The 56,830-nt window shown below is 69.1% G+C and carries 49 protein-coding genes and 1 pseudogene (2 of these 50 running past the window's edge); 22 read left to right on the top strand and 28 right to left on the bottom strand.

What is annotated here, in order from left to right; genetic code table 11:
* Positions 1-1,507 carry the 5' portion of an AtzH-like domain-containing protein gene (locus BJQ95_RS07725; protein ID WP_130177393.1) on the bottom strand. Its footprint begins 143 nt before the window's first position, so the window shows 1,507 of its 1,650 coding nt (coding positions 1-1,507); its start codon is at positions 1,505-1,507; its stop codon lies off the left edge, out of view.
* Complete coding sequence (locus BJQ95_RS07720; RefSeq protein ID WP_130177394.1) at positions 1,500-2,582, bottom strand: acetamidase/formamidase family protein; 1,083 nt, start codon at positions 2,580-2,582, stop codon at positions 1,500-1,502. Before BJQ95_RS07720 ends, BJQ95_RS07725 begins: the two co-directional genes overlap by 8 nt.
* 141 nt (positions 2,583-2,723) lie before the next feature.
* Here BJQ95_RS07720 and BJQ95_RS07715 point away from each other — a divergent pair, with 141 nt between their 5' ends.
* The gene (locus BJQ95_RS07715; RefSeq protein WP_240694704.1) at positions 2,724-3,440 is read left to right on the top strand and encodes a YoaK family protein; all 717 of its coding nucleotides are present in this window, start codon (positions 2,724-2,726) and stop codon (positions 3,438-3,440) included.
* A 265-nt stretch (positions 3,441-3,705) separates the two neighbouring features.
* Here BJQ95_RS07715 and BJQ95_RS07710 read toward each other — a convergent pair whose 3' ends face one another.
* Together BJQ95_RS07710 and BJQ95_RS07705 are read right to left on the bottom strand one after the other, a co-directional pair.
* Positions 3,706-3,903, bottom strand: a complete 198-nt coding sequence (locus BJQ95_RS07710) for a hypothetical protein (RefSeq protein WP_165384908.1) — start codon at positions 3,901-3,903, stop codon at positions 3,706-3,708.
* A 67-nt stretch (positions 3,904-3,970) separates the two neighbouring features.
* Complete coding sequence (locus tag BJQ95_RS07705; RefSeq protein ID WP_130177396.1) at positions 3,971-4,828, bottom strand: HNH endonuclease family protein; 858 nt, start codon at positions 4,826-4,828, stop codon at positions 3,971-3,973.
* An 89-nt stretch (positions 4,829-4,917) separates the two neighbouring features.
* On the opposite strand from BJQ95_RS07705, the gene clpS reads away from it, so the two are divergent.
* Complete coding sequence (gene clpS / locus BJQ95_RS07700; protein ID WP_130177397.1) at positions 4,918-5,202, top strand: ATP-dependent Clp protease adapter ClpS; 285 nt, start codon at positions 4,918-4,920, stop codon at positions 5,200-5,202.
* Positions 5,203-5,240: 38 nt separating this feature from the next.
* Positions 5,241-5,774, top strand: coding sequence for a DUF2017 domain-containing protein (locus BJQ95_RS07695; RefSeq protein WP_130177398.1), 534 nt, complete (start codon positions 5,241-5,243; stop codon positions 5,772-5,774).
* Positions 5,775-5,808: 34 nt separating this feature from the next.
* On the opposite strand, the gene BJQ95_RS07690 is transcribed toward BJQ95_RS07695, so the two are convergent.
* From BJQ95_RS07690 to BJQ95_RS07675, 4 genes are all read right to left on the bottom strand, one after another.
* Complete coding sequence (locus BJQ95_RS07690) at positions 5,809-7,137, bottom strand: glycosyltransferase (RefSeq protein ID WP_130177399.1); 1,329 nt, start codon at positions 7,135-7,137, stop codon at positions 5,809-5,811.
* Positions 7,134-9,299, bottom strand: coding sequence for a glycosyltransferase (locus tag BJQ95_RS07685; protein WP_130177400.1), 2,166 nt, complete (start codon positions 9,297-9,299; stop codon positions 7,134-7,136). Before BJQ95_RS07685 ends, BJQ95_RS07690 begins: the two co-directional genes overlap by 4 nt.
* A 185-nt stretch (positions 9,300-9,484) precedes the next feature.
* Entirely contained in the window at positions 9,485-10,330 is an 846-nt protein-coding gene (locus tag BJQ95_RS07680) for an SDR family NAD(P)-dependent oxidoreductase (protein ID WP_130177401.1), read from the bottom strand.
* Between the two features lie 123 nt (positions 10,331-10,453).
* Positions 10,454-11,830 (bottom strand): glutamate decarboxylase, encoded by a 1,377-nt coding sequence (locus tag BJQ95_RS07675; RefSeq protein ID WP_130177402.1) that lies wholly within the window; start codon positions 11,828-11,830, stop codon positions 10,454-10,456.
* 152 nt (positions 11,831-11,982) lie between these two features.
* Between BJQ95_RS07675 and BJQ95_RS07670 the strand changes: the two genes are divergently transcribed.
* Together BJQ95_RS07670 and BJQ95_RS07665 are read left to right on the top strand one after the other, a co-directional pair.
* Complete coding sequence (locus BJQ95_RS07670) at positions 11,983-12,255, top strand: hypothetical protein (protein ID WP_130177403.1); 273 nt, start codon at positions 11,983-11,985, stop codon at positions 12,253-12,255.
* A 10-nt stretch (positions 12,256-12,265) separates the two neighbouring features.
* Entirely contained in the window at positions 12,266-15,703 is a 3,438-nt protein-coding gene (locus BJQ95_RS07665; protein WP_130177404.1) for a DNA polymerase III subunit alpha, read from the top strand.
* On the opposite strand, the gene BJQ95_RS07660 is transcribed toward BJQ95_RS07665, so the two are convergent.
* A complete protein-coding gene (locus BJQ95_RS07660) occupies positions 15,700-17,958 on the bottom strand; it encodes a transglycosylase domain-containing protein (RefSeq protein WP_165384909.1) in 2,259 nt (752 codons plus the stop codon). The two genes, BJQ95_RS07665 and BJQ95_RS07660, sit on opposite strands and share 4 nt — an antisense overlap.
* 187 nt (positions 17,959-18,145) lie before the next feature.
* Here BJQ95_RS07660 and BJQ95_RS07655 point away from each other — a divergent pair, with 187 nt between their 5' ends.
* Complete coding sequence (locus BJQ95_RS07655) at positions 18,146-18,691, top strand: hypothetical protein (RefSeq protein WP_165384910.1); 546 nt, start codon at positions 18,146-18,148, stop codon at positions 18,689-18,691.
* A 28-nt stretch (positions 18,692-18,719) separates the two neighbouring features.
* Here the strand turns inward: BJQ95_RS07655 and BJQ95_RS07650 are convergent, their stop codons facing one another.
* From BJQ95_RS07650 to BJQ95_RS07605, 10 genes and pseudogenes are all read right to left on the bottom strand, one after another.
* Positions 18,720-20,378: a cellulase family glycosylhydrolase gene (locus tag BJQ95_RS07650; RefSeq protein ID WP_256041575.1), complete on the bottom strand. Its 1,659-nt coding sequence runs from the start codon at positions 20,376-20,378 to the stop codon at positions 18,720-18,722.
* A 158-nt stretch (positions 20,379-20,536) separates the two neighbouring features.
* On the bottom strand, positions 20,537-21,022 hold the full coding sequence (locus tag BJQ95_RS07645) for an aromatic ring-opening dioxygenase LigA (protein WP_130178219.1): 486 nt from the start codon (positions 21,020-21,022) through the stop codon (positions 20,537-20,539).
* 176 nt (positions 21,023-21,198) lie between these two features.
* Positions 21,199-22,092: a pyruvate formate-lyase-activating protein gene (gene pflA, locus BJQ95_RS07640; RefSeq protein WP_205750149.1), complete on the bottom strand. Its 894-nt coding sequence runs from the start codon at positions 22,090-22,092 to the stop codon at positions 21,199-21,201.
* Positions 22,093-22,138: 46 nt separating this feature from the next.
* Positions 22,139-24,406, bottom strand: a complete 2,268-nt coding sequence (pflB, locus tag BJQ95_RS07635) for a formate C-acetyltransferase (protein WP_130178218.1) — start codon at positions 24,404-24,406, stop codon at positions 22,139-22,141.
* Between the two features lie 198 nt (positions 24,407-24,604).
* A complete protein-coding gene (locus BJQ95_RS07630) occupies positions 24,605-25,552 on the bottom strand; it encodes a sucrase ferredoxin (protein ID WP_205750148.1) in 948 nt (315 codons plus the stop codon).
* Positions 25,549-26,817, bottom strand: a complete 1,269-nt coding sequence (locus BJQ95_RS07625) for a cupin domain-containing protein (RefSeq protein ID WP_256041574.1) — start codon at positions 26,815-26,817, stop codon at positions 25,549-25,551. The genes BJQ95_RS07630 and BJQ95_RS07625 overlap by 4 nt, the downstream gene beginning before the upstream one ends.
* A complete protein-coding gene (locus BJQ95_RS07620; protein ID WP_130178217.1) occupies positions 26,817-27,071 on the bottom strand; it encodes a BatC protein in 255 nt (84 codons plus the stop codon). Before BJQ95_RS07620 ends, BJQ95_RS07625 begins: the two co-directional genes overlap by 1 nt.
* A gap of 278 nt (positions 27,072-27,349) precedes the next feature.
* Positions 27,350-28,909, bottom strand: a complete 1,560-nt coding sequence (locus tag BJQ95_RS07615; protein WP_256041573.1) for an HNH endonuclease signature motif containing protein — start codon at positions 28,907-28,909, stop codon at positions 27,350-27,352.
* Between the two features lie 701 nt (positions 28,910-29,610).
* A complete protein-coding gene (locus BJQ95_RS07610) occupies positions 29,611-30,999 on the bottom strand; it encodes an FAD-binding oxidoreductase (RefSeq protein ID WP_130177940.1) in 1,389 nt (462 codons plus the stop codon).
* 203 nt (positions 31,000-31,202) lie between these two features.
* Positions 31,203-31,672 (bottom strand): annotated as a pseudogene (locus BJQ95_RS07605) (DUF72 domain-containing protein).
* A 97-nt stretch (positions 31,673-31,769) separates the two neighbouring features.
* On the opposite strand from BJQ95_RS07605, the gene BJQ95_RS07600 reads away from it, so the two are divergent.
* On the top strand, positions 31,770-32,363 hold the full coding sequence (locus tag BJQ95_RS07600) for a hypothetical protein (RefSeq protein ID WP_130177939.1): 594 nt from the start codon (positions 31,770-31,772) through the stop codon (positions 32,361-32,363).
* A gap of 428 nt (positions 32,364-32,791) precedes the next feature.
* On the opposite strand, the gene BJQ95_RS07595 is transcribed toward BJQ95_RS07600, so the two are convergent.
* Positions 32,792-33,631 (bottom strand): SDR family NAD(P)-dependent oxidoreductase, encoded by an 840-nt coding sequence (locus tag BJQ95_RS07595; RefSeq protein WP_130177938.1) that lies wholly within the window; start codon positions 33,629-33,631, stop codon positions 32,792-32,794.
* A gap of 178 nt (positions 33,632-33,809) precedes the next feature.
* On the opposite strand from BJQ95_RS07595, the gene BJQ95_RS07590 reads away from it, so the two are divergent.
* Together BJQ95_RS07590 and BJQ95_RS07585 are read left to right on the top strand one after the other, a co-directional pair.
* Positions 33,810-34,496: a GntR family transcriptional regulator gene (locus BJQ95_RS07590; protein WP_165384943.1), complete on the top strand. Its 687-nt coding sequence runs from the start codon at positions 33,810-33,812 to the stop codon at positions 34,494-34,496.
* 16 nt (positions 34,497-34,512) lie between these two features.
* Positions 34,513-35,703, top strand: coding sequence for an MFS transporter (locus tag BJQ95_RS07585; protein WP_130177936.1), 1,191 nt, complete (start codon positions 34,513-34,515; stop codon positions 35,701-35,703).
* Between the two features lie 21 nt (positions 35,704-35,724).
* Here BJQ95_RS07585 and BJQ95_RS07580 read toward each other — a convergent pair whose 3' ends face one another.
* A complete protein-coding gene (locus BJQ95_RS07580) occupies positions 35,725-36,129 on the bottom strand; it encodes a phage holin family protein (RefSeq protein WP_130177935.1) in 405 nt (134 codons plus the stop codon).
* A gap of 135 nt (positions 36,130-36,264) precedes the next feature.
* On the opposite strand from BJQ95_RS07580, the gene BJQ95_RS07575 reads away from it, so the two are divergent.
* Both BJQ95_RS07575 and BJQ95_RS07570 read left to right on the top strand, forming a co-directional pair.
* Positions 36,265-36,546, top strand: coding sequence for a hypothetical protein (locus tag BJQ95_RS07575; RefSeq protein WP_130177934.1), 282 nt, complete (start codon positions 36,265-36,267; stop codon positions 36,544-36,546).
* Positions 36,547-36,634: 88 nt separating this feature from the next.
* The gene (locus BJQ95_RS07570) at positions 36,635-37,117 is read left to right on the top strand and encodes a hypothetical protein (protein ID WP_205750127.1); all 483 of its coding nucleotides are present in this window, start codon (positions 36,635-36,637) and stop codon (positions 37,115-37,117) included.
* A 22-nt stretch (positions 37,118-37,139) separates the two neighbouring features.
* Here BJQ95_RS07570 and ppsA read toward each other — a convergent pair whose 3' ends face one another.
* Positions 37,140-39,560 carry a phosphoenolpyruvate synthase gene (gene ppsA, locus BJQ95_RS07565; protein ID WP_130177933.1) on the bottom strand — a complete coding sequence of 807 codons (2,421 nt, stop codon included), beginning with the start codon at positions 39,558-39,560 and terminating at the stop codon, positions 37,140-37,142.
* A gap of 106 nt (positions 39,561-39,666) precedes the next feature.
* Between ppsA and BJQ95_RS07560 the strand changes: the two genes are divergently transcribed.
* Complete coding sequence (locus tag BJQ95_RS07560; protein ID WP_130177932.1) at positions 39,667-40,206, top strand: GNAT family N-acetyltransferase; 540 nt, start codon at positions 39,667-39,669, stop codon at positions 40,204-40,206.
* Positions 40,207-40,229: 23 nt separating this feature from the next.
* The gene (locus tag BJQ95_RS07555) at positions 40,230-41,726 is read left to right on the top strand and encodes a phosphotransferase (protein WP_130177931.1); all 1,497 of its coding nucleotides are present in this window, start codon (positions 40,230-40,232) and stop codon (positions 41,724-41,726) included.
* Positions 41,727-41,826: 100 nt separating this feature from the next.
* On the opposite strand, the gene BJQ95_RS07550 is transcribed toward BJQ95_RS07555, so the two are convergent.
* A complete protein-coding gene (locus BJQ95_RS07550; protein WP_130177930.1) occupies positions 41,827-43,536 on the bottom strand; it encodes an AMP-binding protein in 1,710 nt (569 codons plus the stop codon).
* Positions 43,537-43,646: 110 nt separating this feature from the next.
* Between BJQ95_RS07550 and BJQ95_RS07545 the strand changes: the two genes are divergently transcribed.
* Both BJQ95_RS07545 and BJQ95_RS07540 read left to right on the top strand, forming a co-directional pair.
* Positions 43,647-44,693, top strand: a complete 1,047-nt coding sequence (locus BJQ95_RS07545; RefSeq protein WP_130177929.1) for an ATP-dependent DNA ligase — start codon at positions 43,647-43,649, stop codon at positions 44,691-44,693.
* A 192-nt stretch (positions 44,694-44,885) separates the two neighbouring features.
* Positions 44,886-46,172, top strand: a complete 1,287-nt coding sequence (locus tag BJQ95_RS07540) for an acyl-CoA dehydrogenase family protein (RefSeq protein ID WP_130177928.1) — start codon at positions 44,886-44,888, stop codon at positions 46,170-46,172.
* A 97-nt stretch (positions 46,173-46,269) separates the two neighbouring features.
* Here the strand turns inward: BJQ95_RS07540 and BJQ95_RS07535 are convergent, their stop codons facing one another.
* Positions 46,270-46,485 (bottom strand): PLDc N-terminal domain-containing protein, encoded by a 216-nt coding sequence (locus tag BJQ95_RS07535; RefSeq protein ID WP_130177927.1) that lies wholly within the window; start codon positions 46,483-46,485, stop codon positions 46,270-46,272.
* 226 nt (positions 46,486-46,711) lie between these two features.
* On the opposite strand from BJQ95_RS07535, the gene BJQ95_RS07530 reads away from it, so the two are divergent.
* Positions 46,712-47,125: an ASCH domain-containing protein gene (locus tag BJQ95_RS07530; protein ID WP_130177926.1), complete on the top strand. Its 414-nt coding sequence runs from the start codon at positions 46,712-46,714 to the stop codon at positions 47,123-47,125.
* A gap of 171 nt (positions 47,126-47,296) precedes the next feature.
* Here BJQ95_RS07530 and BJQ95_RS07525 read toward each other — a convergent pair whose 3' ends face one another.
* On the bottom strand, positions 47,297-47,653 hold the full coding sequence (locus tag BJQ95_RS07525) for a hypothetical protein (RefSeq protein ID WP_130177925.1): 357 nt from the start codon (positions 47,651-47,653) through the stop codon (positions 47,297-47,299).
* A gap of 35 nt (positions 47,654-47,688) precedes the next feature.
* Positions 47,689-49,302: a PspC domain-containing protein gene (locus BJQ95_RS07520; protein WP_165384942.1), complete on the bottom strand. Its 1,614-nt coding sequence runs from the start codon at positions 49,300-49,302 to the stop codon at positions 47,689-47,691.
* Between the two features lie 113 nt (positions 49,303-49,415).
* On the opposite strand from BJQ95_RS07520, the gene BJQ95_RS07515 reads away from it, so the two are divergent.
* On the top strand, positions 49,416-50,756 hold the full coding sequence (locus BJQ95_RS07515) for an ATP-binding protein (RefSeq protein ID WP_240694762.1): 1,341 nt from the start codon (positions 49,416-49,418) through the stop codon (positions 50,754-50,756).
* The gene (locus BJQ95_RS07510) at positions 50,753-51,430 is read left to right on the top strand and encodes a response regulator transcription factor (RefSeq protein WP_130177923.1); all 678 of its coding nucleotides are present in this window, start codon (positions 50,753-50,755) and stop codon (positions 51,428-51,430) included. Before BJQ95_RS07515 ends, BJQ95_RS07510 begins: the two co-directional genes overlap by 4 nt.
* Before the next feature lie 13 nt (positions 51,431-51,443).
* Here BJQ95_RS07510 and BJQ95_RS07505 read toward each other — a convergent pair whose 3' ends face one another.
* Complete coding sequence (locus BJQ95_RS07505) at positions 51,444-52,178, bottom strand: glutamine amidotransferase (protein ID WP_130177922.1); 735 nt, start codon at positions 52,176-52,178, stop codon at positions 51,444-51,446.
* An 88-nt stretch (positions 52,179-52,266) separates the two neighbouring features.
* Between BJQ95_RS07505 and BJQ95_RS07500 the strand changes: the two genes are divergently transcribed.
* A complete protein-coding gene (locus BJQ95_RS07500; RefSeq protein WP_130177921.1) occupies positions 52,267-53,091 on the top strand; it encodes a thymidylate synthase in 825 nt (274 codons plus the stop codon).
* 58 nt (positions 53,092-53,149) lie between these two features.
* Entirely contained in the window at positions 53,150-53,635 is a 486-nt protein-coding gene (locus BJQ95_RS07495) for a dihydrofolate reductase (protein ID WP_130177941.1), read from the top strand.
* 183 nt (positions 53,636-53,818) lie between these two features.
* Here the strand turns inward: BJQ95_RS07495 and ligD are convergent, their stop codons facing one another.
* Positions 53,819-54,841, bottom strand: a complete 1,023-nt coding sequence (gene ligD / locus BJQ95_RS07490; protein ID WP_130177920.1) for a non-homologous end-joining DNA ligase — start codon at positions 54,839-54,841, stop codon at positions 53,819-53,821.
* A gap of 147 nt (positions 54,842-54,988) precedes the next feature.
* Here ligD and BJQ95_RS07485 point away from each other — a divergent pair, with 147 nt between their 5' ends.
* Both BJQ95_RS07485 and BJQ95_RS07480 read left to right on the top strand, forming a co-directional pair.
* Entirely contained in the window at positions 54,989-56,521 is a 1,533-nt protein-coding gene (locus BJQ95_RS07485; RefSeq protein WP_256041572.1) for an HNH endonuclease signature motif containing protein, read from the top strand.
* Between the two features lie 238 nt (positions 56,522-56,759).
* Positions 56,760-56,830: the 5' end (the start) of an FAD-dependent oxidoreductase gene (locus BJQ95_RS07480; protein ID WP_130178289.1), read on the top strand. The gene runs 2,446 nt beyond the window's last position; only the first 71 of its 2,517 coding nucleotides appear in the window; it begins with the start codon at positions 56,760-56,762; the stop codon falls past the right edge of the window.

Raw genomic sequence — 56,830 nt, 5'->3', positions numbered from 1 at the left:
CCGGGTAGCCGCCGATCCCGGCCAGGCTGGTCATCGTCAGCGTCGCGGTTCGGGTCACATCGATAGCGGCCGCGCTCGTCTGCCGGGACGGGGCCGTCGACGACGCCGACGGCAGCAGCAGGATGCGCCCGTCCAACACGGTGTCCAGGCGCGCCCTGGCGGTGGCGAGGGCGGCGCGCGCCTCCGCCTCGGCGGCCGGGTCGCTCCGGGAGGCCGTCTCGAACCGGCTCGCGACGGCGGCCCCGAGTGCGCCGGGGTGGGCCGCGACCCAGTCCCCGTTGGCCCGCCAGGCCTCAGCGGCCTGCACGATGCGGAAGATGCGCAGCAGTTCGGCGAGGTCGCCGAGGTCGACCAGGTCCGGCGGCGGCAACAGGCCGGCGTCGGTGAGCCGGTCCAGCCCGGCGACGAAGGCGGCTTGCACGTCGTCGTCGGCGGCGAAGATCAGCGCGCCGGACACCGCGAACCTGGCGGGCGTTGCGTTCTGCAGTGCTCTGCCCTGCTGGCCTCTACCCTGCTGCGCCGTGACCTGCTGCGCCGTGATCTGCAGGGCGGGGTCGAGTGACGCGGCGGCGGCGGCCCGCAGCACGTCCGGTGTGCGGGTGAGCCAGCCGACGGTGTCGAACGAGGGCGCCAGCGGCAGCAGGCCGGTGCGGTCCACGGCGCCGTGAGTGCTGCGGAGCCCCCAGAGGCCCTGGTACGACGCGGGCACCCGGATGGAGCCCGCTGTGTCGGTGGCCAGGCCGATGCTGGCCTGGCCCAGGGCCACGGCGGCGGCCGGTCCGCTCGACGAGCCGCCCGGCAGGGCGCCGGGCACCCGCACGTTGGGCGGGGTGCCGTAATGCTCGTTGTCGCCGGCGATGCTGTACGCGAACTCGTCGGTCTGGGCGATACCCTGCACGCTCGCGCCGGCGCCGAGCAGCGCCGCGACGGCCGCGGCGGTCTGGCCGGCCGGTGTGGCCTCGCGCAGGTAGGCCGGGTTGCCGGCGCCCACGGTGAACCCGGCGAGGTCGTAGAGGTCCTTCACTGCGACGGTCTCACCGGCCAGAGTGTGCGAGGCGTCGTCGGGGGCGGCCACCAGCGGGGTGCCCACCAGCCGCCACACGGTGGGGTTGATCGCGGCCGGCGGCGCGGCCACCTGGGCCACCTCCACCTGCCACTCACCCACCGCCGAGAGCGCCCAGAGCTGGGTGACCAGTCCGGCGCCGCCGGCATCCGGGGTGTTGACCGACACGATCACGGTGTGCCGCGGGTCGATCACGCGCACGTGCAGCGACCGGATACCCCTGGCCGCCGTGCCGGCGCGGGCGCCGCGGAAGCCGCTGATCGCGTCGTGGCCCACCAGCAGACCGGTGGCGTCGCCGCGTAGGGTGTGCTCGCCGGGAGCGAAGAAGGCGTCGAGCGCCGCGAGGTCGTTAGAGGCCAGCGCCTGTTCGTAGTCGGCGAAGGCGGCGAGCAGGCCGTCGGGCAGCTCGCCCGTGACGGTGGTGGGAACCGGCGACTCAGACATCGAAGTCCGCCACCCGGATGCGGGCGTGCACGCCGGTCACCAGGTCCACGACCTGGGAGATGTTGAAGTCGGTCGCGGCGCTCAGGTAGGCGTAGGCGAGGGTGCGGTCCATGCCGTAGCGCGCGGCGAGCAGGTCGATGGCGGCTCGCACACATTTGCGCACGGCCTCGTCGAGGTCGGCGTCCATGCCGGTGGGCACCAGGAACTCGGTGGTTTCGGCCAGCGGTCCGACCAGCTCGCCGAAGGCCGCGAGGGCATAGGCCTGGGTCACCACGTCGAAGCGGATGGTCACCCGCAGGGACGCCTCCATGGCCGTGAGCGCCACCTCGCCGTCGCCCTGCGCGAAGTGCGGGTCGCCCACGTAGGCCAGCGCGCCGTCCACCTGCACCGGCAGATACAGCGCCGAGCCCTTGGTGAGCAGGTTGATGTCGATGTTGCCGCCGTGCGCGCCGGGCGGCACCGAGTGCGGGCGTTCATCACCGGCGACGGCGACGCCCATGATGCCCAGGAACGGGTTGAGCGGAAAGCGCACGCTGCGCGGGCCGCCCGGCACGAGCGGCAGGGTCCCGACCTGGCCGGTCTCGGTGTCCTCGAGGGCGGCGAACACGCTCACGTTGGCCGCGCCCATCGGGTACTCGCCGGGCAGCGCGCCGCGGCCGTGCCGGTTGGAGATCACGCCGTACGGCACCCGCGGGGTGGCCTCGAGCACTGTCATCTTGAGCAGGTCACCTGGCCGGGCACCCCGCACGTGGATCGGGCCGGTGATCAGGTGCGGGCCGTCCAGCCGCGGGTCGCGCGGGCTGTCCGAGCCGGCCAGCAGCACGGCGTCGTCGAGCACCCCCGCACGGTCGATGCCGTGGCCGGCGAAGAAGGCCACCGGGTCGCGGCCCTGGTCTTCGAGCACGCCCTCGTGGCTGATCGTGTCGATGGTCACCTCGGTGCCGGCATCGATCGTGAGGGCCGGGGCATCCGTCGCACAGGGCAACCGGCCCCAGAACACGGTGGCCGGGGTGGCGCGCAAGTATTGCGCGGCGCGGATGTGCCCGGTGCCGGGCTGCAGGATGTCGAATGGCATGATGCGCCTTGTCGGATCGTGGGGCGGGAACCGGATTGTCGCCGGATGGCCGGCGCATCCCCGTTGGTCGAGAATAGCGCCAGTTTTGCGCCAGACACGACCAGCCACTACCGTGACAATTCCCGAGCCGATAGGACCGCCGTGCCCTCCACTCCCGTCATCCACCGTCTGCGCAGCAAACCGGATCACCTGCACCTCGGCCTGATGCTCGCGCTCACCTTCTCCACCGGGGTGGCGGATGCGGTGGGATACCTGGGCCTGGACAAGGTGTTCACCGGCAACATGACCGGCAACGTCGTAATCCTGGGCATGGCCATCGCCGGTGCGGACGACCTGCCCGTGGTGGGCCCGCTCATCGCCCTGTTCACTTTCATGGTCGGCGCCGCGGTCGGCGGCCGGGTGCTGCGCCACGTGAAGTTCGGCTGGACCACAGAGGCGACCGTGCTGTTCGGCGCGGTCGGTCTGGTCATGGCATTTCTGGCGGTTTTCCTGTTCGCGGTGGGCGGCACACCCCCGGCACCGTTCGACCTGATCGTGACCGGTTTCCTGGCCGCCGTGATGGGCCTGCAGGCCGCCGTGGCCCGCCACATCGCGGTGAAGGATGTCACCACTGTCGTCGTCACCTCCACCATCACCGGCTTCGCCGCGGATTCCCGTTTCGGCGGCGCCAAGAACCAGCCCTGGTTCCGCCGTCTGGCCGCGATCGTGCTGATCCTGACCGGAGCCGGTGTCGGTGCCCTGCTGCTCATGGTGCACATCGGCTGGGGCATCGCCGTCACCGCGGTGATCACCCTCGCCGTCACCGCGATCGGCCACGCCGCCGGCCGCCCGCACCACGCCCCGGTCACCCCGGCCTAGACCCCACCCAAACAAGGAAATAGTGAGATTAGAAGGACCCAAGCGGATGGGGCGTCCTAGAAAACTCACTATCTCCTTCCAACCGTGAACAGTGCCCCGGCGACACACACCACGGCGACCAAGATCGATACCGAGTGCGGATGCGTCATGCCACCGACCGCACCCGGCGCCGAGCCCGCGCCGCCGGCCATGCCTGCACCCAGGGCGACCTGCCCGGCCACCACCACCAACCCCAGCTGATGCAGCAGGTACAGGTGCCGAGGGGCTACCGCGGCGGCCGGAGCAGCCCGGTCCCCGGACACGGCGTGGCCCACCGGCGCCCGGCCGTCCCGCCGTCTGGCGGCACCGGCGGCGACCATCGCCTAGAGCCCAGCAGGATCACGGTCCAGGCCAGCGGCGCCAGGCCGAGCAGCCCGAGGGCCAGGTCGGCCATGGCCGCCGCCATGAGCACGGATCCGCCCACGGCCGTCACCGAGCTCGGGTACGCCGGCTGCCCAGCACGCAGCAGAGGATCGACGTCACCACGCAAATCAGTCCAGGCAGGACTCCAGCACGGCCGTCATCGCGGCGCGGTCCTCCGGCGTGACGCCGAGGTCGTAGGCCACGAAAACCGGCACCAGTTTGTCGATGTACCAGCACTGCAGCCCGGTGTCCGCCGGCAGGTCGTCCCAGACCACCCGCTGGCCCAGGTCGTGCCGGTCGGAGACATCGGGGTAGAAGCCGGGCAGCCATTCGCTGGGCAGCGAGTCGGACTTCGACGAGTTCTCGGTGCCTTTCACCGCCAGCAGGTTGACCGGGTCGTTGGCCAGGGCCTCGCGCTTCTCGGCCGGCCAGGCCTCTCCCCCGGTGGCGTAGACGGCTTTCAACGGCAGCAGGTGGTCGATCTGCACGTCGGCCGAGGTCTCTTGGCCGCGCACGAAGTCGATGGTCTCGCCCGTGTACGGGTCGGTGAGGATGCCCGTGTAGACCCGGCAGGTCGCCGGATCGATGTCGGTGCCGGTGAGGTCGCGGGTGAGGATGTCGTTGCGGGTGTCACAGCCGTTCTGGTCGAAGTCGAAGGCCCAGGCATCGCCGAACAGCTCCTGGCGGTTGCCCGCGTAGCTGCCGTTGTCGGCGTAGACGGCATCCGGCAGCGCGGCGACCAGCGCGAGCGCCTCGACGCTGGCGAGCCCGGCTGCCGGCACGGCGACCGGGTCACCTGGCGGGTCACCGAGCGGTGTGCCCTCTGCGGGCTTCGCGGTCGGCTGAGGTCCGGATGGGACGCCTGACGAGCCGGGCGAGAAGTAGCCGACGCCGGCGACCAGCGCTCCGGCCAGGATCACGATGATCAGGAGCACTGGACGCCGGGTGCGGGTGGACCGGGAACGATACGGCTGGCGGCGGCTCATTGAATACGGCTCATTGCAGGTCTCTCACGATCTCCCCATCCTGCCATGCGGTGGTGGCAGGATCAGCGCGGGCGTGTGAGGCTTAACCGGTGCCCCAGATTGACGAATCGACCCGCGTCCGAGAGGCGATCTCCCTCGATCGCCCCTGGGTGACGGTGGTCTGGGACGACCCGGTGAACCTGATGTCGTACGTCGCCTACGTGTTCCGCAGCTACTTCGGCGTGCCCGCTGCCGAGGCAGAGCGCCTCATGCTGCAGGTGCACAACAACGGGCGCGCGATCGTGGCCACGGGTGACCGGGAATCGATGGAACGGCACGTCGAGGCGATGCACGGCTACGGGCTCTGGGCCACCCTGGACCGGACCGAAGAATGAGCGCAGCAGAATGAGCGCCACAGAATGAGCGCAGAAGCATGATGGAATTCCGCCGCGAAGACTCCGGCACCGTCTCGGCGATGTTCGAACCCATCGAGGTCGACCTCTTGCGCCAGGTCACCTCGCAGCTGCTGCAACTGCTCGGTTCGATCGACGCCGACGACGCGGCCATGCTCGCCCAACCCGCGGTGCGCCGGCTGCTGCCCGATGCCTATCCCGACGACCCGGAGGCCGCGGCCGAGTTTCGCCGCTTCACGGCCGACGGACTCCTCGAGGGCAAGCTCGCCAACGCCGCCGCGGTGCTCGGCGCGCTCGGCGACGACGAGCAAAGCGCCGGCCGCCTGGATGTTCCGGTGCACGACCAGCTGCCGGTGCCGATAGTCCTCGACGAACGGCAGGTGCAGTCCTGGCTGCGCACCCTCACCGACCTGCGCCTGGTGGTGGCGGACCGCCTGCAAATCGACCCGCAGGGCATGCCGCACCTCGACGACGAGGAATCCCACGTCGTGAACGACATCTACAACTGGTTGGGCATGGTGCAGGAGTCGCTCGTCTACGCGATCGACGCGTAGCGCCCCTCCGTGTCAGACCGCTGTCAGACCGTCCTCAGGCCGCCGGCCTGGCGTCGTTCGGCACGTCCTGCAACGCCGTGTAAGCACGCTTGGGCCCCGCACCGTTCGCGAGCGACGCGCTCAGTGCCCGCAGCCGGTCACGCGGTTCCCCGGTCAACCCGAGCAGCGTCTCCGTGGCCTGCCGCAGCGCATCCACACCCGCGGTATTGGGGTCGAGGGAGATGCCGAAACCAGCGTCGTCGAGCGCCGCGGCGCCGGCGAACTGGTCGGTCGAGAACGGCAGCACCAGCAGCGGGACGCCGGCCGTCATGGCTTCGGTGACGGAGTTGTTGCCGCCATGGGTCACGGCCAGAGCCGAGCGGGCCAGCACGCTCACCTGCGGCAGGAAAGACCGCACCAGCCAGGAATCGGGGATCGGCCCGAGCTCGGCGGCGTCGGTGGACCCGACCGCGATCGCGACCCGCACCTCGAGGCCGCGCAGGGCCTCGGCCACCCGGGCGAGCACGTCTCCGCGTACCGACAGGAAGCTGCCGAAGCTCACGTAGACGATGGGACGGTCGTCGGCAGCGGCCAGCCAACGGGTGACCTGGGGGTCGTCAGCCTCGCTGCGCACCGCAGAGCCCAGGAACGCGTGCTCGGGCAGCAGCGCCGTGCGGGCCGGCGAGTGCAGCTCGGCCGGGTAGTTGAGCAGCAGCACGTCGCCGGTTTCGGTGAACGCGTCGCCGCTGGGCGGAGCGGCCGGGTCCAGCTGCAGCAGGGCGTCGTTCCACTGCAGGGTGAAGTCGTCGCGCACCCGCTCGCAGAGCAGCCGCAGCTGCACCAGCTCGTGCGGGTCGGGCGTGAACGCGGCGGGCCAGGCGCCCGGGTAGCCGTAGACCTCGTCGCCGACGGGCAGGGCCGACGGATGCCCGAGCACCACGTCGGCGTGTCGCACTCCGGCGCTGATCAGGGCGAGCCGGGCGCTGAAGGCCAGGTGGTCCACGATCACCTGGTCCGGCTGAACCTCGGCGACGATCCGCTGCACCTCCCGGGCCACGACAACCGGGTTCCACAGCAGGTCGCTGCTGCGCGCCTCGGCCTGGAACCTCAGCGTCTCGACCAGGCCGACCCTGGTGGCGTCGAAGAAGCCGCGCAGGGCGTCGTCCTCCCCGGTGGGCTGGTCCTCTGCGCGGATGGTGCCGGGGTTGGATCCGCGGCCGAGCTGCAGGTTCACCCGCTCGAAGCCGAAATCGGCGACGATGCCGGCCGTGGCCGGCCCCGAGGCCACGACGACCCGCTCACCCTCGGCCCGCCAGGCGGCGCCGAGGGTCGCGAGGGGAAACAGGTGCGAGGCGTAGTCCGGGCTGATGATGAGGAGCGTCATGAGGCGCTCAACGCCCAGTTGAGCGCTTCCTGCGCCTCGACGACGGACTTGTAGACGCCGGCGAGGGTGCCAGCCATGGCCTGGATGGCGAAGGTGCCGGTGACCATGTCGGCGGCGCGCTGGGCGAACTCGTCGCCGAATGGGCCGGAGGCCAGATCAAGAGCTGCGGCGATACCGGCGCCGAGGCTGCCGGCATCCGCCGTGTCCACCAGGAACCCGGTGGTGCCGTCCTCGACGTAGGTCGCCGGTCCGCCGGCGTTCGGGGCGACGACGGTGAGCCCGGTCGCCATGGCCTCGAGCAGGGCGATGCCGAACTCTTCCTTCATGCTCGCGCAGACGTAGACGCCGCGTGGTGCGGCCAGCCCTGGACGGCCGTGCCTGGCGGCGGCCAGCCAGCGGGCGACCGCATCGTTGGCGCGGTGTCCGGCCAGCAGCAGGCCGTGCTCGGCGGCGGAGTCCAGCGGGACCGCCGTGCCGATCAGGTCGAGCTGACGGCGTTCGTCCGCCGACGGGGTGCGCAGGTCTCCCCCGACGATCAGCAGGTTGCAGCGCTCCCGCAGGGCGGCATCGTCAGCCCAGGCGTGCACCAGGGTCGCCATGCCCTTCACCCTGTGCAACCGACCCACCGTCACGGCGAGCGGCAGGTGCCGGCGGGAAGCCGGCAGGGTCGCCAGCAGGGCGTCGAGGTCGGCGAAGTCGGCCGGGTCGGCCTTCAGCGCGGTCTCGACGGAGCGTTCGATCACCGTCAGGTCGATGCCTTCGGCGACGACGGAGTGCCGCTCAGGGTGCGCCGTGATGTCGATGCCGACCAGATCACGCATGTCGCGCTCCAGTTGGGGGCGAGGGAAGAGCACTGTGTGCGCGGCGTCGGCCGCGATCCGCTGCACGAGCCGGGCCCGGAACCAGAAGTGCTCGACCTCGTCGACGGTGCCGAAGTTGGCCCGGGTGAGGGCACCGGAGGCGTCCATGGCGTTGATGACGCTGTGCGGGTCGGGGGCGACGGTGAAGACGATCGGGATCTCCAACTCGCGGGCGACGGTCGAGGCGGCGAGGGTGCCGACGTCGGCCATCCGCAGGTGCAGCACGTCCACGGTGCCTGCTGCCCGCAAGACCCGGCGGATGCCGCGCTGCACGGCCACCCGGCGGGGCCAGGATTCGGCGGAGGAGACCGGGGCGCCCAGGAACGGCACCGTGGCGAAGGCGTGACCGGAGAGGGTGGAGCTGACCTCCGGCAGGCAAGTCAGGGCGGCGTCGGGGCCGCCGCGCGACAGGGTGAGCACCCGGTCGACGGCCGGCGGGAACGCATCCGCCGTGCTGTCATCGCCGGCGACGAGGGCGTCGCCCAGTCGCACGAGCAAGGTGGCGATGCCGCCGTTGTCGCCGGCCCCCACCTGGCTGAGCTCGCGGTCGATGTCGGCGTGCAGGAACAGCTGGGCCACGGTCTGGCCCTGGCTCCACGGTGCCCGCGGATAGCTGGGCACGGTGAGGTCCAGCAGCGCCAACCTGGCCACGTCGGCCAGGTCGTCGTCCCCCCGGGCCAGGCTGGTCACCAGGCCGATGGCGGCGTCGGTGGCCGGTCGGTCGCCGAGGGCGGCTACAGCCGCGGCGCGGGGGTCGAGGGCTTCGGCGGCATCCGCGGCGATGCGCCGCAGCATCCGGTCGGGGATGCGGCCTGGGATCAGGCCAAGGGTTTCGACGAGCCGGGCACGGGCGGCGGGGCCGGCGACGCCGAGCATGGCGCCCTCGGTGGCCAACGCCACGTGGTCGGGGGCCGACGACGCCCACTGTTCGAGGGTGCGCTGGGCGATCATGCCCGAGAACCCCCCGGCGACGACCATGCGCAGCAGGCCGGCGATGGCGTCGAAACGCGGGAGCCTGGTGCCGAACGCCCAGGCGGCGTGTTCGCGCAGGAACGCCGCGTCGTTTTCGAGCAGCGCGACCAGGACGTCATCGGCCGACTCGTCGAAGACCTGGGCCAGCGCGTGCACGGAGGCGATAGCGGTGAGTTGGTCGGTGGGGTCGAGCGCCGCCTGGGTGAGCAGCCGCACGGCACGGTTGCCGCCGTCCCGGCTGGCGGCGACGGTCAGGTCATCTGCCGAGCGGATGCCGGCCAGGATGCTGCCCGCCTGTCGAATCTCGTCCAGCGTCGTGTGAGTGCCCACAGTGCCTCCTCGCGGCGGTTACGCCGCCTGTCGTGTTTCAATGAGCCGTTGGTTCTTCGGAGCCGACGCCACAAGCGATTGCCCCTGGCAATTGCCCCGGAGCGACATTCTGCCATGGCGGTCAACCCGTCCCTGGAACGCGGCTATTTGGTCAGGGAATTCGCAGCTTGGTGCGGAGGCGTCGCTTAGAAGACCAGCCCGGCGGATGCCGTCAGCCCGCCGTCGACGGCGAGTGTGGTGCCCGTCACGTACGACGCGGCCGGGGACACCAGGAAGGCGATCACCGACGCGATCTCCTCGGGCTGGGCCAGTCTGAACAGCGGGATCCGGCGGGAGAAGTCCCGTCCGAAGTTCTGATCGTTCGGAGGGTCACTCAGATCGTCAGCCCGCAGCAGGCCGGCTGCCACGTTGTTGATCCTGATGCCCTTGGCCGCGTAAGTGAGCGCGGAAGAGCGCACGAGGTCGATGATGGCGATTCTGGACGCGTGATGGGCCCAGTCGCCCGGGTCCGCGAGCAGACCGGCAACGGATGCCGTCGCCACGATGCTCCGGTGCCCGTCGAGGGAGAGCCCCTCGACGGCCGACTTGATGCCCAGGGCGATGCCTTTCAGGTTGCGGGCGAGGAGGAGCTCCCCCTCTGCCGCGGTTCCGGGCACGTGGATGGAGCGGGACCCGCCCGAATCTGCCAGGAGCACGGCGGAGTCGAGTCTGCCGAAGGTGTCGGCGGCCTCCGAGACCGCCCACCGGGCGCCCTCCTCTGTGCCCATGTCGCCCACCAGCACCCGGTGCTGTTCGCCGAGGAGGTCGGTTTCCCTGTCGTCGATGCCGGTGACCGCGTAGCCGTTCGCGAGGAGCTTGGCGACGACCGCCCTCCCCAAAGCCGAGCCAGCTCCGGTCACCAAGGCGACCGGCGTTTCGACCGTGACGACGTCCTCGGCCTGAGACTCAAAGGCCTGGGATCCCGATGCCCCCGACGGGGCCGTTTCTGATGCTGCCTGCGTAGCGATCCCAGGCTCAGCTTTGAGTGTCATTGGTACCTTCTCACGGGTCCGCCGAGAGAATGCGTCCCAGGGAAAGGCTACGCTCGGCCGACTCACTTTGCGAAACCCGCCGGTTATTCTGACCGACTACTCAGCCCAGTGGCGCCACTCGCCTCAGTGCGCGAACCCTGGGTGCTGGTCCTCCACCGGCATCGGGCTTTCCAGTTTGTCGAGATACGCGGTCTCCTCGGTGATCGCGGTGAGCAGCCTCGATGCGAGGTCCAGGCTCAACCCGTTCCGCACCACGATCCGTTGCACCGTGCGATCGGACAGATTGTCCGGCATCGGATACGCGGGCACCAGCCAGCCTCTGGCACGGAGACGGTCGGACAGATGGTACAGATTCCACTTGTCGGTGTGCCCTTCCGCAAGCCTCCAGGCGAACACGGGAATGTCGGATCCGTCGCTGACAAGGGTGAAGGCGCCGTGCTCTCCGATGCCCTTCGACAGGTACTTGGCAACGTCTTGCGAGGTCTGCTGCACGATCCGGTAGCCCTCGAAACCGAGCCGCAGAAACAGGAAGTATTGCAGCAGCACCTGGGCGCCGGGCCGGGAGAAGTTCAGCGCCAGGGTCGGCATGTCTCCGCCGAGGTAGCTCACGTTGAAGATCAGTTCGTCCGGCATCAGATCCCGGCTGCGCCAGACCACCCAACCCAACCCGGGGTAGACCAGGCCGTACTTGTGGGCGGAGGTGCTGATCGAGTGCACTCTCTCCAACCTGAAGTCCCACACCACCTCCGGCTGCAGGAACGGTGCGATCATGCCGCCCGACGCCGCGTCAACGTGGATCGGCACGTCGAACCCTGTCGTCGCCTGGATCGCGTCGAGGGCCGCCGCGATCTCCTGCACCGGCTCGTAAATGCCGGTGTACGTGACGCCCATGATCGCCACCACCCCGATGGTGTTCTCGTCGACGTACGCGGCCAGGTCGTGCCCGTCCAGGCACGGATGCTCATCGGTCACCGGCACCAGGCGCGCCTCGACCTCCCAGTAGTTGCAGAACTTCTCCCAGCAGACCTGCACCGCGCTGCTCATCACCAGATTGGGCTTGTCGGTGGGCAGGCCGGCCGCGCGCCGGGCCTGCTGCCAGCGGCGTTTGAAGGCCAGCCCGCCGAGCATGCAGGCCTCTGACGACCCGATGGTCGACGTGCCGATGGTCGCTCGCGGCTCCGGCGCGTGCCACAGGTCGGCGATGATGTGCCAGCAGTAGTCCTCGATGGCCGCGGTCTGGGGATACTCGTCCTTGTCGATCATGTTCTTGTCGAACGCCTCGGCATAGAGCTTGCGGGCCGCCTCGTCCATCCAGGTTCCCACGAAGGTCGCCAGGTTGAGCCTGGAGTTTCCGTCCAGCATGATCTCATCGTGGATGATCTGGTAAGCCGTTTCCGGCCCCATCGGTCCCGGTGCCAGAGTGTGGCGGGGAACCCTGGCATCCTCGCCGGGTCGGGCGAAGAGCGGATTGATCTGCATGAATTCCGGATTCGTCGACATGGAACACCAGAGTGCCCCCGCACCGTCGTGTGGTCTACCCCCGCCTGCCCCGCCGACCTGGTACCGCCGCTCCGCTGGCGCCTGTCGGAGGAGTGACGTACACTTTCGAATCTCGAACATTTGTTCGAAATGAAGCGCGGAAGGTGACCCTCATGCCCCAGATCATCGACGCAGCGGTGCAGGTCGAGCTCTCCGCTGACGGCGACCCCCGAGCCTTCGTCTGGGACCGTTTCGAACACACCATCATCGGACAGCCCCAGGCCGTTTTCAGCCGCACCCGTTGGTGGGAGAACAACGGCACGCCCACTCGCATCGACACCGAGCTGTGGCGAGTGGATGCCGCGAAGGGCGACGAGGACCAGCACCGGTACGACCTGCGCCACGACGCCGACGGCACGTGGGTGCTCGCTCTCGACTGGGGGTGACGTCGTCACGATGAGTTTTCCGCACCTGCATGTCGCCAGCGCCTACTCGACGCACTATGGCGTGACCCTGCCGGAGGCCCTCGCCGAGCAGGCTGCGGCCGACGGGGCCACGTTCCTGGCCGTCACCGACCGGGACGGGCTGTACGGGGCCGTCAAGCACGTGCGCGCCTGCCAGTCCGCCGGCATCCGCCCGGGGCTCGGCGCCGACCTCGAGGTGCACGACGATGACACTCTCACCCCGCTCGGCCGGATCGTGGTCCTGGCGCATGGCAGCGGTTCTAGCCAAGACGGCGCCAACCAGGACAGCGCCGCCCAGAGCAGCGCCGGCCGCGGCTACGCGGCGCTCTGCCGGGCGGTCTCCAGCGCCCACGAGACAACGGTGCGCCTAGCCGGTCACCCGCCGAGTATTCCCCGCGGCCATCTGGCCGAGCTCGCCGGCCTGAACTCGTTGACGGTGCTGCTCGGCCCGGCCTCTGATGTCGGCCGTGCCGTCGACCGCCGCGACAACCTGCAGGCCAGGGCGCACCTGGCCGACTGGCAACGGATCATGCCGCCCCAGTCGATCGCGATCGAGATCGTCTGCCATCTCGCCGAACCGGGCATGCCGGGCAGCGTCGCCCCGGCCACGCGGATGCTCGCGCTGGCCGAGTACGCCCGGCTGCCCGCCGTACTCAGCAACGCCGTTCGCTACGGCACCGCCGATGAGGCGGTCACCGCCGACCTCGCCGATGCCGCCAGGCACCTGACCCCGCTCGCCCAACTGCACGAGGCCACCACCCTGCAGGTGAACGGCCAGGCCTGGCTGAAGCCGGCGGCGGCCATGCGGCAGGTGGCCCGCATGGTCGTCGACGCCGGGCAGCACAGCGACGGCGCGTTGGCGCGGCTGATGCGGGACACCCACGAACTCGCCGAACGCTGTGCGCTCGACCCGGCCGCCGACATCGGGCTCGGCCGGCCACGGATGCCGGAGGCCAGCGTGATCGGGGTCACCCGCGACCCGCTCGCCGAGCTGTGGGCCCGCGCCCGCCACGGCATCGACGAGCGCTACGCCGAGGCCGGCCGGCCGCTGCTCACCGCGGCGCACGACAGGCTCGCCCACGAGATGTCGACAGTGCAATCGCTCGGCTTCGCCAGCTACTTCCTCACGGTCGCCAAGGTCGCCGACATCGTGCGCGACATGGGCATCCGCATCCAGGCCCGCGGCTCCGGCGTGGGCTCGGTGCTCAACTTCGCCCTGCGCACGTCGTCGGTGGAACCCATCGGCAACGGCCTGCTCTGGGAGCGATTCCTCTCCCCCGAACGACAGACACTGCCCGACATCGACCTCGATGTGGAATCGGCCAGACGGCACGACATCTACCGCAAGGTCTTCGAGACGTTCGGCGCCAGCCGGGTCTCGCTGATGTCGATGACCAACGCCTACCGGGGTCGCGGCGCGGTCCGCGACGCCGGACTGGCCCTCGGCATGCCGGACACCCAGGTGGCCGCCATCGCCAAGCAGATGTGGCGGTTCAACGCGCGTGACTTCCGGGCGGCCCTGGCCGAGAAGCCCGAGCTGGAGGAGCTGGCCGCCGAGGTACGCGAGTCCGCACAGCTGGATCTGCTGGTGGACCTCACCGCCAGGCTGGACAGGCTGCCCCGGCACATCTCGGTGCACCCGTGCGGCGTCATCCTCTCCGATTCCTCGCTTCTGGACCGCACCCCGGTGCAGGCGTCGGGGATGGGCCTGCCGATGTCGCAGTTCGACAAGCACGACATGGATCCGATGGGCCTGATCAAGCTCGACATCCTCGGCGTGCGCATGCAATCGGCCATGGCCCACGCCGTGGAGGAACACCACAGGCTCACCGGCGAGCACATCGACCTGGACCGGGTTCCGCTGGACGACCCGGCCACCTACGAGCTCATCCGCTCCACCCGCACCTTGGGGATCTTCCAGATCGAATCCCCCGGCCAGATGGAACTGGTCGGCAAACTGCAGCCGGAGGTCTTCAACGACCTCACCGTGGAGATCTCGCTGTTCCGGCCAGGGCCGATGAAGAACAACATGCCGCTGCGCTACCTCGAGGCCCGGCACGGCGAGGTCGCCCCCGACTACATCCACCCCCGCTTCGAACCGATCCTGCGTGAGACCAACGGCGTCGTCATTTTCCACGAACAGGTGATGCGGCTCTTCGACGAGCTCACCGGCTGCGGACTCGGCCACGCCGACGTGCTGCGCCGACACCTGGGCCGGCCGGAGCAGCTGGACGTGATCGAGGCGTATGTCCGCGAAAACGCCCTGTCGCGCGGGTTCGATGCCGGCACGATCGACCGGGTCTGGACCGTGCTGGCCGGTTTCGGCAGTTTCGGATTCGCCAAGGCGCACGGAGCCGCGTTCGCCCTGCCCACCTACCAGTCCGCCTGGCTGAAGACCCACCACCCGGCGGCGTTCCTGGCCGGCCTGCTCACCCACGATCCGGGAATGTGGCCCAAGGACCTGCTCGTGGCCGAGGCCAGAGTGCTCGGCGTGCCGGTGCTGGGCCTCGACGTGCAGCACAGCGCCCTGGACTACCGGGTGGAGTCCGTCGGCGCCGGCCAGGGCATCCGGATGCCGTTGCCCGAACTGAACGGCTCGAGCGAGGCTGAGCGGGCCCGCATCGTGCGGCACCAACCCTTCACCTCGCTGCAGGATTTCCGTGACCGGGTGCGCCCCCGCCGGCGCACCTTCGAGGCCCTCGCCCGAATCGGCGCGCTCGACAGCTTCATCGGCCATGACCGCACCCGCCGGCATGAACTGCTCGCGCACATCCAGTCGCTCCGCGGCATCGCCATCACCATCGCCGACGACCAGCTGGCCTTCGAGGTGCCGCTGCCGGTGCTGGACTACGAGGGTGCGCACTTCGACGCCGTCACGTCGCTGCAATTGCGAGGCCGCACCCAGTCCGACCTCGAGCTGCTCGACACCGGGCTGGCCGTCTCCGACCACCGGATGCGCAAGTACTATCCGCTGTTCGCCGAACTCGGCGTCACCCCGGCCTCGCAGCTGGCCACCCTGCCCGGCGGCACCGACGTGCTCCTGGCCGGCGTGCGTCGAGCCACGAACACACCGCCGATGCGGGGTGGCCGGCGGGTGGTGTTCGTCAGCCTCGACGACGGCACCGGTCCGGTGGCCAACGTCGTGTTCTTCCACGACGCCCAGGAGCGCATCGGCGGCGGGGTGTTCCAGACCGAACTGATGCTGGTGCGTGGCCGCACCAGGCGTTCAGGAGCCCGCGGGGTGTCGGTGACCGGTGAGGGCATGTGGGACCTGGTCACGGTGGCCAGGGAACGCACCAGGGCCCAGGCCCAGGCGGCCAGAGCAGCCGATGGCCAGGCGGAGAGGGCACCGATCAGCGCGCCCCGTCCGCGGCGGGCGGCCGGCTCCGGAACACCACCATTCGACCTGTGGTCGACGCAGAGCGCCTAGTCGTTCTCGTCGGGAACGTCCGGGGCCGGAACATCCTGGCCCGGGTCCTCCTCGTCGACCTCGGCCTGTGGCACAGGGGCAATGGGCACCCCGGGGAACGGGTCGCCGCCGTATTTGGCGTTCGCCACCGACATCACGACGGGCCACATCCGGTGCCGTGCTGTGGCGGCGGGCCCGCTGAAGAAGTCGCGTGCGCGCTGATTGGCGTCCCCGGTGACGGTGACGACGCCGACAACGGTGGCGACCTTGCTGCTCGCGCCACTCATCCAGGTGTCCTTGGCGCCGTCGGTGGTTCCCGTCTTGCCGAACATCGGCACATACGGTACCGTCGCGGAGTTCGATTGCACGGCGGTGCCCTTCGTCAGCACCTGGTTCAACGCCGCGATCATCTGCCGGTCGGCCTCCGGACTCACGGACTGCGCGCATTTCGACTCAGGGATCGGGACCTCGGTGCCGGCGGAATCGATCATCTTGTCGATCACGATCGGGCTGCAGGTGACGCCCTGGTTGGCGATTCCCGCGAACGCCACGGCCATGCTCAACGGGGCGATCTCGTTGGTGCCGATCACGGCCGAGGCACTCTGGCTGAGGGGGTCGCCGTCGGCGCGGTGTACCCCGAACGCCTCCGCCATCTTCCGGATCCCGCAGAGGTCGAGCCGCTTGGCCATGCCGATGAAGCCGGTGTTGATCGAGCCGATGGTGGATTCGAGAGCACTGTAGTTGCCGCCGGATTCATTGGCGTCGTTCTTGGGGCTCCAGCCTTCCGAATCGTAATTCTGCGGGCCGAGGCAACTGTCGTTGAAGGTGCCCCATTGGGATCGGGGCGCGGAGTCGACACGCTCGTCCAGCGAATGGCCGGTGTTCAGCCATTCCGCGAGGGTGAAGACCTTGTAGGTGGAGCCGGGCTGGAAGCCGCGGGACCCTCCGGTGGCGAAGTCGGTGTTGTAGTTCACACTGCTCCAGTTGTTTCCGGCGGCCTGCACCTCCGGGTCCTGGCTGTAGTCCTTGTTCTGCGTCATGGCGAGGACCCGGCCGGTGCCGACCTCGACGCTCGAAATGACTCCGCCGACGTCCCAGCCGTCGAGGGACTTCGGCACGTTGTCGTTCATCGTCGTGATCGCCGCGTTCTGCAGGTCGAGGTCCAGGGTCGTGTACACGTCGAAGCCGCCCCGGCGGATGTTGGTGATCCGGGCCTCCTCATCGGCGCCGAAGACCGGGTCTTCGGCCAGGACGTGGATGACGTAGTCGCAGAAGTACGCGTTCGCCCCTGCGGTCTGGCATCCGGTGCTGGGCTCGTTGATGTTGGGCTCGACGGGGGCCGCGATGGCCGCGTCGAATTCGGCCCGGGTGATCTTGCCGTACTTGAGCATCGAGCCGAGGATGTAGTCGCGACGCAGCCGGTTATCCTGATAGCCGTTGGCCGCACCATTGGTCTCGCTGGCCGGCCGGTCGAGTCTGAACTTGCCCGGGTTGTTCACGATCGAGAGCAGGCTGGCCGCCTGCGCCACGGTGAGGTCGGCCGCCGTCCTCCCGTAGTAGTACGAAGCCGCGGCCTCGATGCCGTAGACCCGGCCGCCGAAGCCGGCGATGTTGAGGTACTGGCGCAGGATGTCGTTCTTGGCGTACTTCTTCTCCACGCCGATCGCCAGCCGCATCTCCTTGAGCTTGCGGGCTGCCGTCGTCACCGTGGCAGCCTCGTAGCAGTCCGAGATCTCCTCCTCGGTGGGCAGCATCTCGCACTTCTGCACCAGCACGTTCTTCACGTACTGCTGGGTGATCGAGGAACCACCCTGCACGCTTCCCTTGAACGCCGTCGTCATTGCACCGCGCATGGTGCCCTGCAGGTCGACGCCGCCGTGCTCGTAGAACCGCGGGTCTTCGCCGGCGATTGCCGCATCCTTGACGTTCTGTCCGATGTCCTCCCAGCCGACCTCGACGCGGTTCTGGTCGTACAGAGTCGCCAGCAGCACTGGTGAGCCGTCCGACTGGGTGGCGTAAATATTGCTGCGCTGGGCGAGCGGCTCGATCTCCAGGTAGTCCGGCAGGGTCGCGAAGACGTTGATCGTGCTGCTCGTCGTCACGCCGGTGAGCGCCACGACCGGGGTCAGGCTCACCGTGACGAGCAGGCCCGCTATCGCGCTTGTCGCGACCAGGCCGAGCAGGCCGACGACGACGCCACCGAACGACCGCGCCGGGGTGACTCCAGTTCCGTTCATGCCGTTTGTGCCGTTGCTCACCATCGTTGGAATGCCCACCCCTCCACACCTACCGGCACGCCGAATCGCACCAGTGGTCACCCACTCAATGCCGCCGAAGTCGGCTCCGCTAGGGGCTTGCCGAGACCCTCGAACAGGGGCAGTGCGCCGTCTCGCGGACGGTCCGGTTCGCGCAGCGCGGGTGCCCGCAAGGCTAGAGTTGCGTGTCACGATCTCTGGAGGAAAGATGGCCGGACCGGTTATGCCCAATGTGCCCAGCAGGCGCAACGTCAAGGCGCTCACGGATGCGATCGCCACCCTGGAATCCGGAACGCCCGTCTCCGCCATGTTCCTGACCAAGCGGTACGGGGCCTTCACGATCGACGGCGCCGCGTTCATCTCCGCGTCGGTGAAGACCCTCACCATCGGCGGCCGGTCCATCGAGCAGAACCTGAAGCCGCACAAGTCCTTGCAGGCCCTGCAGCCGCTCGAGCCCGACGCCGGCGCTGAGCCCGGCGCGGACGGTGCCGCCCCCGTCGTGGCCCACGGCGACCTCGTCTCGGTGAACTTCATCGACCCGGCCTACGGGTCGTTCACCGTCACCGGAGTCGGAGTGGCGTCCACGGTGAGCGATGTGGTGCTGGTCGGCGGGTGGTTCGTGAGCCAGGCCGGAACGACCGCTCCCCGTGTTGTGAGTGTTGAGGTGCTGGCCGCCAGCGGCACCCACGAGTACCCGCTGCCGCCGCGCATCGCGAGCTGGGGCGAAGACGCGGAAGCCGCGACCGAGTACTAGCTCCCGGTCACGGGCCGCCGGTCACGCGCTACCGGGTCGTGACAGTGAGCTTCGGTGACGCCGGCGCCGCGGTGGCCGCCACCTGAAGCCCGACGCGCACGGTCTGGCCTGAGGCCACCCGGCCGGCCCAGTCGGCGCCGGTGCAGGTGATCGAGACCCTGGCCTTGAGAGTGCAGGTCATCCCCCAGGCGTTCACGATCCCGGTCGCGGTCGCATCCGGCCAGGTCACGGTCCAGCCCGCAACCCCTGTGGTGCCGGTGACCATGATGTCGGCGACATAGCCCGCACTCCAGGAACTCTGCAGGTTCCAGGCGACAGTCGCGCCGGCGGCCGGCACCGGAGTGGCGGTCGGCTTCGGCGTCGCCGTCGGCGTGGGCGTCGCCGTCGGCGTGGGGCTGGCCGTCGGCTTGGGCGTCGCGGTCGGCGTCGGGCTGGCGCTCGGCGTCGGGCCGGCCGTCGGCTTGGGCGTCACGCTCGGCGTCGGCACCGGCGTCGCACCCCCGGCCAGCAGCGGTACCAGTACCGCGAGCTTGGCCGCCTGCGGGGTGACCCAGTCGTCGGCGATGATGCCGCCGGTGTCGCCGCTGTTGGGGTTGAACGACCAGTAGGCGAAACTGATCTGATTCGTCGACAGGTAACCCACCAGAGCGTTCATCCACGTGGTGTCCGAGGCGGTCTCGAGCTTGCTGCCGAACTCGCCCACCAGTACCGGCGCAATGCCCCGCTTGCTGATGTATCCCCAGTTGGCGTCCCACACCGCGGTGAGGTTGGCCGGATAGTTTGCCGCGGCGAACCAGGTCTGCGGGTACACCGACGCGGGGTAGTCGTGCGGTGAATAGACGACCTGGTTGGCCACCTCGAGGGTGACGGGCTTGGTCGCAACGCCGCTCAAGCCGCCGCCCCACCAGGTGGACGAGCCGGTGGCCTGGTTCTCGATGCCCTCGACCAGGATCAGGAGTTTCGGGTTGACGGCCAGCACGGCGTTGCCGCCGCGGGTGGCGGCCGCCTGCCAGTCGGTGGCGGCGTTGCCGCAGCCCCAGCAGGCCGGCCCGTGCGGCTCGTTGTGCAGGTCGAAGCCGATCACGGTGGGGTCGTTCAGGTACCGGGTCGCCAGCGCGGTCCAGTCGGCGATCCAGCGCGCCTCGCTGTACTGGGCGGTGTACCAGAGCTCGGACTGCGAGCCGGAATCCGGGCGGTGCCGGTCCAGAATCACGTTCAGCCCCACGGCAGCGGCTGTGCTGATGAGGATATCGAGGACCTGCTGCGGCGTCTTGCCGGCCAGGTCGGGGTTGACCGCGTAGTCGATCGAGCTCGTCGAGGCGGCGGCCAGGCACTCGTTGGAGAACGGCACTCGTACTGTCGTGAAGCCCATCGACTTGATCTGCGCCAGGCCTGCGGCCAGCGAGATGGTCCAGAGGCCGTGCGGGGCGCAGTTCGAGGTCTCCAGGCCGAACCAGGACACGCCCTTGACCACATACGGGGCACCGGAGGCGGTGACGATACTGCCGCCGGAGGTGTGCAGCCACCCGGACGGGGTCGGTGCCGTGGCGGCGCTCGGGGCGGGCGGGACGGGTGCCGCGGCTGCCGCACGCTCTGCCGGAACTGCGGCGGAGCCTCCGGCCACCAGCACCACGAGCGCGAGCCCCGTGATTGCACGTCGGATGCGTGACGAAAGGTGCGCGCTCATCTGTCCCCCAGGTAGGTGGGCGCCGTGAGTTTTAGTGGCCCCTGGCTCACACTAGGGCCAGCATCGCTTCCCCGGTTACGTGCGACCCTTTTTGCAACCGCCCGGGAACGAGAAAACGACCCGGCAGCCGGCTGCCGGGTCGTTCTGAGGGGTGACGACTACGCGCGGACGCCCGTGGCAGTGGTCTTCTGGGGCCAGGCCGGAGCGAGGGTCAGGATGGCCCAGCCGAACAGGCCGGACAGGACGCCCATGCCGATGGCGAAGGCCGAGACACCGAAGGAGACAACCGAGGTGAAGAGCGAGGTGCGCAGGAACGACGCGTTCATGACCGTCGCGCGCAGCGGGTCCTCCTTGTCGAGCTCGGCGTAGGTCTTGCCCTCGGCCATGGCGAGGGCGTGGTGGTTGATGATGTCGGCCTGCGCGTACGCGGAGAACGGTCCGACGACCGGGGCACCGGCGAGGAAGGACGCGTCCTCGGCGACGGTGATCTGCTCGGCGGCGAGCTGCGAGGAGACGACGCCCCAAACCACGCCTCCGCCGATGATCATGACCACGGCGCCGAGAATTCCGGCCCAACCGATGAGCTTGAGGACCTTGACCTTGGTGTCGCTCAGGGTGGTGGCCGGAACTGTTGCTGTTGACACGGTGTTGCCTTTCGTTGTGATTCTGAAGATACTCACAGTCTGGCAGCGTTCGGTTTTCCCAGTCAGGGTACAAGGTCCCTGGCCGCGGTTTTGCGTCAGCTAAAGCGCTGGTCAGAGCGAAAACGACCTCACACATTTATATGCGTAAGGCCGGTATCGGTCGGTGTGTCCGATTTTTAGAAGACGGTGAGACCCCGCGCCTCGAACTGCCCGCGCACCCGGTTCAGCAGGTCGTTCTCCGGCGGGTGCACGCCGTGCAGGGGGTACGGAATGCTCAGACGGTCCCATTTGTCCTCGCCCATCTGGTGGAACGGCAGCACTTCGACGCGCTGCACGTTGGGCCAACTCTTCACGATGTCGACAACGGCTTCGACGTTGTCGACGGCGTCGGTGAGCCCGGGCACCAGCACAAAGCGCACCCAGACCGGTATGTTGCGCTCGGCGAGACGGTCGCCGAACGCGATGGTGGGCGCGAGTTCGCGGCCGGTGACCTTCTTGTAGGTCTCTGGCAGACCCGACTTCACGTCGAGCAGGACGAGGTCGATGTTGTCGAGCATCTCGTCCGAGGCGCTCTTGCCGAGGTAGCCGGAGGTGTCCAGGGTGGTGTGCACGCCCAGGGCGTGCGCCTCCTTGAACATCCGCTTGACGAACGCGGGCTGCATCAGCGGTTCGCCGCCGGAGATGGTGAGGCCGCCGTTGGTGGCCTTGAAGACACCCAAGTAGCGGGTCATCCGGGCGACGAGTTCCTCGATGGGAGTGACGAGGCCGTCACGCATCTTCCAGGTGTCTGGGTTGTGGCAGTACTGGCAACGCAACAGGCAGCCGGAGAGGAACAGGGTCATGCGGGTGCCGGGGCCGTCAACGGCGGTCACCAGCTCCCAGGAATGCACACTGGCGACGGTGCCCTCCCGGATCGCCTTCATCTCGAGGGTGTGCAGCTCGGCCTTGCGGTCGGCGTCATTGAGGGCGCTGACGTCATCGGAGACGGGCGCCGACAGGTCGACGTGCTCTCCGGAAAGTTCGACTACAGGACAGGCAACGCTAGGGAAGCCGAGGTTGATCGCGGTCATTGTCTCGTCCTACCTAGCGTTGCCGGTCATGTGTTAAGGAGATTCTTTAGTGCGAGTGGAACGTGCGGCTGATGACATCCATCTGCTGCTCGCGGGTGAGGCGAACGAAGTTCACGGCATAGCCGGAAACGCGGATTGTCAGCTGCGGGTAGTTCTCCGGGTGCAGCATCGCGTCCTCGAGCGTCTCTTTGTTGAGCACGTTGACGTTCAGGTGGTAGCCGGTGGCCGACGTGAAGGCGTCGAGCAGGCCGACCAGGCTGGTGATCTGCTCGTCCTTGGTGTGGCCGAGGCCGCTCGGAACGACGGTGTTGGTCAGCGAGATGCCATCCTGCGCCTCACTGTACGGGAGCTTGGCGACACTGAGTGCCGACGCGAGCATGCCGTGCGTGTCGCGGCCGTTCATCGGGTTGGCACCCGGTGCGAACGGCTCACCCTTGCGGCGACCATCGGGCGTGTTGCCGGTGGCCTTGCCGTAGACCACGTTGGACGTGATCGTCAGGATCGACTGGGTGTGGATGGCGTCCCGGTAGGTCGGGTGCTTGCGGATCATCGTCATGAAGCGTTCCATGACGTCGACCGCGATGGCGTCGACCTTGTCGTCGTCGTTGCCGAAGGTGGGGAACTCGCCCTCGACGGTGTAGTCGACAACCAGACCGGTCTCATCGCGCACCGGACGAACCGTGGCGTACTTGATGGCGGACAGCGAGTCGGCAACCACGCTCAGGCCGGCGATGCCGCAGGCCAGGGTGCGGATGATTTCCTTGTCGTGCAGTGCCATCTCGAGGCGCTCGTACGCGTACTTGTCGTGCATGTAGTGGATGCAGTTCAGCGCGGTGACGTAGGTCTCGGCGAGCCACTCGAGGGTCTCGAGGTAGGCCGGGAAGACGGTCTCGTAGTCGAGGATCTCGTCGGTGTTCGGGGCGGTGGCCGGCGCGATCTGCTTGCCGGACACCTCGTCCTTGCCGCCGTTGATCGAGTACAGCAAGGCCTTGACGGCGTTGACGCGGGCTCCGAAGAACTGCATCTGCTTGCCGACCCGCATCGGGGAGACGCAGCATGCGATCGCGGCGTCGTCACCCATCTCGTTGCGGATGAGGTCATCGGATTCGTACTGGATGGCCGACGTGTCGATCGAGACCTGGGCGCAGAAGCGCTTGAAGCCCTCGGGCAGCTTGTCGCTCCACAGCACGGTCAGGTTCGGCTCGGGTGCGGGGCCCACGTTGTACAGGGTCTGCAGGAAGCGGAACGCGGTCTTGGTCACCAGCGGGCGACCGTCTTCACCGATGCCGGCGAGCGACTCGGTGACCCAGGTGGGGTCACCGGCGAAGATCTCGTCGTACTCCGGGGTACGGAGGAACCGGACGATGCGCAGCTTGATGACGAGGTCGTCGATGAGCTCCTGGGCGCCTTCTTCGGTCAGGGTGCCTGCGGCGAGGTCGCGCTCGATGTAGGCGTCGAGGAAGGCCGCGTTGCGGCCGAACGACATTGCCGCACCGTTCTGCTCCTTGACGGCACCGAGGTACGCGAAGTACAGCCACTGAACGGCTTCCTTGGCGGTGGTGGCGGGCTTGGAGATGTCCGAGCCGTAGCTGGCGGCCATCTGGACGAGCTCCTTGAGGGCCCGGATCTGCTCCGAGTTCTCCTCGCGGGCACGGATGATGTCCTCGGTCGAGGGCTCCATGTCCAGCTCGGCGCGGTCGTTCTTCTTGCCGACGATCAGGGCGTCGACGCCGTACAGGGCAACACGACGGTAGTCACCGATGATGCGGCCGCGGCCGTAGGCATCCGGCAGGCCCGTGATCAGGTGGCTGCTGCGCGCACGGCGCACGCCGGGAGGGTAGACGTCGAAGACGGCGGTGTTGTGGGTCTTGCGATAGTCGGTGAAGATTGTCTCGAGCTCGGGCGACACCGGGTAGCCGTAGGTCTCGAGCGAGGTGGCGACCATGCGCCAGCCGCCGAAGGGCATGATCGCGCGCTTGAGCGGCGCGTCGGTCTGGAGGCCGACGATGACCTCGTTGTCCTTGTCGATGTAGCCGGGCTTGTGCGCGGTGATAGACGACGGGGTGGTCGCATCGATGTCGTAGACGCCCTTTTCGCGCTCGACCGGGAACATCGCGGACAGCTTTGCCCAGATTCCGGTGGTGCGCTCGGTGGCGCCGGCGAGGAAGCTGGCGTCGCCGAGGTACGGCGTGTAGTTGCGCTGGATGAAGTCGCGCAGGTTGATCGAGTCCTGCCACGGGCCGCTGACGAATTCGGCCGGGCCGGTTTCTGCGAGACCGTGCTGGTCGCTTCTGATGCCATCTGTGACGGTCATATGGTGTGCTCTCCTTGTAGGATCGAGGCTTTCCCGCTGACTGGGTGTTTCACCCACCAGTCGGGCCACGAGAGCAGGACCACGAGGTACCAGCTAATGCCACGGTGCCGGTGGTTCGCCCTCTGTTCTGAACACTACCCTTCGAGCGAGTCCGCCAACCGGGACCTTGGTCCCGTATTCACCTCTACTCGGGGGGTCTCACCGGGCAGATATCGAGAGCAGTTCGAACTCCCGAACCGGCTGGGCGCTGCTGGCCGCGCAGGTGCTGAGAAGTGGCTCCGACCGGCTCTCGCCGAGCCGCACCACAAGGTGTTCTCCGTCGTGTTCACCGCCGTGTTCTCCGCCGTGCCTGAAGCACACGGTGTGCACTCCCCCTGACTCTGTCCAGGACTCGTATTCGAAGGCGTCGATGTGGTTGTCGCCCCGATTGGCGCGGGCGAAGGCGGCCGCCGCCTGCACCACGTTGGGCAGCGAACTGCGGCCTCGGAAGAAGCGCGGTTCGATGCGGCCGTGGAGGAAGGCCTCGACCAGGCCGGGGGCCTCGGCACCGCTCACCCGACCGTAGTACAGCCCGTGCGGGAACAGGATCATGGTGGCCGCGAACCTGTCGCCACCGAGGTGCGAGCACTCCCAGGTGCCGGCCGGGTACACCTCGGCGAGGGCGGTGACCACCGGGCGCCCCTTCACGGCGCAGCACTGGTCGTGCCTGGCGTGCGTGCACACGCAGATGAGCGGCTCGGTGGACGGCGTGCCGCTCGACCCGTCCAGCGGCACCCGCATCAGCTCGGCGGGGTCGGACACCGCTCCCCAGTGCACTCTCTCATGGCCGACCCTGGCATCCACGGCCGCCCAGCGCCACTCGGTCTGGGCACGGCGCTGCAGCGAGGTGCGTCCCGTGCGACGGATGGCGAGGGGGCGGATGCCGGCGGATTCGATCCGGGTGACCAGGGCCCTGGCAAGCGCGGGGTCCAGCGGCGACTGCAGGAAGGCGTGCGCGCCCCAGGCCCCGTCGATCTCGACGAGGAACCACCGTTCGCCGTAACCGGCCGTGCCCAGGAGGGGATCGCCGCGTTCCAGCGAGCGATCACTGCACGGCAGCCAGCCGGGAGCTGCGCTGTGCGCGTTGGGCAGGTCGGGCAGGCTCACCGCACGACCAGAACACCCTCGCGCACCAGGCGCCGGGCGACCACGAGAGATGAGGCCGGGTCCAGGCCGGCCAGGTCGCCGGCCTGCACGGTGTGCCCGGTGAGAATCTGGGTCAGGGCGTCGGTGGCCTCCGCGGGTAGCGTCACCGTCTTGCCCGGCAGCAGGAGCGCGACCTCGGCCCGGTCCAGACCCGGCCGCAGCCGGGCGTCGAGTCCCCGGCGGAGGCTCACCGTGGTGACCTCGTGCAGTGCGGCGGCGGCGGCGGCCGTCGCCAGGGGTGCGATCGGTTCGGTACCGGGCCGCACCCGGCGGGCCAGCCGCCCGGACACTTCCTGAGCGTAGGCCAGCGCTTGGGCCGCGTTGCCGTCATCGGTATCGTCGTTGGCCGTGTAGCGGGCCAGGGAGTGCACGACGTCGGCCAGCAGGGCGGCGACGGTCGCCGCATCCGTGAGGTCGATGCCGAGCGGAAGGGCGCTGCGCAGGCCGGTGTCGGCCGTGGCCTGGGCGACGGCCTCGCGCAGCACGTCGTGGCGGGTGAGGGCGGCGACGCCGAGGGTGAGGTGGATCGAGGTGCCACCGAGCGCGGTTGCCGAGTGGATCCAGCCCCTCGGCAGGTAGAGAACGTCGCCCGGCCTGAAGACCTCGTCGATGGCCGGGTCGCCCTGCGACTGCAGTTCCACGGCGCGCCGATGATCGCTCCACGGTTGGTCGCGGAGCGGCTGTGGGTGCACCGGCGGGTGAATGCGCCAGCGCTTCTCCCCTGCGATCTGGAGAACGAAGACATCGTGCACGTCATAGTGCGGATCGAAGCCGCGGGCGGAAGCCGGCGTGATGTAGGCGTTCACCTGAACGGGATGGCCGAGGTCTGTGATGAGTTGCCTGGTGAAGTCGGCCAACGACGGCCAGGTGCGGTGCAGCCCCTGGAGCACCAGCGTGGCTCCGCCGGAGAACTCGTCGAGCACCTTGTCGCCGCTGACCTGGTCGCCGATCTCCGCGCCGATTCCGCCCGGTGCCGTGTAGCGGCCGGGGTCAAGCACGTTGCCTTCCCGCGCCATGCGCACGAACGGTGTGCGCAGGCCGCGGTGGGTGACGAGCTCGTCGACGGCCTCGGCGGTGAACAGGTCATCGAAGTGGCTTGGCAGGGCGGCCGCTCGGGTGAAGAGCGGCTGACGATCCCAGTACTCTCCGGCGAAAGCATCCGGGGATACCGCCAGCAAGCGCGCGAGCGCGGGACGATCTCTCGTCCCGCGCCCCTCGCTCGTCATCAGGCAGTTCCGTCGGCGCCGCCGTCGTGGCCTTCGGGGTTGGCGCCGCCGTCTGCGGTGCCCTCACTCGAGGCGGAGCCATCGGCACCGCCGTCGTGGCCAGCCGGGTTCGCGCCGCCGTCAGCGGTGCCCTCGCCGGCGTCCGCGGTGCCGTCCGCACCGCCGTCGTGGCCTGCCTGGTTGGCACCACCGTCGGCAGTGCCCTCGTTCGAATCCGCGCCGGATGTGGTGATGTCGTCGTCATTGATGCCCACTGCGTACCTCCGTAGCCGTAACCGGGCGTCAGCTGACACCCAAGGCGATAGTACGACGCGGGCGGCCCGGATGGCAGTACTCCAGCCCGAAATACTCCAGCCGAAAATGCCCTCTGGCGGCCCCGAAACCGCCCAGGGAGCAGCGGAACCTCAGGTACCGATCTGGCGGGTCTACTCGAAGTGCCATCGGGTCCAGCCATCGGGTCCAGCCATCGGGTCCAGCCATCGGGTCTTGCCATCGGGTCTTGCCATCGGGTCCACCCGCCCTCACCGCCGGTCTACTCGTCCTGCCGTCGGGTTTCGGGGTCGTGGGCGCGGTGTTTTTCGGGTGTGCGCCATTTCCCGGTCGGGTCGATCCAGAGTGGTGCTTTCACCTGGGGTAGCCCGGCGACCATCCGGATCTTCCATCCGGCGGTGGTGATGGTGTGGTGGTGGTACCAGCAGAGCAGCACCCCGTTGGACACGGTGGTTTTGCCGCCGGTTTGCCAGGGGGTGACGTGGTGCACTTCGGTCCATTGGGGTGGGCAGTCGCAGCCCGGGATGATGCAGCCGCCGTCTCTGGCGGTGATCATTTTGCGTTGCATCGGGCTGAAACAGCGGGCCTTGCTGCCCAGGCCGAGGACGGCGCCGGTGCTGCCGAAGAAGATGGGTTGGAAGCCGCCGTTGTCGATCATCTGGGTGATGGTTCTCATCGAGATCGGCCCGTCGACCCCGTCGATCCAGCCCACCCCGGCCTGCTTGAGCAGGTCGGCCGCGTTCACGTGCACCATCACGGTGGGTGGCATGCCGCCCATGGTGGGGGTGCGGGGGTCTTGGGCGACCTGGACCAGGATGCCGCGGAGGATGTCGGCGCGCTTTTCGCCGCCGGTGCGTTCGTCGATCAGCTCGCCCGGCACCAACTCTCCGGCCTCGATGCGCCGTTGTTCCTCGGCGGAGGGGAAGGCGGGTGCGGAGCGGGCGGATTGGAAGGTGTTGAACAGGTTCTGGATCACACCCTTCAACTCCGGCGTCACGCCACCGCGGAGCGGGTGGAGGCCCCGGGTGAGCTCACCGAACGAGAGGGTCGATCTGGCTTCGAGGGTGGTCTCGTTCGGGGCGAGCCCGTCGGGGTTGAGCAGCGCTTGCATCCGAACGGCCAGGGGTCGGAGGTCATCGGCCGGGTAGGTGAACCCGTCGGAGTCACGGAGCCGGCGGATCGGACCGGTGAACCCGGTGCGGTAACCATCAGCGCCGGACTCAGCGTCGGTGCCTGTGCCTGTGCCTGTGCCGGTGCCTGTGCCGGTGCCCGTGCCTGTATCGGTGTCCGGGCCTGAGTCCGTCCCGGTGTTCGGGTAGCCAGGGCCGGGGATGCGGTCGAAGACCGACCCGGTGGCCCGTTCGACGAGGGTGATCTCGGCGGATTCGACGTCGGCCTGGTCGGCGTCGAAGCGGCCGTGCACCTTGTAGTCGGTCAGCCCTTTCACGATGGCCTCCGCTGCATCTACCCCGAGTTCGCCGGCTGTGAGCGCGGCGGCGACCGCGGGGAATTCCGGCTCGAGGACCTGACCGCCCAGGACTCTCGGGGCGACCTTCTCGCCCAACGCCAGGCGCCGTTTCATCTCCTGCCGTGACGCGAGGGTCAGCCGGGTGAGCAGGTCGTTTTGGTGTGACGCGCCCAACCGCCAGGCCATCGAGTCCCGGCCCAGCCCGGGCCGGGACCGGTAGCCGACCACGGTCGCCGCACCGATCCGCGCCGCGTCCACGGGACGCCCGGCGTGTTCGACCATCTGGGTGAACGCCACCACCTCCGCGTCGCTGAGAGCGTCCAGGTCGATCGACGCCAGCACGGCCTGCACCATCCCCGCGGCGTCTTCGAGGACCCGGAGTTTGTCACCGAACGCACCCGTGTGAGCATGTTGAACCCCGGGAAGCTCCGCCGGATCCCGCCACACGGGCTGCCCCACGCTCGGGCCACTCCGCGGCTGACCGGGATGAGTGCCCCGCGACCCATGAGCACGAGTGCGGCCCGGCCTGCCGGCGTCGGCACCGGACTCAGGGTTGCACAGCCCGCCGGCCTCAACGCCTGGCTCGGCGTCGGTGGCGCCGCCTAGGTTGGCAGCATCCGGGCCCGCATGATCCAGCCCCGCATGATCCAGCCCCGCATGATCCAGCCCAGTGACATCCGGCGCCGGAGCGGCCAGAGCGGTGTTCCAGTCGTGGAGATTCGGGCCGGCGGGAGGAGTTCCCGTCGGTGCGGTGGAGCCAAGTAGCTCGTCATCCATAACCCCATTCTCTCACAAATCAGAGATAAATGTGAGATAATGTCAAGTTTTTCACAAGGGAGTTTCAGAAGTATTTCCGACGCTCGAGTGGGCGGCTCGCGGCGTCTCGACACGCTCGAGCAGCAGGACGGTGCCTTCCCGGGGTCGGCGCACTGGGTCTGCCTCGACAGGATCAGGGCGGCGTCGACAGGGGTGTCCGACGGCGATGGGCCGGGCCGGGCCGAGCCGTTCCTGGCCACGCCACGCGATCGAGCGAGCGGGCCGACCGGGCCGCGGACCTAGAGCTTCTTGCCGGGGTTGAGGATCGAGTGCGGGTCGAAGGCGGCCTTCACGCGCAGTTGCAGGTCACGCAGCACCGGGCCGAGCTCGTCGTCGAGGTGCGCCCGCTTGAGCACGCCGATGCCATGCTCCCCCGAGGCCGAACCATCGAGTGAGATGGCCAGGTCGATCACCCTCGCGAACGCGGCATGGGCCTTGTCGATCTCGCCGGGCACCTCGGGGTCGTAGCCGATCACTGGATGCAGATTGCCGTCTCCGATGTGACCGCCGGTGCTGATCGGCACGTCGAGCTCCAGCGAGATCTCGGCGAGGCCCGTGAGCAGGGCGGGCAGCTGGGAACGCGGCACCGTGATGTCCTCGTTAAGGCAGCCGCCGCGCACGGCCTGCACGGCCGGGTGCAGCAGTCGTCGTGCGCTCATCAGTTGATCGAGCGACTCGGTGTCGTGCGCGATGGTGACCTCCGCGGCTCCCCCGGCGCGCAACATCCTGGCGTAGACCTCGACGTCGTCGTGGGCCTGACCGATCTGGTCGGACTGCACGAGCAGAAGCGCGCCGGCGCCGGAAGGCAGTGTCGAGGCCGGATCGAAGGCGTTGATGGCGGCGATGCAGGCACCGTCGAGAAACTCCAGCACGCTCGGCCGGCGATCGCCGGCGACGATGGCGTTGGCGGCCGCCAGGGCATCGTCGACATCGGCGAAGGTCGCCGCGACGCCCGAGGGGCTGCCGGGTTTGGGCAGGAGGCCCACGGTGATCTCGGTGATGATCCCGAGCGTCCCTTCCGAGCCCACCAGCAGTGCGGTGAGGTTGTAGCCGGCGACGCCCTTGATGGTGCGCTGGCCGGTGTGCACGATCGACCCGTCGGCGAGCACTACGGTGAGCTGGCGCACGAAGTTGCCGGTCACGCCGTACTTGACGCACAGCATCCCGCCGGCATTGGTGGCCACGTTGCCGCCGATGGTCGAGGCGCGCCACGAGCCGGGGTCCGGCGGATAGAACAGGTCGACGGCCTCGGCCGCACGGGCCAGCGCGATCGTGCGCACACCGGCCTGCACGGTCGCGGTCTGATTCGCGGCGTCGACGACGAGGATCTTCTTGAGCCTGGTGGTGCTGAGTACGATGGCGCCCTCGATGGAGTTCGCCCCGCCGGCCAAGCCCGTGCGGGCTCCCTGGGGCACGATCGGGATGCGGTGGGCGGCCGCGATCGTGACGACGGCGGCGACCTCCTCGGTGCTGGCGGGGAAGACCACGGCGAGAGGCTCGCCGCTCAGGGTGCCCTCCGACTGGTCGCGCCGGTTGCTCTCGGTGCGGGGGCCCGTCACGATCTGTGCGCTGGAGAGCACGGCGGTGAGTTCGGTGACAACTGCGGACGCGACGTGGGTCTCTGTCATGACTACCTCTGTTTGAAACGCACCTTCTGCCGGTGCCTCAATGGCACGCTGACTCGTCAGATCGCGCCCGGGGCCACAATTCTATGCGGGTGCTCTCAGGGTGACCTGCGCTTTGGCACGCTCCACGGTGCATTTCTGCACGCTGTCACCGCTTTGCATATCTCACCCTCGCTCCGAGCGCTAGGGGCCTTATGCGCCTTTTGTCACATCCCCGGCTCCGCACGCAGCGTCCACGCCTTCCGCATCGAGTTGCCATCGCCGTCGTTGTTGAAATAGGCGAAGACCTCCCTCCCATCGGCCTGTCACTCGCGGATGCGGTGGGCCCACCACCGCAGGTCGGCGTCGGCAAACGAACCTGCGGAGAGAGCATCGTGCGCCGGACCGTGCAGCCGCAGCTTCACCAAAGGCGCGTTCGTCTCGGGCGCGTAGCGCTTCTTCGCGTGGGTCAGGCCCCGCGGCGCCTTCACCGACATCACAAAACCCGGCGGCAGCCGGCGGTGCCAGCTTTCGAACACGGCCGGACGCGGCCACCGGCAGAGGCTCGCGTTGAGCTCGACGGCGTCGAAGGCCCCACCGAACGGGCCAGCCGTTTCGCCGCGGGCAGGCCAGCGGGATAAGGCACGTTCCCCCAGTGGTCATAGCTCCAGCTCGAGGTGCCGATGTGAATCATCAGTGTGTTGGCAACACCCAATCGGTGTGTTGGCAACACCCAGTCGGTAGTATTTCAATTCATGTGACGGCGACACGACCGGCACAAACTTGCACCGGGGGTGGCACGAATTTCAGCAGAAACGCCGAATTCGCCGCGCCCGCGCCTGTCTTCGGTATGGCGGCTCTCGGGCAACCGGGCCCGGGTGATCGTGGCCGCGGCCGCCGTCGTACTCGTGCTGGCCGTCGTCCTGGTCGTGCGCGGGGTGTCCCTGGCGGCGGCCCAGGGTGACTACGCTGCCGCGGCCGCCCTCTTCCAGAGCGACCAGGCTCGGGCGGTGCAGACCGTCACCGACGGGGAGACCTCCCTCGACGAGGCGATCGCCCTCCTGGCCGCGAGCGAGGGCAGGGTGCTCACCGAACAGCCCCGGCTCGAGCTGGCCGACGCGATCGACGCCGCGACCGCCCGGCTGAGCGCCGCCGCGCAGGAGCTCACGGCAGCCCAGAGCACCGCGGCGGCCGGGAGCGCTGCACCCGCCCTCTTCGAGCTGGGCGCCGGGGTCCGCGAGAATGCCCGCGCCCTGTCAGCGTTCGATTTCGGTGCCGCCGAGGGCGTCGACGGCGTCGCCGGGGACCTGGCCGCTCCGGTGGCTGCCGTCACGACGGCCATGGCCGCGTGGCAGGCCGAGGAGGACCGGATCCTGCGCGGGCGCTAGTCCAACAACCTGCACGCAACCGGCTGGACTCCGGAGCTCGACGAGTGCATCGGTTCCGTGGACGTGACCGCGCTACCGGGACGTGCCGACCATCGCCGAGCCCCGGTCGTGCGGCGGCAAGGACTCCCCTGATGACGCCGGCACCGTGATCACCCTCACCGGTGTGCACGCCGGCACCTACCCGGTGGACGGCATCGTGGCCATGCTCAACGCGGACCGCAACAGCACCGCTGACTCCCCCACGGCTTCGACCTGCTCTACCAGACCTGCCAAGCGGCCAGTCGGCCACCATGTCGTTTACGGCCCTGACCAAGATCCCCTGACCCGGCCTCCCCGGCCTCCCCCGGCGCAACTGCTGCCGCTGCGGACAAGTGGTCCCGGCACACCGGGCGCAGATGTCCGCACGGGGAACAGTCGGCTGAGCAGGGTCAGCTGCCCTGCGGCAGCAGGTCGGAGGCGACCATGTCGATGCTGCGCTCCCAGAGCGCCGTCGCGAGGCCGGCATCCGCGGCCTGGCGGTTCGTGGAGTGCACCAGGCGCTTCTCGTAGAACTCCCCCGACTGCCAGTCGACCCCGGCGGCCGTGGTCGCCAGCCAGACCAGGGTGTCCGCGCCCTTCTCCGGCGTGATGAGCATGCGCTTGAGCGCGGTCTGGTACACCAGCCGCATGATGCTCGTGGATTCGGTGGAGAAGCTCGTTGCCACGATGCCCGGGTGGAACGCCGCCGTGACGAGTCCCAGCGAGCTGTATCGCCGGTGCAATTCCCGGGTGAAGAGGATGTTCGCCAGCTTCGCGTCACCGTAGGCGTTGTTGGGCGAGTACTTGCGCTCGTTCTCGAGGTCGTCCAGGTCGATGTGGCCGAACCGGTTGGCGGCGCTCGAGGTGTTGATCACCGACGCCCGGCTGGCGAGGAGACGGTCCATCATCAGGGTGGTGAGCAGGAACGGCGCCAGGTGGTTCACCTGGAAGGTCTTCTCGTGGCCGTCGACAGTGACCTCGCGGTCACCCAGGATTCCGCCGGCGTTGTTGGCCAGCACGTCGATGCGCTGGTAGCGCTTCAGAAGTTCGGTGGCGAGGGTGCGCACCTCGGCGAGTCTGCTGAAGTCGGCGATGAAGTGGTCGGCGCCGATCTCGGCGGCCACCGCCTCGGTCTTCTGCGGCGAGCGCCCGACAATGACGATGCGGTCACCGGCCGCAGCCAACGCTCGCGCGGCCGCCGCACCGATGCCGTCGCTGGCGCCGGTGATCACAATGGTTCGTTCGCTCATCAGATGCTCTTCCACTCGGGCCGGAGGTTCGACACGGGTCGCGTCGGCAGATTTTAGGGCGAGGCATCATCGGCTCACGATCTCTGCACTCTACTGCCAGCGCCCCGAGCGGCCGCCCGCGAACCATGTTGAGGTTATCGATGCATTTATCAACCGGTTTTCTCGGTACGCTAGGGAAATGCAGTTCTCACCGGCCTCCAGTTCACCGGCCTCCAATTCCCGGGGCACGGGCCCCTCCGCGGCGGAGCGTGCCTACTCCCATGTGGCCGACGCCATCATCTCGGGCGATCTCGCGGCCAGTGCTCTCATCACCGAGGGGGATGTCGCCGCCTCGCTCGGGCTCAGCCGCACGCCGGTACGGGAGGCGTTCCTCACGCTCGAGTCGGCCGGGCTTCTCAGGCTCTTCCCGAAGAAGGGCGCCATCGTCACCGCGGTCGACGACATCGAGACCGCCGAGCTCCTGCAGGTGCGCATGCTCCTCGAGACCAAGGCCGTGCAGCTCCTCGGCGAGCGCCCCGGCCGGATCGACGCCGTCGATGCCGAGCTGCAGTCCCTGATCCAGGCGCAGACGGATTCCGCCGCCGCCGGCGATCTCCTGGCCTACGCCCGCGCCGACCACAGGTTCCACTCCCGGATCGTCGACGAGACCCACAACAGCGTCATCGACGAGATCTACTCCCGCCTCGGCCCCCGGCTGGAACGGCTGGTGCACAGGGTGGCCGTGCGCGACCCCGACAACATCGACAGGCTCATCGCCGAGCACCGCCTGCTGGCCGAACACCTGCGAGTCGGCGACACCGCCGCCTACGAACAGTTGCTGCGAGCCCACCTGGAATCGGGGCACCGCGTGCCCCGGATGCTCTGACCGACCGGAAAGCACCATGACTGACCGCACCACTGCCCCCTGGCACCTCGCCGCTCCCGCCCTGTTCGTGATGGCGTGGGGTGGCAACCACTTCACCCCGCTGTTGCACATGTACGAGACCCTGGGCCACTACTCCACCGTGACCGCCGACCTGTTCCTCGGCCTCTACGTCGTCGGACTGGTTCCCGGTCTCCTGCTGGCCGGCGCCCTCTCCGACCGCTACGGACGCAAGCCCCTCGTGGTCGCGGGTGTCCTCGCCGGCATCCTGGCCAGCATCCTTCTCGGCCTCGGCTTCTCCAGCGAGGTCGTCATCTGCCTGGGCCGGTTCCTGGCCGGCCTGAGCGTGGGCGTGGCGATGTCGGTCGGCACCGCCTGGATCAAGGAGCTCTCCAGCACCCCATTCGACCTGGTGGCCCGCCCCTCCGCCGGGGCACGCCGGCCGGCCCTCACTCTGACCGTCGGTTTCGGCCTGGGCGCCGGGGTGTCCGGCGTTCTGGCCCAGTGGGGACCGCTACCCACACTGCTGCCCTACGCGGTGCACATCCTGCTGAGCCTGTTGATCCTGCCCCGCCTATTGCGCACCCCGGAGACCGTGCCGCGCAGCCGGGTTCACGCCTCGCTCTGGGGTGACCTCAAGGTGCCGCTGGCCGGCCACCGCCGGTTCCTGCGCGTTGTACTGCCGACTGCCCCGTGGGTGTTCGGCGCCGCAGGCATCGCCTACGCCATGATGCCCAAGCTCGTGGAGTCGCAGCTCGGTGAGCTCAACCTGGCCTTCGCCACTCTCCTGACCGTGGTCACCCTGGGCACCGGGGCTCTTGTGCAACCGCAGGTCTCCAGGCTCAACTCACTCACCCGGGGCCGCGCCATCCTCGTGGGCATGGGCATCATGCTCGTCGGCGTGCTCAGCGCCGTCGCCACGGCCGTCACCCTGTCCCCGGTGCTCGCCCTGATCACGGGCGTTGTGCTCGGGGCCGCCTACGGCATCACGGTGGTCGCCGGCCTCGTCGAGATCCAGCGGATCTCCACCCCCACCGACCTGGCCGGCATCACCGGCGTGTATTACAGCCTCACCTACGTGGGCTTCCTGCTCCCGGTGCTCTTCGCCAGCCTGACCGAGTTCGCGAGCTACCCGCTGATGCTCTCGCTGCTGGCCGCGGCCTGCGCCGGCTGCCTGACGTTGACCGCGGTGGGCCTGCGCCGCCCCTGACCCCGCCGCCGGCATCCGGCGTCAGAGCATCGGGCGCGCCGCACCGGCGCGCTTGTCCCTCGCCTCGCGCAAGAACACCAACGGCAGCAGCAGCGTCGCAACGGCCGTGACCAGCCAGACCACCAGGGCGGCCAGGATCCAGGTCTGCCACCCCGTGATGGTGAGCCCGCCGGGGAACAGCGAGGCGATCCACAGCGCGACGAACGTCGACAGCAGGCCGATGCCACCCAGGAACGCCGGCGCACCCCGCGCGACGACCTTGGCGAGGAACGGCGAGAGCACGCTCTGAGCCACGGCGAACACGACCGCCGCGGTGACGAACCCGCTCGCGGTCACCGTGAGGTCCGGCAGGACAAGCGATGCCACCCAGAGCCCCAGGGCCGCAGAGAGCAGAAAGATCAGCGCGCGCAACAGGATGCGAATCATGCCGCGATGATAGCGCCGCGGCCCCGCCGCGTCATCCCCGCGGCACTCCATCGGTGAGCTCGGTGTTTTTCTCGCAATGTCGGACCTCAGGGAGTAAACTTCGAACATATGTTCTATCTGTTGAGGTGATGTGCCATGAGTCTGATTAACGAAACCGTCGCGGTCTGGGTCTCCCCTGAGGGTTCTCCGGTCCGCCTGGTCTGGCGGGCCCGCCGGTTCAGGGTGACCGACACTCCCACGCCCTTGACGGCGTCAGCGTCGCTGCCCGACGAGCTGCTGCACTTTCTCACCCACCCGCCCAAACCCGTGGCTGCCTGGCGTTGCCAGGGCACCGCCGACGACGGCACCTCGCTGGTTTTCGACATCCAGCACGACGACGGCGGCGCTCGCTGGCAGCTGCTGCGCGCCTACGACTGACTCCGCCAGCTGCGCACTCTCGTGACGGCGCGCGCGCATTACGCGGGGGTGGATGCGGCGCTAGGCTCCCACCGACAAGGGAGGCGCCGTGAGCGGCAACGAGAACGAGACCAACGAGAGAGGGACCAACGAGAGAGGGACCGGCCAAGGTCGCCAGGCCAGCACCGGGCAGCACAGCACGAGTCAGCACAGCACGAGTCAGCACAGCACGAGTCAGCACAGCACCGGGCAGCACAGCACCGGGCAGCACAGCCGGTGGGAAGCGCACATCACCTTCCTGCGGAGCCGGGCGGCGGTGGCCAGGGCCGAGGTCTCCGCCATCGAGGCCATGCACCGTGACCCCGACGATCTCGAGGATCTGCTGGCCAATGCGTCCCCCGACGAAGTGGCGATGGCGGAGGCCGTCGAGCACCGGATCAGCGAGCGGGTCATCGCGACCAGGCAGGTCGCCGACGCCGCGGAGACCGACTACGAATGTGCGGTGCTCGACGGTCCAGAGGCCGACGGCACGGTGCTCGACGGCACCACGCTCGACCGCACCGCGCCGCGTCCTGGCGAGGACACCGACTAACGGTACGGAGCCCCGCCCCGCCTCACATGGTCACCCGGGTGGGTCGGGGCCATTCGCCGGCCGCCCCCGCCGTTTCCGCGTCCTTGATCAGGTGCACGGTCTTCAGGAACGAGTCCGGGTTGAGCGAGATGGAGTCGATGCCCTCGCCCACCAGGAACTCGGCCAAATCGGGGTAGTTGCTCGGCCCCTGCCCGCAGATACCGATCTTGATGCCGGCCGCGTGGGCCTTCTCGATGGCCTCGCTGATCATCCGGGTCACGGCCTCGTTGCGTTCGTCGAAGAGCGCCGCCAGGTCGCCGGAGTCCCGGTCGACGCCGAGGACCAGCTGGGTGAGGTCGTTGGAGCCGATCGAGAAGCCGTCGAACCGGGTGGCGAACTGCTCGGCCAGAATGACGTTGGCCGGGATCTCGCACATCATGTACACCTGCAGCCCGTTCTCACCGCGCACGAGGCCGTTCTCGGCCATCACTGCGAGCACCTTGTCAGCCTCCGCCGTGGTGCGGCAGAACGGCACCATCACGATCACGTTGCTGAAGCCGATCCGCTCGCGTACCCGCTTGAGCGCCCGGCATTCCAGCGCGAAACCCTCGGCGTACTTGGGGTCGTAATACCTGGACGCCCCGCGGAAGCCGAGCATCGGGTTCTCCTCGGCCTGCTCGAAGACGTCTCCGCCGATGAGGTGCGCGTACTCGTTCGACTTGAAGTCGCTCAGGCGCACGATCACCGGGTTCGGGTAGTACGGCGCCCCCAGCTTCGCGATGCCGAGGGCCAGGGTGTTCACGAAGTACTCGCCGAGGTCGTCGTAGCCGCGAGTGAGCTCACGGATCTGCCGCTGCACCGCCGGGTCGGTGATCCGCTCCGGGTGCACCAGCGCCATCGGGTGCACCTTGATGAGGTTGTTGATGATGAATTCCATCCGCGCCAGGCCCACCCCGGCGGTGGGCAGTCGCCACCACTCGAAGGCGGCGGCCGGACTGGCGATATTGACCATCACCTGGGTGCGGGTGATCGGTACGGCCCCGAGGTCGATCTGCTCGGTCTCGGCGGCGAGGATTCCCGCGTAGACGAACCCCTCGTCGCCTTCGGCGCAGGAGATCGTGACGGGCGTGTTCTCGGCCAGCACCTCGGTGGCGTTGCGGGTGCCGACCACCGCGGGCACTCCGAGCTCGCGACTCACGATGGCGGCGTGGCTGGTGGGGCCGCCGTGGTCGGTGATGATTCCGGATGCCCGGCTCATGATGGGCACCCAATCCGGGTCGGTCATCTCGGTGACCAGGATGGCGCCGTCGCGGAAGTTCTCGATGTCGGCGGGGTCACGGATCACGCAGGCCGTTCCGGAGGCGATGCTGTCACCGATGGCCACACCGGAGACCAGCAGTGGTCCGCTCTCGATGAGGCGGCTGACCGAGAACCGGGTCAGGCTCTTCTGCGAGTGCACGGTCTCCGGCCGCGCCTGCACTAGGAACAGCTCATTGGTGAGGCCGTCCTTGGCCCATTCCATGTCCATCGCCCGGCCGTAGTGGTCTTCGACGATGGCCGCCCAGCGTCCCAGCTGCACGATCTCGGCGTTGTCCAGGACGAAGGCACGGCGCTCTCGTTCCGGGGTGTCGATCACCCGGGTGCGCGCGCTGCCGCCCTCGGCGTAGGTCATTTTGCGGTCTTTCCGGCCCAGGGTCTTCTCGATGATGGGTTCACAGTCCGGTTCGTCGAGCAGGGCCTTGAAGACCAGGTATTTGTCGGGGTCGACCGCGCCCTGCACCACGGTCTCGCCCAGCCCCCACGCCGCGCTGATCACGGCGGCCCCCGGAAAACCGGTGTCGGTGTCGATGGAGAACATCACGCCGGACCCGGCCAGGTCGCTGCGCACCATCCGCTGCACGCCGATGGACAGGGCGACGTCGAGATGGTCGAACTTCTTCACCTCGCGATAGCTGATCGCCCGGTCGGTGAACAGCGACGCGTAGCAGCGCCGGCAGGCGTCGAGCAGGTCGCGCTCACCGCTGACGTTGAGGAAGGTCTCCTGTTGGCCGGCGAAGCTGGCATCGGGCAGGTCCTCTGCGGTGGCGCTGCTGCGCACCGCAACCGGAAGGTTGGCCACCTCGGCGTCCTTGGACAGGGTGCGGTAGTACACCCTGATGTCCTCTGCGATGGCCGCGGGGAACTCGCCGGCCAGAAACGACTCCCGCAGGTTCTGGCCGGTCTCCCGCAGCGACGCGTCGCCGGAGTGGTACCGGTCGAGTTGCGCGCGCATCACGGGTTCCAGTCCGTTGGCGTCGATGAAGGCGCGGTAGGCATCCGCGGTGGTCGCAAAGCCGTTCGGCACCCGCACGCCCCGGGCCGAGAGCGAGCGCACCATCTCGCCCAGGGATGCGTTTTTGCCGCCGACCTGAGAGATATCCGTCAGTCCGATCGAATTGAACCAGACCACTTCGCGACCACGCATGACTCCTCCTGACGTTGTGGGACGCTGACTCCTGCAGCCGCAACCTACTGCTCTCCACTGGCCGCGGCTAGGAGTCCGACGACGCCCCATCGGCTAGCGTCGGAGGATGACGATGACCCCGTTGCTCTCCCTGCGTCCAGTCCGCAACACCGATTGCGCCCAATTGATAGCGCTCAACAGCGCCGCGGTGCCCGCGGTCAACAACCTCACCCCCGACGACCTGGCGGCGCTGATCGCCGCGAGCCATAGCGCCATCGCCGTCGTGGCGGACACCGAGCCGGCTACCGTTCTCGGCTTCGCAATCCTGTTCGCGGCCGGCGCGGCCTATGCCAGCGAGAACTACCGGTATTTCTCCGGTCGCTCCGACTCCTTTCTCTACGTGGACCGCATCGTCGTGGCGGCCGGCCACCGCGGCAGGGGGCTCGGTGCCCGGCTCTATTCGGCGGTTTTCGACGCGGCACGCGCCCTGCCCGCCGACGTGGTGTTCTGCGAGGTCAACCTGCGGCCGGCCAACCCGGAATCGCTGGCGTTCCACAACCGGCTGGGCTTTACCGAGATCGGGCAGCAGAGCACCAAGAACGACGCCGTCGTCGTCTCCTTGTTGAGCGCACCGGTTTCGGAAGTTCGTTCGGCACCGGGGCGGTAGCGGGTCCGGCTACGCTGAACCACATGAACCACGCCAGCGCCGGCACCGGCATCGACCTCACGCCGGCCGTCGACGGCTGGGTCGGCGCTCAGCGCTGGTTTGCCGGCAAGGCGCACAGCCCGGTTCTGCGGAGCATCGGCCAGTGGGCCCTTCCGACGGACGAGGAAGGGGTACGCATCGCCTGCCATCTGGTGCTCGACACGGCCAGCAGATTCTCCACGCTCTACCAGCTGCCCGTGACCGAGCGCACGCAGCCGTTGCCGGACTCGTCGGCTCTCATCGAGCGGACGCTCGGACACGACGGACTCCCCCGCTACCTCTACGACGCCCCGCACGATTCCGCCTACGCCGCGGCGCTGCACGGGTCTATCGTCACCGGCGCGTCGACGCCGTCCGATGACCCGGCCGGCGCCGCCGCGCAAGGCGAGCTGCTGCGGGTGCGCCAGGCGCCGGGCGACGAGCCCGTCGACCTGAGCCGGTACACAGTTACGGCCAGCCGGGTGCTGAATGGCGAACAGTCGAACACTTCGATCATCATCGACCTCGTCGACGAGACCGGGCGGCGCGGCCGCCCGGTGATCCTCAAGGTGTTCAGGGTGGTCGCCGCCGGTTCGAACCCGGATGTCTCGGTACAATCGGCCCTCGCGGGCGCCGGATCCAGGTTCGTTCCCCGGCCCATCGGCGCGGTGTCCGGCGAGTGGACGAGCCCGCTCTCACCCGCACGCCAGAGCGGCCACCTCGTGTTCGCCCAGGAGTTCCTGCCCGGGGTCGAAGACGCCTGGCGGGTGGCGTTGCACGCCGCCTCGACCGGCACCGACTTCAGCGCGCCCGCGCATGCCCTTGGCGTCGCGACCGCCGCCGTGCACCGGGATCTCGCCCGGGTGTTTCCCACCGTGGCGTCCACCGGCGACGTGGTCAACCAGTTGTGCCTGACGATGCGGGAACGATACCGGCTGGCCGCCCGCGAGGTGCCCGAGCTGGCCGCCCACAGTGCGGCGATCGAGGCGGTCTTCGCCAGAGCCCAGGCCGCCTTCTGGCCGCATCTGCAGCGCATCCACGGCGACTACCACCTCGGCCAAGTGCTTGATGTGCCCGGTCGCGGCTGGGTGCTGATCGATTTTGAGGGCGAGCCGCTGCGCCCGCTCGCCGAACGTTCGCTGCCGGACCTCCCGCTGCGCGATGTGGCCGGCATGCTCCGCTCGTTCGATTACGTGGGCGCGACCATCGCCATGCGGGACCCCGCAGCAGGGCCCGACGCGGTGGACTGGGCCAGCACGGCTCGGGCGGCCTTCCTGCGGGGCTACCAGGAGGAGGCCGGCAAGGCCCCACACGACAACGCCCTAGACAGCACGGCCCTGACCGGGCAGGAGCCCCTCCTGGCCGCGTTCGAACTCGACAAGGCCATCTACGAGAGCATCTACGAGAGCCGCAACCGGCCGTCCTGGCTACCGATTCCGCTGCGCGCCGTGCGGCGTCTGGCCCAGGATGCCCACGCCGCGCCGGGCCGCACCGCGGGCTGAGACCCGTCGAGTTGCCCCGCTGCGGACGAGTTGCCCCACCAGAGCGGGGCAGCTGGTCCGTACGAGGGCAACTCGCCGCGAGGGGTCGTCACGGCGCGGGCTAGGACCGCTTCTTCAGCTCCGGGAACTGGTCGTCGCGCCACTCGTCGGCCAGGCGCACATCGGCGGCCGCGGCCTCGTTCTCCCGGGCCCGCAACTCCACCCGGCGGATCTTGCCCGAGTTGCTCTTGGGCAGTTCGAAGAATTCCACCCGGCGCACCCGCATGTACGGCGGCAGGCCGTTGCGGGCGTGCCGCAGCACGGCCAGTGCCGTCTCGGCGTCCGGCGCCCAGCCGGCCGCCAGCGCCACGTAGGCCTTGGCGATGTTCAACCGGGTGTCGTCGGGAGCGGGCACGACGGCGGCCTCCATGACGGCGGGGTGCTCGATCAGAACGCTTTCCACCTCGAAAGGCGAGACCTTGTAGTCGGAGGACTTGAAGATGTCGTCGGTGCGGCCGATGAAGGTGAGGTAGCCGTTCTGATCCCGGTTGGCAACGTCGCCGGTGTGGAAATAGCCGTCGCGGATCACTTCGGCGCTCCGCCGGGCGTCGCCGTGATAGCCGGACATCAGGTTCACCGCGAGGGTGCCCAGGTCCAGGCAGATCTCACCCTCCTCGGTGAGTTCACCGGTGATCGGGTCTACGAGCACCACAGCCACGCCGGGCAGCGGCTGCCCCATGGAGCCTGCCAACAACTTCGACCCGGGCACATTGCCCACGATCGCGGTGGTCTCGGTCTGGCCGTAGCCGTCCCGGATGGTCAGGCCCCAGGCACGCTGGATCGCTCTGATCACCTCGGGGTTCAGCGGCTCCCCGGCCGAGAGGATCTCGCGCAGGCTCTCCGGCTTGGCACCGACATCCGCCTGGATCAGCATCCGCCACACCGTCGGCGGCGCGCAGAAGGTGCTGACGGCGGCGCGGTGCAGTTGGTGCGCCAGCGCGGCGGGGTTGAACCTCGAGTAGTTGTAGACGAATACGGTGGCTTCGGCGATCCACGGCGAGAAGAAGCAGCTCCAGGCGTGCTTGCCCCAGCCTGGCGAGCTGATGGCCAGGTGCACATCATCGGGACGAAGGCCCAGCCAGTACATGGTGGTCAGGTGACCGACCGGGTACGAGGTCTGGCTGTGCACCACCATCTTGGGCTTGCTCGTGGTGCCGGAGGTGAAGTAGATCAGCGACGGGTCGGTGGAGGCCACGGGGACGTCGACCTTGCCGGTGCCGGCCTGGTGGGACTCGGCGTAGCCGGTCCAGCCCGCAGTGGGCCGGCCGACGCAGATGCGGGTGAAGGCTCCTTCCACGCCCGCGAACTTGGCGGTGTCCTCGGCGTTGGCGATCACGTGCTGCACGCCGGCGCGCTCCACCCGGTCGGCCAGGTCATGGCTGCCGAGCACCGTGGAGGTGGGCAGGATGACCGCGCCCACCTTCATGATGGCCAGCATGGTCTCCCAGAGCTCCACCTGATTGCCGAGCATGAGCATGACGTGGTCGCCCTTGGCCACGCCCTGCTGGATGAGCCAGCAGGCGACCTGGTCGGAGCGGGTGGCCATCGCATCAAAGCTGACCGTGAGTTCGCGGCCGTCTTCCTCGACGATCCACAGCGCGGTCTTGTCGTTCCCGGTGGCGATCACGTCGAACCAGTCCGTCGCCCAGTTGAAGCTGTCGCCGACGTCCGGCCAGACGAAGGCGGCGGAGGCACCTGCGTGGTCGCTCCGCAGCTCGAGGAGCCGGTCGCGGGCGCGGCGGAAGTTGGTCGTGCTCGGGCGTTCAGTCATGCTTCCATCTTCCTCACCCTCGGATGCCTCCAACGGCATGGATGCCTCACCGGCTGGGAATATGTGCAGCGAGGGTGTTCGGCGGGCGTGAAGCGGGCCAGACTGCGGGCATGGCAGTCGCAGCAGCCGTTTCTCCCATGCTCGCCCGGGCCGTCGACACGGTTCCGGAGCAAGACAGCGTGCCCGGGGGCCTCTGCTACGAGCCCAAGTGGGACGGCTTCCGCAGCATCGTCTCCTTCGACGGACAGGTCAGCACCATCGCCAGCCGCGGCTCCAAGATGCTCACCAGGTATTTTCCCGAGCTCACCTTCGCGTTCGAGAATCTGCTGCCTGAGCCGTGCGTGCTCGACGGCGAGATCGTGCTGCGCACGGGCGTCCCCGGCTCCGAACACCTCTCCTGGGAGATGCTGTCACAGCGAATCCACCCGGCGGCCACCCGGGTGCGCCGGCTCGCCGACGAGACCCCGGCCACCTTCGTCGCCTTCGACCTGCTCTCCCGCGGCGGCCGGAGCCTGCTGGACACCCCGTTCGCCGAACGCCGCGCTGCCCTCGAAGACCTGGTCGGCGCCCTCGGTGACCCCATCCACCTCACCCGCACCACTCGGGACGTCGCCCTTGCCCGCCGCTGGCTGGTCGAGTTCGAGGGCGCCGGCCTGGACGGCATCGTCGCCAAACCGCTGGCGGCCGTGTACGCCCCGGGCAAACGCTCGATGTTCAAGGTGAAACACCACAGGTCGGCGGATGTCGTGCTGCTGGGCTACCGCACGCACGTGAGCGGCACCGGGGTGGGATCGTTGTTGCTCGGCCTGTACGACGACGCCGGTGAATTGCGCAGCGTCGGCGGTGCATCCGCGTTCAGCGACGCCCGGCGGCTGCGGCTGGTCGACGAGCTGGAACCGTTGGTGCTGCACGACGATGATGGCGCCGTGGTCACCGGCCAGACCGAGCGCAACCGGTTCTCGGCGAACAAAGACACCTCGTTCGTGCGGCTGCGGCCCAGCCGGGTGCTCGAGGTGCGGTACGACCACATGGAGGGCGAGCGGTTTCGGCACACCGTGCAGTTCGAGCGCTGGCGCCCGGACCGGGACGCCCGATCATGCACCTTCGACCAGCTGGAGCGGCCGATAGCGTACGACCTCGGCGGCGTGTTGGACTGACCGGCCAGGCGGATGACGGGGTGTGACGTAACCTCGGGTCGTATTCCACCGGGCCGCCCTCGGTATGCCTAGGGTTGCATCACCTCGAGCGAAACGTGCTGGAACGATCGAAGCGGCAGCACCTGTGCCGCTGCTCTGCCGTGCCTGAACGCCGCCTCGAGGAGACCGCTGCCGACCACGATAGGACCTCCGATGACCGACACCGCACTCAGTACCCCCGTATCTGCCGCCGCACCAGACACCGGCGCACCAGACACCCGCGCATTCGATGACCGCTGGGCGGGTGTGCCGGCTCCCACCACGCGGGAAGGCTGGCTCGAGCGCGCCAGGGAGGTGTCCGACATCCTCATCGTCGACGCCGTCGACCGGGACAGGGCCAACCTGGCTCCGCAGGCCGAGGTGCGCCTGCTCAAGGCCGCCGGCCTGGTCACCCTGCTCGGCCCCCTCGCCCACGGCGGTGGCGGGCAGAGCTGGGAGACCGCGTACCAGGTCATCCGCGTCGTCGCCCGCGGCGACGGTTCGATCGGGCAACTGCTCGGCTACCACTACCTGTGGGCCTGGGCGGCCCGCCTGGTGGCCACTGACGAGCAGATCCTCGCCGTCGAGGAGCTCTACACCGCCAACAACTTCCTCTTCGGTGGTGCGGTGAACCCGCGCGACTCCGACCTCACCGTGACCGAGGACGGCGACGAGCTGGTCTTCAGCGGCCGGAAGTCGTTCTCCACCGGCGGCCAGGTGGCCGACCTCACCGTGCTCGAGGGGGTGCTGGCCGGCACCGACACCCACATCTTCGCCATCGTGCCCACCGACCAGCCCGGCATCGTGTTCGGCGACGACTGGGACAACCTCGGCCAGCGCCTCACCGAGTCCGGCTCCGTCGAGATCCGCGATGTGCGGGTGCCCTGGGCCGCCGCGGCCGGGTTCGTGGAGAAAATCTTCCAGCCGCTGATCTACAACACCCTCAACGTGCCGGCCATCCAGCTGGTCTTCACGAACTTCTACCTGGGCATCACCCAGGGCGCCATCGAGACGGCGTCGGCGTACACCCGCACGTCGACCCGGGCCTGGCCGTACGGCGGCGATAACAAGGAGCGCGCCACCGACGAATGGTACCTGCTCGAGGGCTACGGGCAGCTGCAGTCCAAGCTCTGGGCCGACGAGGCCATCGCCGACAGGGCCGGCGCCGAGATCAGCCAGGTTCTGCACGCGCCCCGGGAGGAACTCACCGAACGGCGCCGGGGCGAGATCGCTGTGCTCATCGCCGCCGCCAAGCTGCGGGCCATCGAGGACGGCCTGGAGACCACGAGCAAGATCTACGAGCTCACCGGTGCCCGCGCGTCGGCCAACTCGGTGGGCCTGGACATCTTCTGGCGCAACCTGCGCACGCACAGCCTGCACGACCCCGCCGCGTACAAGAAGCGCGAGGTGGGCCAGTACGTGCTGCTGAACGAGGTGCCCGAGCCCAGCTGGTACACCTAACCGGCGCTCCCGCCACCTGCCGCCCGGTGAGTCGCGGACATCCGGCCTTCGTTTCGATGCTGAAGGCGGGAAGTCCGTACCTCACCGTGTGCGCAGGTCAGTCTTTGCGGCCGGCGAGGAAGTAGGCGATGGGGCCGGCGTAGTTGATCGCGATTACGGCCGCCCAGACCCCCTTCGGCCCGTTGACCTTCTTCGCCGGCCGGTGCGCCAGGTCGCTCCAGGCGAGACCCGCGAGCACCAGCTGCACGATGGCCCCGGCCACGACGCCGAACTTCTGGCCGCCGTTCATCTCGCTCCACTTCCGTGATGCCATGGTTCTCTCCCATCGTCGTCGCGCAGGCGCCGGAACCGGCGGCGCGCGGTAGTCGCATCATGCCACCGGCACCGCGCTCGCGCGATGAGCGTCAGGCGCCGGCGAGCTGCGCGAACGCGGCCGGGTGAGCCGCTTTCCGCTGAACCAGCGAACCTGTCCGTCCGCTTATGCTGGTGTTCCCTTCTCGCGCGCGCGCAGACGCGGGCGCTCGCGTTAGAAAGTCACCATGATCGCCGAAATCCACACCCTGCCCCCGCTCGTATTCGGCGAACCGAGTGAATTCCGCGAGCTGATGGTGGCCCTGATCATGTCGGGGGCGAAGACCGGGTCGTCCAACCTGCGGGTGGCCTACGAGATGACCGGAGAGGCGCTGCCCACCGTGGGCACGCTCTACGCCCTCGTCGACTCCGGCAACACCCGGGTCGCCGTGATCGAGATCCTCGACGTCGTCGAGACCACGGTGTCAGAGGTCACCCTCGAACTGGCCCGTCGCGAATCTCCCACGCTTGAGCACTGGCGTACCGTACACCGCGACTACTGGCGAACGCTGGTTCCTGCCATCCGTCAGCACCTCGGCCAGCCCGAGTGGCAGCTGACGGATGCCGAACCCGTGATCAGCAAGGTCTTCCGCGTCATCTAGGCACTCAAGGGCGCGGTGACGGCAGGGTGGATGGCGAACGAGAACCCGTCGGGACTTTCGGTGCCAGGCTGGATCTCCGCGCGGACCTGAGGCATCGTACACGGCACCCTCAAGGTCTACCCCGGGGCGGCTGGGAGCGGCTGGGAGATGCTCGATGCGGCTCGGTGCGGCTCAACCCGCGCGACGGGCGGCGGCGGCGATCCCGGCGACGACGAGCAGGAGCCCGATGCCCACGATCGCGGTGAGCAGCCAGGTGACCAGGTCGAAGCTGCCCGGCACCAGCTCACGGGCCGCCATGAAGGCCGCGAGGGCGAGCATCAGTGCTCCCCAGAAGATGGTCGCGAAGAGCGGTCGGCGTCGGGGCAGCGGGTCTGCGGCTGCCGGCGGGGTCGACTCGAGTGGGGTGCCCTTCAGTGGCGTGCTGTTCAGTGGCGTGCTGGTGCGTGGGGTGGTGGTAGCTGGGATGCTGTTCAGTGGGATCGTCGGTTCGTTGTCGGGGCCGTCGGCTGGGCTGTTCTGGTCGGTCATGGTGTCTCCTAGCGTGGTGCGAGGGTGGCTGTCGGCTACCGCAGTGCCTGTTGGTTGATGGTGACCTGGCCGAAGAGCGTCCAGACCCGGACTGTCGTCACGCCTGTGCCTGCACCTTCGGCCACGATGCGGGAGTCGTTGAACAGCACCCCGCCGCGGTCAAGTTCTTGCTGGCCGGTGTAGTCGACCCCGCCAGCGAGGATGCTCGCGTCCACGGCCACGGTGCGGTTCTCGGGCAGCACCAACTCCACGTCGCCGAACGCGATCCAGACGTCGACGCTGTGGTCGGCGCTGGACGGCGCGTTGTCGACATCCGTCAGGTCGATGACGGGTGCGCCGGCGATCATCAGGAACCCGGTCGGGTTGTCTGTGTTGGAGCCGTCGGCACCGGAGTTACCGGCGTTGTAGCTGGTGGCGTTGTAGCGCCAGGTGGGATCGCCGAACGTGACCACGTCGGTTCCCGCGGGGATGAAGGCGGTCCAGGCCATCGAGACGGCCAGGACGATGCTGAAGAAGTTCAGCCAGCCGCCCTCCTTGCCGCGTACACCGGCCACCACGATACCCACGGCGATCACGGCGAGCGCGGCGGATGCCCCGACCAAGAAGGTGCTGTTGGACCAGGATCCGTCGGCCACGAAAGATGCCGCGACGGCGCCGACGCTGAGGGCGAGCCCGGCGACGACCGCGACGAAGCCGGCGCCCAACTGCTTGCGGCGACGCGAGGCCTGGTAGCGCCGCGGGTCGAAGGCGGCGGGAGTAGGAGCGGCGGGGACGGTCGGAGCAGAACCGTAGGGCGCCGATCCATAGGGCGCAGAGCCATTGGGCGCAGAGCCGTTGGGCTTACCCGTCAGATCGTCCCAGAGTGAGGCGCCGGTGGAGGCCGGCGGCTCCGGAACGGGCGGGACCGGCGGCACGAAAGTTGCGGTCGGGGCCGGCCGGGAGGTCGAGCCGGACTCGGACGGCGCGGACAGCGTCGGTGCGGACTCGGCAGGCGCGACCGGCTGGGACGCTGTCGCCGGCTGAGGGGTGGAGCCGGGCTGAGGGGTGGAGCCGGGCTGAGGAGCCGCGCCCTGCTGATACCCCCCGGCCCGAGGCCCGGCGGGGTAGCCGGATGGCTGGTTCCGCGAAGACGGCACCCGCCTGGCGATGTAGATCACCAGCACGATGATGCCCGCCGTCAGGCCGATGGCCCAGCTGGTGCGCAACAGCACCTCCAGCCAGCCGGGCATCCCCCAGACCTCTGGCGGTCCCTGCCACCAGATGCCCTGCATCCACGGGACGAACGTGAAGAACAGCAGCGCACCGACGACGATCATGGCCGGTTCGAAGATCTGCCGGGCGGCCTTCTCCACCAGGCTGCGGCCGGACTCGTCGGGCAGCAACGCCCAGCCCACCGCGTACAGGAAGAAGATCGGCCCGCCGAGGATGGCGATCACGACGGCTATGCCGCGCACGATCAGCGGGTCCAGTCCGGTGCGTGCCGCGATCGCACCGCACACGCCGGCGAGCCAACGCTCCTGGCCGCGCACGAAGCCGAGGCCGCGCACCCAGTCGAAGAACGCGGCCCCGCCGGGGGCCTTGGGCTGCCCGGAGGTGTTGGGGGCGCCGTACGGAGTAGTCGGCGGGTTGGAGGACGGTGTCTCGGTCATGACTCCATCTTGCTGCCGCGCCTGGCACCCGGCCATGGGGGAAGACCCTGATTGCACCCCGACGGAGCGACTCGGGGTGCGACCTGCACGGCCATGGGTGCTTGGATGGTGCTGTGACCCTCCTGCGTCCCACCGATCCCCGTTTCACCGGGCACCTCGTGCGGCCACGCCTGCGCATCGTGGCGGGCGTGTGCGCTGGGTTCGCCCGGCACTCCGGCCTGCCGGTCACCTTCGTGCGCACCGTCACGTTCGTGCTGGCCCTGTGCGGTGGGGCGGGCATGCTGCTCTACGGCTGGCTCTGGGCCACGACCCCCGACGAAACGGCGGATGGCGCTGGCGGCGACGGGCGCGGGGACCGGCTGCCCAAGGCCGCCCTCACCGGCTCCGGCCCGGCCCCACCCGGCCCGCGCACGGTGCCGGGCGACCTGCCCGCCGGCGCAGGGGCCGGCCCGGGAGCGGCGAGCGCAGCAGCGGCGGATGCCCCTGCCCGGGAGCCTCGTCGCGCGCCGGTGACCGAGATCCTCCTGGGGCTCGCGCTGGTCGGCACGGCCGGAGCGCTGATCGCCGACCGCCTCGGCGCCGACCTGCCTCTGGACGCCATCATCCCCGCGATCGTGGCGCTGGCAGGCACCGGGCTGGCCTGGCGCCAGTTCGCCGAGCTGCGCAGCGGCGCCGGTCCCCGCAGCTCTGGCATGCTGGTGCGCGCGCTCGGGGCGCTGGTGCTGGTGGCTCTGGGCATCCTGCTGTTCTTCGTCACCAGTGACAACCCCAACGTCTGGACCGTCGTCGTGGCGGCGCTGTCGGTGCTCGTCGGCGTGGCCGTGGTCGTCGCCCCGTGGGCGGTGCGGCTCACCCGCGATCTCTCCGACGAACGGGCGGCCAGGGAGCGGGAGGCCGGCCGGGCCGAGATGGCCGCGCACCTGCACGATTCGGTGCTGCAAACCCTCGCGCTCATCCAGCAGAAGGCCGGCCCGCACTCGGAGGCCGCCAGGCTCGCCCGCGCCCAGGAACGGGACTTGCGGGACTGGCTGTTCACCGGCGCCACGAACGGTCCCGTCGACCTGGCCGCCGAGCTCCGCGGCATAGCGACCACCGTCGAGCGTGATTTTGCGGTTCACGTGGATGTCGTCGCGGTCGGCTCCGTCGACCGCGAGGTGCCGGACGCCCTGCTCGCGGCCGCACGGGAAGCCATCCTCAACGCCGCCAGGCACGCCGGGGGCAGCGTCTCCGTCTACGTGGAGTCGTCGCCGAGGGCCATCGAGGTCAGCGTCACCGACCGCGGACCGGGCTTCTCCATCGGGGACATCCCGGCCGACCGGATGGGCGTGCGGGAGTCGATCCTGGCGCGCATGCAACGGGCCGGCGGCACAGCCTCCGTGCGCCCCGGCCCGGGTGGAACCGGCACCGAGATCCGGCTCTCCCTCCCCCTCGACAGCCAGGAAGACACCCCATGACCAAACCGACCTCCGGCACCCCCCGCGACCTCACCGTCGTGATCGTCGACGACCATTCGATCTTCAGGTCCGGGCTGCGCTCCGAGCTCGACCCCACGCTGCACGTGCTCGGCGAGGCCGCGACCGTCGACGAGGCAATCGCCGTGGTCGTCGCCACCCAGCCGCGGGTGGTGCTGCTGGACGTGCACCTGCCCGGTGGCACCGGGGGTGGCGGCGCCGAAGTGATCCACGCCGCCGCGCCGCTGGCCCCGTCGACCCTGTTCCTGGCCCTGAGCGTGTCGGACGCGGCGGACGACGTGGTCACCGTCATCCGTGCCGGTGCCCGCGGCTACATCACCAAGAGCGCGTCCGGCGCAGAGGTCTCGGATGCCGCCCGCCGGGTGGCCGGAGGCGACGCCGTCTTCTCGCCGCGCCTGGCCGGCTTCGTTCTCGACGCCTTCGGCGCTGTCGCCGGCGAGACCGCGGCGACCACCGACGAACTCGACAGGCTGTCGGCCAGGGAGCAGGAGGTGATGCGTCTGATTGCCCGCGGCTACGCCTACAAGGAGGTGGCCAGCGCGCTGTTCATCTCCCCCAAGACCGTGGAGACCCACGTGTCGGCGGTGCTGCGCAAACTGCAGCTGTCCAGCCGGCACGAGCTCACCGCCTGGGCGACGGCGCGCAAACTGCTCTGAGCCGGCCCCGGTTCTAGGCGGTGCCGAACCGCTCCACGAACGCCTTCATGATGGTGGCCGGCTCGGTCACCGAGGAGGCGTCGATGGCGGCCATCACCTCATCGTAAGCATCCGGTGCGAAGTAACCGTTGTCGTGGTACACCCGCAGCCGGGTGAGGATGCCGGCCTGTGTGAGCTCGGGGTGGAACTGCGTGGCGTAGACGTTCCGGCCGATCCTGAACGCCTGAACCGGGCAGTCCTCCCCGGTGGCCAGCAGCACGGCACCCGTCGGCAGCACCGTGCAGGCCTCCTTGTGCCCCACGAAGGCCTCGAAGGTGTCCGTGACCCGGCCGAACAGCTGGTCGACCACGCCCTCCGTGGTGAGGCTCACCACGATGGGACCGGCCACCTCCGACCAGGTGTCGTCGACGACGCCGTCGAGGTAGCTGGTGAGCAGGCCGATGCCGTAGCAGGCGCCGAGGAACGGGAAGTCCTGTGCCACCACGTCGTCGAGCAGGCCGGCCAGTTCGCGCTCGACGCGGTGCTGCACCGCTGACTTGGTCTCGTCGGGGTCGCTCGCGTTGAACGGGCTGCCGCCCACGATCACGCCGGAGTAGTCGCCGAGGGCGATCGGCGGCATCGGTGCGGCCTCGAGGCGCACCCTGTGCAGCTGCCCGGGCATCAGCCCGCCGGCCGCCAGGAACCCCGCGTATTCGTCGTCGGCGGCTTCATCCTCGGAACGGGTCGCCAGCAGCAGAAAGGGCTTCACCGCCCCATGTTATCGAGGATGGGGCCCTGGGCACCGGATGTGACGGCTCCCTTCTGGCAGCGGCCGGGCACGCTGTAGATTTGATTCGATGAACACTGCAGCCGAGCCAAGCTCCATTGCCACGCCCTACGAAGACCTGCTGCGCCTGGTTCTGGAAACCGGGGCGACCAAGGCCGACCGCACCGGCACCGGCACGCTCAGCGTGTTCGGCGCCCAGCTGCGCTTCGACCTCAGCAAGGGTTTCCCGCTGATCACCACCAAGAAGGTGCATTTTCCGTCGCTGGCCTATGAACTGCTCTGGTTCCTGCGCGGCGAGAGCAATGTGGGTTGGCTTCAGGAGCACGGCGTGCGTATCTGGAATGAGTGGGCCGACGAACAGGGTGAGCTCGGCCCGGTCTACGGCGTGCAGTGGCGGTCCTGGCCCACCCCGGCGGGAGGGCACATCGACCAGATCGCCCAGGTCATCGAGACCCTCAAGACCGACCCGGACTCGCGGCGCATCATCGTGTCGGCCTGGAACGTCGCCGACATCCCCGAGATGGCGCTGGCCCCGTGCCACGCGCTGTTCCAGTTCTACGTGGCCGACGGCAAGCTCTCCTGCCAGCTCTACCAGCGCAGCGCCGACCTGTTCCTCGGCGTGCCGTTCAATATCGCCAGCTACGCGCTGCTCACCCACCTCGTCGCCGCGCAGACCGGCCTCGAGGTGGGCGACTTCATCTGGACCGGCGGCGACTGCCACATCTACTCCAACCATCTCGAGCAGGTCACCGAACAGCTCAGCCGCGCCCCGTACCCGGCTCCCCAGCTGAAGATCACCACCCAGCGCGACAGCATCTTCGACTACGAGTTCGAGGACCTCGAGGTCGTGGACTACGTGCACCACCCCGCGATCAAGGCCCCCGTTGCCGTCTGAGGCTCGGTCGGCGGCGGATGCACCGGATGCGCCTGCACCGGATGCGCCTGCCGCGCCGATCGGCCTGATCTGGGCTCAAGCGGTCAACGGGGTCATCGGCGACGCCGGCACCATCCCGTGGCGGCTCCCGGAAGACCTTGCACACTTCAAGGAACTCACTCTGGACGGCGCCGTCGTCATGGGCCGCCGCACCTGGGACTCGCTTCCGGAGCGGTTTCGTCCCCTGGCCGGCCGGCACAATGTCGTCATCACCCGCCAGCCGGACTGGGCCGCCGAGGGCGCCACGGTGGTGCACTCCCTGACCGACGCGCTGGCCGCCGCGGCTCCCGCTCCGGTCTGGGTGATCGGCGGGGGCGAGATCTACCGTCAGGCGCTGGATCTGGCCGACCACCTCGAGGTGACCGAGGTCGACCTCGATGCACCCGGCGACACCGTCGCCCCCACCCCCGGTGCGGCGTTCGCCCAGACCGCGGCCGGCGAGTGGCTCACCTCTCGCACCGACCTGCGCTACCGTTTCCTCCGCTACGAGCGCGTCACGGCCTGAAGACGAGCATCCGCTCTACCGGGGCGCCCGGCGCGGCAGGGCCGGCTGCGTGCGGAACTGCCCGTTCGGCTGGCCGAAGTTGTAGCAGTGCCGTCAGCTCACGAAAGCGGCTAAACGGTTGCTTCGGAGCTGCCGAAGCAGCCACACGGGCACTTTCGCGAGCTTCACGGCGCGCGGATGCCCCTACGGGTCGTCGCGGGCACGGCTGGGCTGCACCCGGGGCGGCTCGCCGGGCATCTTGGGGTACTCAGGCGGGAACGGCAGCTCGCCCAGGCCGGCGGCCAGATCGCGTTCCCACCAGTCGAGCAGCGTGTCGATACGGCCCGGTTTAGCGTGCATCGTGGACCACGGATCGCCGGTCGTGGCCAGCCGCTCTGGCACGGTCAGGATGGTGAACGTCGTGGGGTCGGACGTCTCGAGTTCGTCCCAGCCGATCGGACACGACACCGGGGCGTGCGCCAGCGCCCGTGGACTGTAGGCGCCGGCCATGGTGCGGTCCCGGTTCGCCTGGTTGAAGTCCACGAAGATGCGGGCTCCGCGCTCCTCCTTCCACCAGGCAGTGGTGACGGCTTTCGGCATCCGCCGTTCGACCTCACGGGCGGCCGCGATCACCGCGTGCCGCACCACCTGGAACTCGCGGGTCGGCTCGATGGGGGCGAAGACGTGCAGGCCGCGGTTGCCGGAGGTCTTGACGAACGCGGTGAGGCCCGCCTCGGCGAGCACCGCGCGCAGTTCGATGGCCACCGGGATCGCGTCGTCGAAGTCGGTGCCTGGCTGCGGGTCGAGGTCGATGCGCAGCTGGTCGGGATTGTCGGTGTTGCCCGCCCGGGACGGCCAGGGGTGAAAGACCACGGTGTTCATCTGCGCGGCCCAGACCGCACCGGCCGGTTCGTCGATCACGAGCTGCGGATGCGTGCGCCCGCTCGGGTAGACCACCGGCACCGCCCGCATGAACTCCGGGGCGCCCCTGGGCGGGTTCTTCGAGAAGAACTGTTCGCCGTCGATGCCGCCCGGAAACCGTTGCAGGGACACCGGGCGCTCACCGTTCGCCGCGACGAAGGGCTCCCCCACGGCCACGAGATACTCGGCCAGGTCGAGCTTGGTGATGCCCAGCTCCGGCCAGAGCACCCGGCTCGGGCTCGAGATGCGCATGACCCGGTCGCCGTGGGGCCCGGCTACGGTCAACTCCGTCGATTCGCTCGCCATCCCCCCAACCTAATCCCCTTCCGCGAACTGTGAGTTAAGCACCGTGTTTTCGTGATTTTGGGTGCTTTTCTCACGGTTCGCGGATGGGGTGGGACGGGGGGTGCGCGGGCAGGGGCGGTGTCGGTGGTAGGTGAGACGATCTCAGGTATGAGCATCACTGTTGAGGCACCAACGCCGGCTCCGGACGATGACGACCACTCTCCGACGCCCAGCCTGGACGAACAGGTCCAGGCCGATCTGATCCGCTACACCGAACTCATCGCGGCCCAGGACCGCCTGATCGCCAGGGCCCAGGCCCGCCGCATCGAACATCTCGTGGACATGCAGGACTGGAGCGAACAGCCCCAGGTCGCGTCCCGGCTGCACGGCAACCCGGAGAACATCCGCCTCGCCGACCACAACGCGGCCACGATGACGGCGGACCAGGCCCGCGCGGCCGCGCACAACCGGTGGGACGACCACGACGTCGCCCGGCGGACCATCGTGAGCGAAACCGCGTGCCTGACCCGGGTGGCCGAACGCACCATCGACCGGCAACTCGACGAGGCCCGGAACCTCTGCGGCTTCGCCCCGGCCACGTTCGAGGCCTTCGCGGCCGGACAGATCAGCTACCGGCACGCCACCACCCTGCTCGACCAACTGCGCTCACTCCCCACGGACCACCAAGCCGGGTTTGAAGAACGGATACTCCCGGAGGCCAAGCGACTCCCGGTGGGCCGGTTCCGCGACAAAGCCCGCCGGCTCCGCGAGCGGCTGCACCCGGAGTCCATCGTGACCCGCACCACCAACGCCCTCGCCGAGAGGCACACCCGGTGGGAGGCAGCCCCGGACGGGATGGGCTGGTTGCACTGGTACGGCACCGCCCACGACACCAAAGCCGCCTACACCCGGATCAACACCATGGCGGCGAAACTGAAAAAACTCGGCGACCCGTCGTCCGAGTCGGCACCGGAAGCAGGCAACTCGGATGTGCATGAGGAACAGAACAAGCGCACCCTCGATCAACTCCGCGCCGACATCACCCGGGCACTCCTGCTGGACGGCATCACCCCCGACGGGATGGGCGCCGGGATCCGCGGCACGGTCATGATCACCGTGCCCGTGCTCACCCTGCTCGGCCTGGACGAGGAACCCGCCGCCCTCGAGGGCTACGGCCCCATCTCCCCCGAGATGGCCCGACAGATCGCCGGACACGCCCCCAGCTTCACCCGACTACTCACCCACCCCGAAACCGGAGTCGTGCTCTCCCTGGGCAAAACCCAACACAAGAACACCACAGCCATGAAGAAGTGGCTGAGGGTGCGCGACGAAACCTGCCGATTCCCCGGCTGCTCCCGGCCCGCGGTCACCAGCGACATCGACCACACCCACGACTGGGCCGACGGCGGCACGACCGACTGCGACAACCTCGCCCATCTCTGCGAACCCCACCACCGACTCAAACACCTCACCCACTGGCGCGTCACTCAACAACCCGGCGGGATCCTGCTCTGGACCTCCCCAGGCAAACGCAGCTACCGCACCGACCCCGCCAACCCCATGGGACCACCCCGGCCACACGCCCCGGTGGTGGGTCCGAAAAGCCGGAAACGACCCCCGGAGGATAGCTACCTGATGCCTCCCCGGCACAGGTCGACGCGGACACCGACACCACCGGTCCCCGACGACCCGCCGTTCTAGTGACGTTCGGGGAGGCGGCTGTCGGGAGCGCTGAGGTGAGCTGACAGGCACACAATCGCGGTGATGACCTTCGGCACGGCCACTCGTCGGCCGCCTTCATCGAACGGTCATTCGGCAGGCCTAAAGTCCCGGGTCACCGGAGGGGCCGGGGTGTACTGTCAAAACAGCCCCGATAGATACCCACCGGGGTATCTGCTCGGCTGGCCGTGAGACCGTCCGGGCCAACGGAAGGCATCCCATGAAAATCGTCGTCGTTGGAGGCGTCGCTGCCGGCGCGTCCGTCGCCGCCCGGGCCCGTCGACTGGACGA

The sequence above is a fragment of the Cryobacterium sp. SO1 genome (genome assembly GCF_004210215.2).
Taxonomy (GTDB): domain Bacteria; phylum Actinomycetota; class Actinomycetes; order Actinomycetales; family Microbacteriaceae; genus Cryobacterium.
This window is presented reverse-complemented; position numbering and strand designations above follow the sequence as displayed.

Bases quoted from the DNA above. Each gene is read 5' to 3' on its own strand.
- BJQ95_RS07680 (WP_130177401.1), bottom strand. From the start codon at position 10,330: ATGACACTCAAAGCTGAGCCTGGGATCGCTACGCAGGCAGCATCAGAA.
- BJQ95_RS07540 (WP_130177928.1), top strand. From the start codon at position 44,886: ATGACCGACACCGCACTCAGTACCCCCGTATCTGCCGCCGCACCAGAC.
- BJQ95_RS07555 (WP_130177931.1), top strand. From the start codon at position 40,230: ATGAACCACGCCAGCGCCGGCACCGGCATCGACCTCACGCCGGCCGTC.
- pflA (WP_205750149.1), bottom strand. From the start codon at position 22,092: ATGACCGCGATCAACCTCGGCTTCCCTAGCGTTGCCTGTCCTGTAGTC.
- BJQ95_RS07575 (WP_130177934.1), top strand. From the start codon at position 36,265: ATGAGTCTGATTAACGAAACCGTCGCGGTCTGGGTCTCCCCTGAGGGT.
- pflB (WP_130178218.1), bottom strand. From the start codon at position 24,406: ATGACCGTCACAGATGGCATCAGAAGCGACCAGCACGGTCTCGCAGAA.
- BJQ95_RS07690 (WP_130177399.1), bottom strand. From the start codon at position 7,137: ATGACGCTCCTCATCATCAGCCCGGACTACGCCTCGCACCTGTTTCCC.
- BJQ95_RS07525 (WP_130177925.1), bottom strand. From the start codon at position 47,653: ATGACCGACCAGAACAGCCCAGCCGACGGCCCCGACAACGAACCGACG.
- BJQ95_RS07705 (WP_130177396.1), bottom strand. From the start codon at position 4,828: ATGAGCCGCCGCCAGCCGTATCGTTCCCGGTCCACCCGCACCCGGCGT.
- BJQ95_RS07695 (WP_130177398.1), top strand. From the start codon at position 5,241: ATGATGGAATTCCGCCGCGAAGACTCCGGCACCGTCTCGGCGATGTTC.
- BJQ95_RS07610 (WP_130177940.1), bottom strand. From the start codon at position 30,999: ATGACAGAGACCCACGTCGCGTCCGCAGTTGTCACCGAACTCACCGCC.
- BJQ95_RS07580 (WP_130177935.1), bottom strand. From the start codon at position 36,129: ATGATTCGCATCCTGTTGCGCGCGCTGATCTTTCTGCTCTCTGCGGCC.
- BJQ95_RS07535 (WP_130177927.1), bottom strand. From the start codon at position 46,485: ATGGCATCACGGAAGTGGAGCGAGATGAACGGCGGCCAGAAGTTCGGC.
- BJQ95_RS07530 (WP_130177926.1), top strand. From the start codon at position 46,712: ATGATCGCCGAAATCCACACCCTGCCCCCGCTCGTATTCGGCGAACCG.
- BJQ95_RS07720 (WP_130177394.1), bottom strand. From the start codon at position 2,582: ATGCCATTCGACATCCTGCAGCCCGGCACCGGGCACATCCGCGCCGCG.
- BJQ95_RS07590 (WP_165384943.1), top strand. From the start codon at position 33,810: ATGCAGTTCTCACCGGCCTCCAGTTCACCGGCCTCCAATTCCCGGGGC.
- BJQ95_RS07545 (WP_130177929.1), top strand. From the start codon at position 43,647: ATGGCAGTCGCAGCAGCCGTTTCTCCCATGCTCGCCCGGGCCGTCGAC.
- BJQ95_RS07650 (WP_256041575.1), bottom strand. From the start codon at position 20,378: ATGAGCGCGCACCTTTCGTCACGCATCCGACGTGCAATCACGGGGCTC.
- BJQ95_RS07615 (WP_256041573.1), bottom strand. From the start codon at position 28,909: ATGGTGCAGGCCGTGCTGGCGTCGATCGACCTGGACGCTCTCAGCGAC.
- BJQ95_RS07665 (WP_130177404.1), top strand. From the start codon at position 12,266: ATGAGTTTTCCGCACCTGCATGTCGCCAGCGCCTACTCGACGCACTAT.
- BJQ95_RS07585 (WP_130177936.1), top strand. From the start codon at position 34,513: ATGACTGACCGCACCACTGCCCCCTGGCACCTCGCCGCTCCCGCCCTG.
- BJQ95_RS07670 (WP_130177403.1), top strand. From the start codon at position 11,983: ATGCCCCAGATCATCGACGCAGCGGTGCAGGTCGAGCTCTCCGCTGAC.
- BJQ95_RS07510 (WP_130177923.1), top strand. From the start codon at position 50,753: ATGACCAAACCGACCTCCGGCACCCCCCGCGACCTCACCGTCGTGATC.
- BJQ95_RS07675 (WP_130177402.1), bottom strand. From the start codon at position 11,830: ATGTCGACGAATCCGGAATTCATGCAGATCAATCCGCTCTTCGCCCGA.
- BJQ95_RS07595 (WP_130177938.1), bottom strand. From the start codon at position 33,631: ATGAGCGAACGAACCATTGTGATCACCGGCGCCAGCGACGGCATCGGT.
- BJQ95_RS07560 (WP_130177932.1), top strand. From the start codon at position 39,667: ATGACGATGACCCCGTTGCTCTCCCTGCGTCCAGTCCGCAACACCGAT.
- BJQ95_RS07485 (WP_256041572.1), top strand. From the start codon at position 54,989: ATGAGCATCACTGTTGAGGCACCAACGCCGGCTCCGGACGATGACGAC.
- ligD (WP_130177920.1), bottom strand. From the start codon at position 54,841: ATGGCGAGCGAATCGACGGAGTTGACCGTAGCCGGGCCCCACGGCGAC.
- BJQ95_RS07520 (WP_165384942.1), bottom strand. From the start codon at position 49,302: ATGACCGAGACACCGTCCTCCAACCCGCCGACTACTCCGTACGGCGCC.
- BJQ95_RS07655 (WP_165384910.1), top strand. From the start codon at position 18,146: ATGGCCGGACCGGTTATGCCCAATGTGCCCAGCAGGCGCAACGTCAAG.
- ppsA (WP_130177933.1), bottom strand. From the start codon at position 39,560: ATGCGTGGTCGCGAAGTGGTCTGGTTCAATTCGATCGGACTGACGGAT.
- BJQ95_RS07550 (WP_130177930.1), bottom strand. From the start codon at position 43,536: ATGACTGAACGCCCGAGCACGACCAACTTCCGCCGCGCCCGCGACCGG.
- BJQ95_RS07625 (WP_256041574.1), bottom strand. From the start codon at position 26,817: ATGACGAGCGAGGGGCGCGGGACGAGAGATCGTCCCGCGCTCGCGCGC.
- BJQ95_RS07500 (WP_130177921.1), top strand. From the start codon at position 52,267: ATGAACACTGCAGCCGAGCCAAGCTCCATTGCCACGCCCTACGAAGAC.